Genomic DNA, 56,551 nt, shown 5'->3' on the forward strand with positions numbered 1-56,551 from the left:
AACAGCTGGCCGGTATCCGGATCGCGGTACTCCTGATCCTGAATCCAGAAGTCAGCGTAGGTGACATAACGGTCAAAAATGTTCTGCCCGTACTCTGAGTAAGATTCGAGATAGGCGGTCTGGATTTCTTTGCCGATAAATTCCGCATATTTCGGGATCAGGTAGCCTTTCAGGTACTCCAGGTATTTCTCGGCCTGATCCTGCGGGAACTGCTCGCGCTCGATTTGCTGTTCCAGCACGTAGAACAGGTGCACCGGGTTCGCCGCCACTTCAACGTGGTCAAAGTTGAACACGCGGGAGAGGATTTTAAAGGCAAAGCGCGTTGAGAGCCCGTTCATGCCTTCATCGACCCCGGCATAGTCCCGGTATTCCTGATAGGACTTGGCTTTCGGGTCGGTGTCTTTCAGGCTTTCCCCGTCATAGACGCGCATTTTTGAGTAGATGCTGGAGTTTTCCGGCTCTTTCAGGCGCGACAGAATAGAGAAGCGAGAAAGCGTTTCCAGGGTGCCCGGGGCGCAAGGTGCGTGGGACAGCTCGCTGTGGTTGAGGAGTTTCTCGTAGATTTTGATCTCTTCCGAGATGCGCAGGCAGTAAGGCACCTTGACGATGTACACGCGGTCAAGGAAGGCCTCGTTGTTTTTGTTATTGCGGAAGGTGACCCACTCGGATTCGTTCGAGTGCGCAAGAATAATGCCGTTAAACGGCAGGGCGGAGATACCTTCTGTGCCGTTGTAGTTCCCTTCCTGGGTGGCGGTCAGCAGCGGGTGAAGCACCTTGATAGGCGCTTTAAACATCTCCACAAATTCCATGATGCCCTGGTTGGCCCGGCACAGCGCCCCGGAGTAACCGTAAGCATCCGGGTCGTTTTGCGCGTGGTGTTCCAGTTTGCGGATATCCACTTTACCGACCAGCGCGGAAATATCCTGGTTGTTCTCATCGCCGGGCTCGGTTTTTGCGATGGCAATCTGGGCCAGAATGGACGGCCAGACTTTCACCACGCGGAATTTGGTGATGTCACCGCCAAATTCGCTCAGGCGTTTGGCTGCCCACGGCGACATGATGGTGCCGAGGTAGCGGTTAGGGATGCCATACTCTTTTTCCAGAATGGAGGCGTCTTCCTGCGGATTGAACAGGCACAGCGGATGGTCGTTGACCGGGCTGCGTTCGCCATTGGCGCTCAGCACGTAAATAGGGACGCGCTGCATCAAGGCTTTCAGGCGTTCGGCCAGCGATGATTTACCACCGCCCACCGGCCCCAGCAGATAGAGAATTTGTTTCTTCTCTTCCAGCCCCTGGGCCGCGTGTTTCAGGTAGGCCACGATCTGCTCGATAGCCTCTTCCATGCCATAAAACTCTTCAAACGCCGGGTAACGGGCAACCACCCGGTTTGAAAAGAGACGGGACAGCCGTGGCTCTGTGGCAGTGTCTACCATCACTGGCTCACCAATGGCCGTCAATAGCCGTTCTGCCGCATTTGCGTAGGCACTGCGATCTTGTTTACAGATAGCAAGAAATTCCTGCAGTGTGAACTCTTCGTCCTTGGCAGCTTCATAACGCTGGCGATAGTGATCGAATATATTCATGGCATGCCGTCCTGTTGTAATCTGTGGGAACATTTTACAGCTATCAGCTTTTTCTCTTTTAGCGTCGAAAACCAACGGGATAAAAAATATGCTCCGTCCTATTTGTTATGAGCGTGTATCGTCTTTTGATCAAGTAATTACGGGAGGTGGCCTTGATGATCAGAGGTCGATTATTGAGCAGTATTTAGATGATAATATTGATAAGTTCACTAAAAATAGAATATTCATAACAGATGAAGGGGTTAGTGCATTCAAAAATGCTAATATTTCTGCTGAGTCGAATCTTGGTAAATTTTTACAGGATGTGCGAGATCGCAAGTACGGTAAAGGTGATGCCCTTATCGTTACCAGTTTGGATAGGCTTAGCCGTCGTTCGAGCTGGTCGGAAAATACAATTCAATTCATTGTGGTTTCCGGTATTGTCATTTACGACATAAGTACTGGCCTAGTGTTAAAAGACGATGACAGTTTTTCTAAAATCCTGATGGAAATCATCCTACAGCGTTCACACAATGAATCACTGATGAAGTCCGTTCGTGCAAAAGTAGCTTGGCAAAACAAGGTAATGCGAGCCGTAGCTAATGGCGGCGTTGTATCAAACCGAATGCCGTTCTGGTTGGAAAATGTAGATAACAAGTACGCAATCAAAGACGAACAAGCGAAGCTGGTAGTTCAATGTTTTGAATGGTACAAGGCAGGATTTAGTACTGGAGAGATAGTTAAGCGTATTGATGATCCAAAATGGCAAATGGTGCGTGTTTCACGTTTGATTAGGGATAGGCGTCTATTGGGGGAACACAAGCGATACAACGATGAAGTGATCCCTAACGTGTATCCAAAAATCATTGATGATGAACTATTCATAACTGCTAATCGCATGATGGATACAGTTATGACGGATAAAAAGAAGCCAGCAGAGGATCTTTTATTAGAGCCTGATGTGGTTAAATTAATTTTTACCCTGTCTGAAACAGGACTTGGTTCAGGGGCTATTGTTAAGCGATTACCGGAAGGATGGAGTACCGTTAATGTGCTCAGAGTACTGAGGGATAAAAGAGTAGTTGAAGAGAAGATCATTGATAACCTGACCTTTGAAAGAGTTAATGAAAAACTAACAAAAAATGGTGTGGCTAATCGGATCAGGAAAGATGTAACCATAGCTCAAGATGATTATATAACTAATTTGTTTCCACGTATTTTAAAGTGTGGGTGTTGTGGTGGTAATATCGCAATTCACTATAACCATGTTCGTACTAAGTACGTTATATGTAGAACAAGGGAGGAGAAAAAACGTTGCGATGCAAAATCTATTCAGTACATTCGAATAGAAAAAAATATTATTAGTACGATTATGAACGTAGATTTCAACAATCTGATGAATGAAGATTCCTCGAATGGCTCTAATGTTGCAGATTCATTGAAGGTTGAGCTATTGGCTCTCCGTAAAGAGGAAAGTACTTATCAGAGAAAAATAAGTGAAAGGAAAACAGGTGGTAAGAGAACATCCTTACCATTAATGGAAGGTCTAACAGATGTGCAAGATAGGATTGACGAAATATTAGAATTAATAAGCAAATCAACTATCGCACAACAACCGCCAGTACTTAACTATGATATAGATAATTTACTTGACCCATTAAATGTAGAGTTGAGGGCAAAGGTACGTAAAGAGATAAAACAAGTTGTTTCTAAAATAACATATCGTGTGATAGAGAAGTATATTGTAGTTAACCTACAGTACCTTACTGATGTATTGTCACATGTATTAATTATCGATAATAAACGTGGTGGTGGTGATTTAGTCTGTCAAATAGCAATCTATGTCAAAGATCGTATCACAATCTATGAGACGCCATCATTTTCACTAACGGTTGAGAGCGAAGGAATGCCACGAATCAATTTTAATAACAGCGAATCTCTAAACCAGATTGATTATAGTTTATTACTGAATTATGTCGACGATATCGAAGGTGCAAATACTGTTGCCGAATGGATGCGTCACAATATGAATTTCTTGTTCCCTAGGTAAAAGTTACTATCCCACACAGTAACTTATGGGATAGATATAATTATTTATTTTGTTGTATAGATCACAAGAATTTGAGACTGAATTAGTGGACGATATAATAAAGTGTTATGATATCTTTCGATAAAGGGGGTAACATGAAGAAAAAAATCAAAGATATATTGTTGTTACTTGCTGGGATTTTGATAATTGCTTATGGTTTCTATAGTATGCAAGGTGATGATCCAACATATCCTATTCGTGGAAAGATAGTTGATAAAGGATAAGAGTAAAAGTAGTCATTAACGCATTTGATATATTTTAATTGAAATGATTTTTACAGCATGGGATATAGGAGAAGCTCCTTTGGAGCTTCTCCTATTGTACAGCAAGAGTTATCCCTTTAGTTACTGTTTTTGGTAACACAGAATAGCGGTTTTTATTTAAGCAATATAATAAATACTTCTATCAACAATAGAGGTATGTATGAACTTTATAACAGAACTAATCGCAACAGTACTTTACATTACGGTAATCTTCCCGCTATCACTACTATTCTACATTGTGTTTATGTGTCTAGTAGTGATTACCTTTCCAATCCACATTCCCGCCGTTAAAAAACACATTTATGGATGGTTATCATCAAAAAATGATAAATAAGTGTATAAAGTTGGGACAAAATGCATATTTTGTACAATAATAAAAATAAGCAAAATAACTATGGAGTTATCCCATAAAATCTATGGGGTTTTTTCTCATCCCAAAAAAGGAAAAAAAGATATATGAAGAAAGAAGTAAAACAGCACCAAGTAGGCGTGAAACTAAATGAAAGACAAATTATGGCATTAGACGAACTGATATCAGAAGTTAAAGGCAAATCACGACCTGCGATAATTCAGTGCTTAATAAATTAACTTATCATACTAAAGTAAAGTATGGGGTTTAATACTCACCCTTATTGAGTATATGGAAGTACTAACAAGGAATGTTAGTGCAATTTATCAAGGATAGAAAAATGACAAAAACACAAATAGAGTTAGAGGAAGTAAGAGATAGACTTACAATATGTTCTGGTTATGAGTGGGAGATATACCCGAAGAACAATCGTTATATTGTATCTGAATATGGGGAAATCTACACTACCATAGGCAAGGGCAGAATCCTAAAGCCTAGTGTAATGAAGTCTGGGTACATCAGATACAATTTAGAGAATGGTCATGAATATATACATAGAATAGTATCTTTTACTTTCTGGGGAGATCAAACAGAAGATGGATTAGAAGTGGATCACATAGATAGGAATAAAAGTAATAATCATTACACCAATCTAAGATGGGTTACACGTAAAGAAAACTGCAACAACCGAGGGAGAAGAAGTAAGAAATAAAAAACGTTGTAGTGGGAGAAAACACTACAACGTTAAAGAATTAAAAATTGTCTTATTGTTATGTTGTATTTACCAAGGCAACTTTACTGAATCTTTCTAAATAACACACAGGCTAAGCCCCGCAATGGGGCTTTTTATATTGGAGAATTAAATGGAATTAATTGATACTATTATAGAAAAAGTACAGTACAGTAAAACGAGATACTTTTACAAACCACTAAAGAAGTTAAAGCAGTACGACAATCAGTACTACGATTTGTTCAATGATGGTGATTCACAAGAGTATGTTATTAGTGATGTACCTTTTGATGAATCTAACTACATTCACAAAGAACAAATTATAGTGACTTTGATTTATAACCGATTTGATAAATCACAGTTCACGTTAGAAGTTATAGTAAATGATGAATTAATTAGTACTGCAACTTTACCAAATATTGAAGAAATGGAAGAAGATGAAAAATTTCAACAGTCACTTGTATATGATTGCTCTTATATCAACTTCACAGATTTAGAAAATATCCAATCAGTACTAGTCAAACATTATCACCTACGCAGTGTAGGTAGCACGCATATAAAGGATGAAAAATAATGACTAATAAAGTAAACAACGTACCAGTAAAAGAATTCATGGAAAACGTGAAGAAGTTTAACGACAACAAAGAGATCAAAGACATTATCAACCAGTTTAAAGACTTTGGTCTAACTGGTTCAAGGCGTGGCCTAAATCCGTTGTTCATGTTTATAGTACTGAAAGAAGCAGACGAGATAAACAACAAAGAAGTTGGACGGATCATTGAAGGTTTTCGTATTGAACAGGAATACAAAGAACTAATCAAAGTAGCAGCCTCTAAAGTAGAAAAGCAGTATCTACGCAATGTTATGAAGTTACCAAATGGTGAATGGAATACAGCACTCCTAAAGAGCTTTGGAAGCGACTACAAGCCTTTAGATGAACGAACCCACCGCCGCTATGGTAATGCGATTAGAGAGGCTTCTAAGGCCGGACAGGAGCTTATACGGGGTATGGTAGTAGAGGTAGTAGAAGAGGTAGTACTAACCAGAGCACAGAAGCAATCAATAGAACGCTGGTTCGATGCAGGAATGACCGAAGAAGCACTTCTACAGTACCTAAATGAACGTAAAAAGTGATTCAGTCCCGTGTCCGTTTTTGTCACAGAAATATGCAGGAAAACGGCCTAAAACGGCCTTTATAGGATTTTTTTTGAGCAAAACGGACACTTAATATAATATCAACTCCCACTCTTAACTTTGAAAGTATATGTGCCTTACTGATATTCAGTCTCTAAAGAGCCTAACTTCGCTTTGCTCGTTAGTCTCTATAAAAACCAAATATTAGATCGTAACTTTGCGTTTTTCTCGCAGTAGCTCGAAACCACGCAAGCGTTTTGTTCGCTCTCGCTCTCGCTCTCCGAACCCAGTACTGGGGAAGTGATTACTACCAAAGCGATCTTTTCAGTACTGGCTACGCATTTCAAAGTAACTAAACCCAAGAACGACTATCAAAGTAATTATTCAAAGTGATTTGGAGTTGGACGCCTACGCAGTGAGGCAGTCCCGCACCAGTCCGAACCCGCCGAAGGAGGCACCAATGAAAAACAAACCCGCCAAGTGGTCAACACTACGTACACACATCCAGAAGCAAGGAGGCCGTAGTGATGGCCTCTATAATAAACCCAAACGCTCTAAACTGACTGACAGCCCACAGGTAAGCCCAACTAAGCTGGAAATGCTTATAGACTACATAGAGCAGTACAGGAATAAGAATGGAAGTATGCCCTCATATACTCACCTAAACAGTGAATTCAATATGAGAGCTACTAAAGAGTACTATTGGTCACTAATCACTAAATAGTAATATAAAACATCACAGGAGAAACCTATGAACGAACTAAACAAAATTGAAATCACACTCACACAAAAACCGGGTACTCGTACCGATGAATCTCAACTATTGCAAATCCTACTGGCAGAGGTATTAGATGGTGATTCACTACAACTTATTATTCGTGGTCGAGCTATTACAAAAAGTTTTGATATTGAACGTAAAATACAGTCGCTAAAAGATGTACTTGCAATCATGGACAATGATTTAGTACGGGAACAATACGAAACCCTACTAAAAGAAAAAGAAGCACTTGATGCAATCGTAGAAAATCTAAAATGAAACTACAAGGAATAGACGAGTATGAACTATTCCATCGATACCGCTATGACAATAACACTACTATATGCATCTTTAGTGATTCAGTAGTGTACTACGATGGTTACCTACGTGTAGTATTAAAACGTGATAGCGGAAAATATTCAATGGAAGAAATCAATGCAGGACGGGTAGAAGAACTACCCGATTTAAGTAAGTGTGGGGAAGATGAATTATTTCAATTCAGTACTATTATGGCAATCCAACCACTACTAACAATTCAACGGGTAATGAATGAAATCCACGGGGAATACGAATTATCATAGTCCGGTGGACGCATTAGACGTAGTCATCTGGCTGATGAAATAATCAGTATGATAAGGCAGTAAGTATAAAGTATCATGAATTACTAATTTTAGTATCGAATACCCCCCCTAAGACTTAAGTTAAATTATATTGACGGGGAATCCTGGCGTGATTCTGCACTAAATCAACTGTCTGAGTCAAGGGTTTATAGGTTGATTAAAAATTTTCGCTTGCTAAAGAAGTATTAAAACTATGTCGTGAGAATAAGAAAGAATGTATACGGGAAAGTTGAAGTGCATTAATGAATGCCCCTTGCGGGGCTTATACTATCAATATTTAAGTGCGGGTATTAAAATTTTATTTATGGAAAGTGAAAAGGGTATCAAGTTCAGATTTAAGTATAGTAGCGTCACTTGCTATTTTATCTCTTAGGTTTGATATATCTTCAAGTAATTTTATATTGTGATTGTTCGCATGTGTATCAAGTAATATTAAGTACACATGGGATTGATTATAAAACCCTAGAAGCCTTGAGAATGAATCCCTAACCTCGTCAATATATGTTATTTTCCATCTTGAACAAGATGTCAGCTTCTGAATCAAATCTATAATTTGATGAGCATTATTTGCAATCTCATTTTTTATAACTGGATAGTCTGGGCTTTGCGTATTCAATCCAACAAGTTGACTGTGAATCGCCATTATTTTGCTTGAGCAATCTTCATAACCTGCCATTAATTCAGTAACATGTTTAAGTCCTTCTTCTTTTTTCTTGTTTTGTAACCAGTCTGGAGCTGCTTTATAAGCCATATAAGCAACTACAAGTGTACCGAAAGTTGATAGTGCACTTAGTATATCAGTAATATTGCTAAAAGAATAAGCATCCTTGCTAGGAAAAATAATAAGAAGACCCAAAATTATAAAAACAATAACTACAGCAATTATGATTAATGCAACAAGTTTAGTTAATGAATGAATGAGTTCTATGTTTTTCATATCAATAAGACTTAGGAATAATTTGAGTAAAATGTACTAGACCGAACCATAAACAACCAAGAGTGTCAAATAACATCATGATAGAAGCTTAGTTGGGAATACAAAAATTTCATCAATTCGTTTATTCAAAAATTCAGAGTTTTCATTAATATATTCCCTTAGTTCGTCTAATTTAACAATAAGTCGATGGTTAATAGGATTTGCTTCAATGGATAAATCTAGGCAGACATTGCAGTACTCTAGGAGTAATTTATAATCATCGTACAGCTTACTTGGGACGATTACACTCCAGCGATTGCAAGCATCCAATGTTTTTTTTAGGAGAAATATTCTAGCAGAAAGCTGCCTAACATCTGTTGTGAACTCTATTATTTTTTCTTCACATCCATGTAGTGTTGCTATATCAAAATATAAAGTTGAAAGTTTACCGATTATTTTATCTCTTTCCTCTAATAGGTTAGATATGTGCTTTGACGCAGATTCATATTGCTTTTGAACTAACCAAGAGTTGGCATTCCATGCTGCGTAGACAGCAGCCCCTGCCATAGCAATATTACAAAGTGCACTAACCCAGTCACTAACAGAACCCCATTCCAATTTACTACTCCCGTGAAGTAATATTTTAATCAACACTAATCCTACAAGGAAAAGTAGGGTTAGTACTACTGTTAGCAATGCTCGATTCCAATTTTTTATGTTCATATTATTTTTAGGTGTAGTATTATAACCAATGCCGTACTTCTCATATCAGGGGTGACGTTTGTTTTAAAGCGTGAGAAGTACGGCATTTTAACATGGATCTGCCAATGGATATACATTCGCTGGTGAATGCAATGGTGTCAACTACTATAAACTACAGTTTTGCAGTGAGTGGCCATATGATAAAATTAATTAAACGGATATTACAAGTACTGTGTCTTATATTCGTGAAGGCCGCCTGGGTTACATTTCTGGGTATTATGATAAAAGAGAAGTAAACACAAATACAACTATAGGAATTACATAACCAGTAATTCCAGTTAATGGAATAGTAGAATGATTACAGAACAGAAGATTAAAGAAGTATTTAAAGGTTTTGTTGGTCTTATAGTGATAGCAATCATAACGGTTATCTATCAGGGTTATCAATGGAGCGGCATTTCTTTCCTTGAAATTATCGCGTTATTCTTAACAGCACTATCATGTGGCATGATTAGCATGTGCCTAACTCCATTCACTAAAGGATTGGCAGGAAAGTTTAATCTGGATAGTAGTTTAATGAGACGTGGATTATCTTTTGGATACTTTGTCCTAGTGTATGCAGTGACGGGTATTTTACTACAATTCGTATTCGGGTTTGATATTAAAATGGTTGTACTACTGCCTTGCTTCTATGCCGCATGGATTCACGCAGACCACTTTTATAAACTTTCAAGCCAGAATAGCTAATCTGTAAATTTTATATTTTTTAGCGTTGAATAAGGACTGTGCCGTAGGTATGGTCTTTTTTTTAATTTATTAAAAAAATTTCCATTTTTAGAAAGTAAGTGTTAAACAGAAATCCAAAATGCGGGAACACTGCATTTATGGATAAGGAATTAGTTGGTACGGTCGATGGACATTACACAACGGTTATGTTCCCATCAGGTGAGCGTAACGGCGTTAAGTACTACAAACCACAGTTTCAAAGTGAATGCCCGTATAACAAGATATACCAGACCGACAATATCAGTACTGGATGCTTCATACGTGAAGATAGAACTAAAAACGTTGAGCAATATAAAAAACACGTCAAGTAGGGTAAATATATCCCCATGCTATTCTTGACAAAGAATACACGAGGATATATCCATTAGCGTAACAGGGCTAATGTTCTTGAAATTCTTAAAATATCTTTTTCAATCTCATCCAATATCGGTATTGACTTTCTGCTTCGCTCCGCAATTTCTTGTAGGATGTATCTATTAAGGTAATTGTTAACATTATTAGGTTCGAGATTTTCTGGTGTGGGAACAACACAGCATTGCCAATAGTAAATTTCTTTTTCAAAGAGATTAAGCCATTTAGAATGATATTTTTCTTTTGACTTTTTTTTATTAAGAACATAAATGCTAGCGGCAGCTACTACATCAGCAATTTGTATACCATGTGTGACTTTAGAATCAGACAGGATCACAGGCTCAGACAATTTAAATGTTATTGGGATTTTTTTATTATTAAATGTTTGATATATTATTTTATCATTACCAATCATACGATTGAATGAATCAAGATTGGTTATTAATGGTTTTGAACTATCACATATGGCCCTCAATGTGCCGAAATTGCTACTAATATCGCATAAAAGATTATGAAGAGATGTTGTAGTCAAGTCTAATAGCCACTTATCAATACCAGTACCTTCTAGGCTATCGTATTCATCTTGAATTTTTGCGATGTTATGCTTAGCAAAATCATGAATATCTAACATTATTTCCGAGTCTTTGATACCAGCAACTGGTTCGATAAAGTTATCGATTAAAATCTTACCCCGTGAAAAATCCTCAAATCTTGAGTGTAATAATTCAGAATGTTCATCTTTAGCTATCAAAGAAAAATACATTATATTAGATATAAATAAATGAAATTTGAGGTCGTAGAATATTGAGCTTTTAGCTGCTAACACTGGTTCAAAAATATATTCGAAAAACTTTCCTGAAAGAGCATATTTCTTTTCGTTTACAACGACACGCATACGACCGCGAAAATGACAAAGTATTTCATCTACGGCTGGTTGCCATTTCTTGCTGTTTACGAGGGAGCTTCCCTTCAACTCCCCAGCGGTTATAGAATACTTCTGTATTATATAATCAACAAACTGTTTGCTTTCCTCATCATCAGTTACTACCGCTGCGTAACTAAAATAAGGCTGATCTTTTGAAAGTAAGTTATTACCAGTGAATCCTGACTCATCGAAGTAGACATTTTTAATCAATTTAATCATCCTTTTATGAAATTAATATGAATGTAACATTATAAAACATTCACTGCAATAAAGTTTATTGTCAGATAGTAATATCACGTAAGGTACTCCGCATCTACCCCAAAGTGGGCGTGTTTTCGGCCACGCATTATTTTAAATATATTTTAAAAACTAATACATACCCGAACCGAAATTGAATAAATAATGCATAAAACATGCATAAGGAATTTTTTATGAAACCAATTAGCTTAAACGCATTGGCTAAACAATATGGCTATGACGAATCCACAGTACGTCAATGGAGAGATAAAGGTATGCCATGTGGTGAGAACTCTACAGAAGCAGAAACAAGAACGTGGATTGTAGAGAACGTACTAAGACCACTACGAGAAACCGATATCAAAGAACAGATTGAGCAAGAGCGACTAAAGAAACTAAAAGCAGAAGCTAGTTTAGCAGAATTTGAATTAGCCGAAAAGGAAAATACTATTGTCAGTACTGAATATGTAGAACAGGTACTAACAGAATATCTATATCAAATTAAAAACACCATTCGTTCTATTCCATCAAAAATTTATCTTGAACTATTTGCAATGGAAGATGCAAAAGATTTACGCGACAAATTACGCGAAACTATTGATACCAATTTATATCAATTAGGCGAAATGGAATTCGAATTACCGGAGGATGAAGAAATACTAAATCATGGAACAGAACCAGAAAAAGAACAAAAAGAACAAAAAGAAATTAACGATATTACTTCGGAGAGTACTACCAACGATTCAACCGCCGAAGATTCAGAAAACCTCTGAGTGGATATCACAAGGTATAGTTAAACTTGTTGATGGTCCAAGTATGGGACTTGATTTTATCCCATTTGCTTTTCAACGCGAACCAATGGATATAGCTCAAAATCGTAGTACTAAAAAGATAGTTATTCAGGCATGTTCACAATTACTTAAAACTCAAGTAATGACAGCAATAGCATTTAATAAGATGGCAAATGATCCTGCTAACTTTGCTTTTGCTTCAAGTAGTGCTGACGAGATTAAAAAGTTTCGATTAGGTAAATTCATGCCAGCCGTTGAAACGAGTCCAGCACTGTCAAAGTTAGTCACAGATAAAAGCGATAAGAACGCAGCGAACAATGCCAAACAAACAGAATTAAAAAATGGTACGTTCATCTATTGGTTGAACCTTAATACCCCAGGTAACTTGCGTGGTATTACTTGCAGTACCGTTCTATTGGATGAAGTTTCAAATGTTGAGATTACCGAAGAGGGTAATCCAATTAAATTAGCCGAAGCACGTACATCAACCTTTGGTGATGATTCATTAGTAGTAGTTGCCAGCACTCCACTATTCAAGAATGATTTAATTAATTCTGAGTTTAATCTCTCAGATAAACGCTATTGGTTTGTTACTCATACTTGCGGTCACGAATACAAGTTTGAATGGGAACAAGTTAAATTTCAATTCAAACAAATTGAAAACGGTAGAGCGATTCCAGATTCAACTACTGCAAAGTTAGTTTGTCCTCATTGTAATGAGCACATAGACGAACACACACGCCACCAGATGGTAAATAAAGGCCGCTGGATTGCAACAAATCCCAATGGTGAAAAGGGTGTAGTAGGTTATCAAATCAGCCGCATGTACTCACCATTGAATACTATTGAAGAAATGGTAAGTAAGTACGCAGATGCTTTGTACTCATTCAATCTTCAAACATTCATGAATAATGAATTGGGTGAGGTCTGGGAAGATGAATATGCAAAAGAATTAGATATTATCCAGTTAGAACAAACAAAGGATAATTCATTTACTATTCATAACATACCCGAAAAAGCATTAGGTATTGTAATCGGAGCCGATCAACAGCTTGACCGATTAGAAGCTACAGTACTTGCATTTGACGATAAGAATGCCTGGGTATGTGGTCATGAGTTTTTCTATAGTCACGACTGTACAAAGCTTGAGGCTACAGCATGGAAAGATTTAGATAAGTTTTGCCGCCAGAACTTCAAGACAGCAATAGGGCGAACAGTACCGACACTTGCCGTGTTTGTTGACTCCAGTAATGGTAACGCAACAGAGACAGTGAAACGCTTTACGGCTCGCTGGTCTAAGTATCATCCTATCAAAGGTTCCAGCTCGACTACATCGCCATTGTTTAAGAAATCAACAGAGGCTGGTTACAAGCTACAGGTACTAAACGTTCATGAAGGTAAGTTAACGATCCGTAAGTTACTTAACCATCTATTGAGTGATGAACCAGAACTTGCACCTACGCGACTACATTTCAGTAGTTCCATTCCTCATGATTACTTTGAGCAGTTAACCAGTGAAGAGTTAAAACCCAAAGGCGGTAAACTTCAATGGCGATTGAAGCAAGGGCAGAAGAGGAACGAAACCTTGGACTGTCTTTGTTATTCATTGATAGCACGTGAATTTGCAGTGAGTAAATTAGGAACTACAAAGCCATATAGAAAACTACGTGAATTTAAATCTACAGTTAATAGTATTGAAACACCAGAGGTAATAAATACTCCAGTAATAAATAAGGAAGAAACCAAACCGATTTCAAAACCAGCAACCAAAACTACAAGGCGTAGAGATGGCAATAACTGGTTCGGTAAGTAAGGAAATTAAAATGGCAAATATTTTACCAGAAAAGATCTATATGCTAACAGTGCCATATGATCAAAAGATAACACTCCCCGCCAGTACTACATTAGTTGTTAACTATCTAAGTGGGGGTAATTCAATTACTCTCACTAATTCGTATTCAGTGCAAAAGGATTTTACCCTTACACTAGATATGACTGATAGTAATGACAAACTATTTTGTGTACAGATTAGCGGTAGTAAAACAACAAACTTTGTATCTGAAATAATCAACCCTGCTAAATACACAAGTGAATATTCACAGCTAGTTAATCTAATCAAAGAAATTGATGCAGTGATTGAAGCTCGCGTAGCTGGTGGTGGTGTTTACTCAGCAACAATTAATAATAAAACTCTAATTAGTGAAACACTTTCTAATCTTGAAAATATGCGTATTCGTTATATCAAACGTGCAAATGCTCTTTGGGCGAGTATGAATGATCAACCAGTAAATGGAAATGGGAAGCCAATCAAGAGTATTACCGTGTTTCGTGATCCTAATTATCCTAACAGATGGGGTACACGATAATGATTTGGAAAAAGAAAGAACAACCAGTACAGCAACAGCCGCAGCCAAAAGCAAAACCAAGTCAGAAAAGATTAATTGATAAACCTCAAACTAACCTAAAGCGTGATCTACAGGCCGTGCGTGGAATGAGTACTCCAGTCATTAACTTTGGTTTTACCGCCGGTACTGGCTCGCAAAATATCAACAACTTGATTAGATGGTTCCTTAGTGATTGGCGTAATGCTTCACGTGAGGCAGTACTAAAGAATCCTCTAGGCCGTAAGTACATGAACCTTTCGGTAGATGGCGTAGTAGGGGCAGAGGGCGTTTACATTAAACCGTCGCCAACAATTGAGGGTTTAACACCAGACGAACTACAGAACCTAAGCCATACGTTAGAAAAACGTTTTGACCGTTGGGCTTATGATCCAGATCGCTTTAGTCTCGATGGTTCTATGACGTTCGATATCTTCCAACAGACAGTAGAGAAAGTACGTGTACAGGATGGTGAATGTTTTATCCGTATTCATAATGTAAATAATGCTATTAAACTTGAAATCATTGATGGTGCTCGCCTAACTCAATTGAATAACCAATTTTTAGACAACGGAAACTATATTTCAAATGGTATTGAGTTTAACCAGTGTCACAAACCAGTAAATTATTATTTCTGCATTTATAATCCGATCACGTACACATACAACGCAACAGCATTTGAAATCATTCCAGCTAATGAAATCTGTCATTACTTCATACCAGACCAACAAGGTCAGGAACGAGGCGTACCAGATATGATTAGTACCAGTAAGACTATGGAAGATTTGAAGAACTTCACTGAGGCGGCATTAATTGCCAAACGAATTTCAGCTAGTACTACTGCTTATATTACTAATAACAATAACGATACTGACCAGGTAGAACTAATCGCGGGTGAGTCTGATATCACGGCAACCTACAATGAATATCTTGAAGCAGGTGCAGTATTTGAATTGGGTAAAAACCAGGATATCAAAACTGTAAGCCCTTCAAATGGTGCTGATAAAATCGGTGAATTTACTAGTGAGTTAATGGATCAAATTTCAATGGGTCTAAACGTCACTAAACAAAGTCTAATGGGTAGTACTGCTGATGCTTCATTTAGTGCAGCCAAGTTAGCCGAACGCCTACAGGCAACAACCTTTAGAACTCGTAGTAATGTACTAATCAGTCGTGTACTAAAACCAATCTATCTTGAGTGGATGAAGAACGAAATGATAAATAGTAGTAGTTTGAATATTTCATTCTCTGATTTTGATGATGCTATTTGTGCTCGTTACATTCCAGTAAAACCAATTTCTCTAGATCCTACTAAGGATATTCAAGCCGAAATTATGCTACTTGATGCAGGGCTAAAATCTAAAACTCAAATCATTAGTGAAATGGGTGGTGATCCACGCATAACCCTAGAAGAGATAGAAAAAGAAAAGGAAATACAAAATAAGGAAAACGTTTCAAATGGAATTGAAGAAACTCAACCAGAAGAGGGAACTAACAGTACCAGTACGGGCGATTAATGCCGATACTAATACAGTAGAAGTTGCATTCTGTAGTGAAGTACCAGTAAGTAGAATGATTAATGATGATTTATATTATGAAATCCTATTATGTGGCGAAGAAAACGTAGACCTATCCCGCCTTAATAATAAGGGTGCAGTACTATTCAATCACGATCGCGATAAATTAATTGGTGCCGTTGTATCAGCACAGATGGATTCTGATCGCGTAGGTCGTGCAACCCTACAAATTTCACAAGTAGGATTAGGTAGTACCATGTGGGGAATGATTCAGGAAGGAATCCTAAGTCATGTATCCATCGGGTATAACATCTACGATTACCGCATGGACGGCAATAATATTATTGTCACTAATTATGAAATCTATGAAATCTCGTTAGTAACTGTACCTGCTGATGCCACCGTTGGTATTGGTCGTTCAATGGGCGACAGTATTATACGTGATGTATTAGAAGATGAATTACAAGAAGCCCATGAGGACGAAACACTAAATAGTAGTAATGAAACTACTACAGAGGAAAGACTCATGGAAGAACAAGAGGGAATGGAAGAAACCCGCCTAGATAACGAATCATACGATATTGAAGAAACATTAGTTACTGCTAATGATGAAAATGGTGGTGTGACAAACATTGAACTAAGTGATGGTGAATTAGAAGAGATGCTATCAAAGCGTCCAGATCTATTAGCTAAGCTAAAAAATTATGGTGTAGAACCAGAAACACTAAATAGTAATGATCCAGTAGAAAATGAAGATACACGCGATATCGATACTGATAATGATGCTGATGAACCAGAAATGGAAGATGAAGCAGAATTAGAACGTAAACGCGAACTTGAATCTATTGGTGCTGTACTAAAAGTTGACGTATCAGAAGCAATTGAAAACGGAATTTCAATTACTGATTTCAAACGTTCACTAAATACAAATAACAAAAATCCTAACGTTAAGGAAAACAAAATGGAAAAATCTGTAATTAATGGTCTTATTCGTCAAGCTGCCGAAGGAAAACCATTCGAAGGTGCTCGCGTTGAAGTACCAGTAACCCAACTACGTGCAACCTCTACCGCTCCTGCTACTGGTGGTGCTTTAGTTAAAGAAGTGTATGTAGATTCATACATCGATGTACTACGTGCTAACTCTGTATTTGCACAACTACCTATTCAAACTTATTCAGGTCTTGAAGGTGAAGGTAATCTAGTACTACCAAAACTATCTTCTGATTTCACCGCAATGTTTGCATTCATTGAAGAAGGTGCGGATAGCCCTCTAGTTGATGCTAACTTTGAAAAGATTGTACTAAAACCAAAAACCTTTAGTGGTTCCGTTCCAATCACTCGTACTCTAATTAAGTCTGCTGATACCGCAGAACGTTATGTACAAAATGCAATGGTACGTGGTGCTGGTCTAAAACTAGAAAAAGAAATCCTAGCACAAATCGTTGCAGTTGCTCCTACTGAAACTCTAGCGGCTGCTATTGATCAGAAAGCAGTACAAGATGCTTTAGCTAAACTAGCTGCTGCTAATGTACGTATCGATGAAGTTGTTGCTATCGTGCATCCTACTACCGCTGCTGTACTACGTTCTACCCTAGTTGGTGGTAACACTGCTGCTAAATTCATGATTGAAGGCTATCGCTTTGACGCATACCTATGTGATTCTGTAAAAGTAATTGAGTCTACTCAAGTTGCAGCAGGTTCTATTATCTTCGGTGACTTCTCTAATGTCATTCTTAGTTCATGGGGTGGCCTAAGTGTAGATCGCGATGATACTACTCTACGTGCATCACAAGGCATCGTACTACGTACCTTCGCGTATATCGACCATGCAGTAGCACATGAAGAAGCATTCCTAGTTGTTAAACTAGCGGCTTAATAATTATGAGAGCATTTACTAACTCACAAAGTGATGTGTTTTTAAATGCTTTCGGTGAAATGATCCAAACCTCTACGGGAACCAAATTCAAGGCGATTCTTGAAGAGGTTCCCGTAACCATTTCTACGGGTACTGGAAACTTCATTGAAGGTTATGAAACATATTGCACGGCAAAAAAGAACGACACACTAACAGTACAAGTAGGTACTATCCTAATCATTCGCGGAGTAAATAAAGAAGTATACAATATTGTTGATGATCTTTCGGGTATGGTTGATATCTATTACCGCAGTGAAGAGGGGCAACATTTCGCGGAGGATTACTAATGGACTTAGTAAGCACAGTTAGAAAAACATTTAAAGGATTAATCACATCAACGAAGGAATTAACTGTTTCACGTGATGCTGATGTATTCGCAGAGGTTGCATTTAATTTTGATTTTGAAAGTATTGATTATTCGGTGTTACCTCGTCAGGTTGGGAGCTTCACAGTACAGTACTTAGTTAGCCCTAAACCAGAATCAAAGAATACAGCACCGAGTGTTACCTATGATCAAATCATTACTACATTCGATACATTAAAGGCACAGGCATTTGTAGATGCTGGCATTGTACTATTAGGTTATTCATATGAACAATCAGATATCGTAACAGATCCAGTAACCGGTAGTGTTTCCTTAGCCTTTTCAATAAATATTAAAGCAACAATGAAAAGGAAATAACATGGCTCAACTAATAACAGGGAATCTATTCAAACTACTATACAGTGACGATCCCGCAAATAACGTACCAATGGGTGCCAGTGTAAAAGAAATATCTAATTTAGCAGAAATGCCAACGCTTACATTTAAGAATACTCAATTGGACTATGAAACATATGATAGTAACTATAAGACAGTAACTATAAGACAGTACTACTATCTAACAAAGACGTAGAACCATTTGATATTGTAATTCACTATGTACCAACTGAGGAAAGTACTGTATTCCTAGATTCAATGGCAAAGAGTCGCAAGGATTTTCAATCAATTCTTAACTATCGTCAAACTGATGGGACTATTGATTATGCAATCGTAAGCGGGGTTATCACTGCAACCTCAACCACTGGTGATAAAGATTCTGTAGTGAACAAGGTGTACACATTTACACCATTAGATGTTATCTCAGAACTACGCACAATCAATGCATTACAGCCACTCTATGAAGGTTCATTTGGTGTTGGCTCAAACGGCGTAGACGTACCACAGTACGAACCAGTTACCCCAGATGGTAACAGCTTTATCAAGGTTCCAGCAGATCAGACAGACAATCCCGTTGGGGCTGATATGTTGGGTATAGGTCTTGTAGATATGAGTAGTGTATGTAAGCTTGCTATCTCAAAGGCAGGTAATCTAAACATCTACGCGATGAACACAAGTACCGCATGGACTCGTATACTAACAGCAACACAGATTGCAAATCAGTATGTACCACTTAGCCGTACTGTAAATGGTAAGGCATTAACGAGTGATATCGTACTTAATAATACTGATGTAGGTTTAGGCAATGTTACTAATGAAAAACAATTAGTAGCCTCTAAAAATCTAAGTGATGTAACAAGTGTAATCACAGCACGTAAAAACCTAGATGTTTATAGTACTGGTGAAGTTGATAGTAAACTAACTGATATCAATAATAATCTAAGTGGCAATTATGCGACAAAACAAAATCTATCTGATGCTGTACAACCATTGGCAACAAAAACCGAACTTAGTGATGCAGTGGCACCACTTGCTACCAAAACAGAACTTAGTGATACTGCGGCAACCCTAGTACCAAAAACTACTACGGTAAATGGTAAGGCTCTATCTGGTAATGTCGTAATTAATAGTGCTGATGTAGGTTTGGGTAATGTTACTAATGAAAAACAATTAGTAGTTTATAAAAATCTAAGTGATCTAGGTGATGTTAATGCCGCACGTACTAACTTAGGTTTAGGAACTATGGCATTACAGAATTCAAATGCAGTTAATATTACTGGTGGACAGGCAGTGCTAAATTATATTTCTTCAACCTCTGGAGGATTTAATAGTACTGCATCAAACCCACTATCAATTGCTTCTGTTAGTCCGACAATCAAATTTACCGAAGCTGGCGTAAAGGATTGGTTTTTAGTAGCTAACGGTGGTTCTATTCGTCTACAACCAGACAGTACTGGTAGCCCAGATATTGCATTTAGTTTTAATCCTGCTACTAAACTAATGTCCCTAATGAATGTTAACGCAAGTTCACTAACTTTAGGTACTGCATTAGGAATTCTTAGTGGTGGTACTGGTGCTAATAATGTTGCTTCCGCTCGTACAAATTTACAAGTAGATCGTCTAATTCAAAATAATAGTTTCACACTACTAACTTCACCAGATAATACACGTTTAGTTATTGGTAATGGTGGTGATATAGGTTTCCAAAACAGTAATGGAAATCCAATTGGATTACCTATTACGGGTGGTGGTACTGGTAGTATTAATGCGGTGGGTGCTCGTACTAACTTAGGTCTAGGATCAAATAATACACCAACATTCGCTGGTGCAGATCTTACAACCTCTGGTGTAGCTAACAGTGGTATTTTAACCCTTAACATTGCAAATACATCTGGTGCTACTACAAGTTCAGGTCGATTATACCATGAAGTACAAAATGGTGTAGGTAAGATGACATTCCATGTTAGTGCGAATGGAAAAAATGCTTACATGCAATTAGATGAAGATGGGAAATTAATAGTACCAGGAACATTATCAGCCTCTGGCGGTATCACTGCTAATTCTTCAATTATCGCCGCACAAGGTCAAGTAGTAGGACTTACTACAACAAGTGGTGGCAATAAGAACATATTCTTATCAAATGCACCTGGGGATGGTTCTTCTGGTGGGTGGGTTAACTTCTGACCCTGACCCGAAATCCTGCTCCATTCAGAAACAGAATTCCGGCATGATCTACACTCCCTGAACGGAGGTGGTGCCGATGAAAAAATCACGATTCACCGAAGAACAGATTGTTTTTGCCCTGAAGCAGGCTGAACTGGGGACGTCCGTGCCGGACGTCTGTCGCAAACTGGGCATCTCCGATGCCACGTTCTATACGTGGCGCAAGAAATACGGCGGGATTTCTCCTTCGGAGCTGAAGCACATGCGGCAGCTTGAGGAAGAGAATCTCAGGCTGAAGAAGCTGGTTGCCGATCTGAGCCTCGACAAGGCCATGCTGCAGGATGTACTGGCAAAAAAGACCTGACGCTGGCGCGTCTGCGTGAATGGGTCCGGGACTTGCAGGCACGCTACGGGGCCAGCGAGCGGCAGGTCTGTTTTGCGCTACGGATCAGCCGCAGCTCTTTCCGCTATCGTTCTGTGGCAGCAGACGACAGTGCGCTACGCCTGCGTATCAGGGAGATCACCGAAACCCGGGTCCACTATGGCTACCGCCGGGTTCACGTCATGCTCAGGCGGGAGGGCTGGCGGGATAATCATAAACGCATTTACCGGCTCTACAGTGAGCAGGGGTTGTCCCTGCGTCTCAAACGCCCGCGCCGGAATAAATCGGCACAGCGTCGGCAGCCCCAGCCTCAGGGGTTGTATCCGAATCATATCTGGGGCATGGACTTTGTCTCTGACGCCTTATTTGACGGGCGTCGGTTACGTCTGCTGACGGTAATTGATCTCTACACCCGCGAATGTCTGGGGATCTGCGTGGGCCAGAATCTGCGCTCAACGGAGGTCGCAGAGATGCTGAACACCATTGCGCTCAGACGGTCCTTACCACAATTACTGAAAACCGATAATGGCTCTGAATTTGCAGGGAAAATGCTGGACAAATGGGTATATGAACGAGGGATCCGTATAGACTTCTCACGCCCGGGAACACCGACGGACAATGCCACTGTGGAGTCGTTTAATGGCAGGCTGCGGCAGGAATGTCTGAACGAGAACTGGTTCATGTCCCTGGAGGATGCACGGTGCAAAATCGAGGCCTGGCGCATACACTATAACCAGAGACGTCCCCATTCTGCGCTGGGCTGGATGACGCCATCTGAATTTGCCGAGAAGTCTGTCGGTTGCAAGAATATGCAGCCAACATGAGGCCGGTTATTCCTGATTATGACTGGAGCATATTCGGGGTCAGGGTCAGTAAGATTATCTATGACTTCTATAATGAAGCAGAGAAAGGGGCAAGATTAGTAATTTCAGATATCAAAGGATCATTTAAGGTAATAAAACAATGAGTATGGAAGAACATTTTGAAGGCGAAACGCCATATATTACACTAGATAGTCATACGCCAATGGCTAATAGTAAACCAATTCATAATATGTTTATGAGTAAACACGTAAGAAAAAAACTAAAAGAAACTGGCTATACTAGCAATCAGCATATGAATGTGATGTTTGAACGTAGTAAACCCTTGCGTGTTGGGGATAGCTACACATGGAAACTACGCGAAATGGAATTCAACGTAGTAGTACTAGGTAAAACAGAGTTATTCGTAAAGGGGATGCGAGTATATGCCTACTGCGTAGGGATAATTGAATAAATGCTAACAGTAATACTAGGTCTTATATCTAAGGGAATGGATTTTTTCATCAAGAAACAAACCATTCAACAGGAAGTAAGTAAGACCAATGCCGAAGGGCAGATTGAAGTAAACAAAGAAGAAATCGAGCGAACGTCTTTTCACTGGCGTAATGCTCTAGGATTCGTGATTACTGCAATCATCCTATACAACTGGATCATAGTACCAGTACTTGACGCTTTTGGGATTGTAGTAATACAAGTTCCATTGGGGCAACTTATGCAGGTGCTATTGATCATGGTTGGTGGAAGTTAAGAAAGCCCCTTATGGGGCTTTTTTGTTTTTTAGCACAGAACAAATAATTGTTAATGATAATAATGCACCTGTTATCCCATACCCCCATCGATCAGGACATGCTACTGATGTGTCAAAAACTGCTACGGGAACAGTTATAAATCCTACTGCTATAGAAGATAAAAATATAAGATCAATGTCCTTTCCCATGAAAGTTATATTTTGTAGTCTTTTCTTAATAGTAGTAAAACCTGGAAGCACTGTAAGTATTAAAGCGTAAACACCAAGTGCACCTGATGTTGTTAACCCTGCACGCAATAGTCCATACACTATAGTTGCATTTATAAATAACGTTAAGGAAAACGCTAACGAAAATTTAAATAAATTCAATAAATTATTCATGGCAGTTCCACAAGTACCTTTTTTTGTAATTTTAAGACTGAGAAATTAAAAATACCCATTATGGTATTCTAATGAGTTTCTGATGTTATAGAATATCTTCGAAGTTTCGTAATGCACATTGCAATGGTTTTTTCAATTCATGCCAATCATCATAAATTGGCATGACGCCCATTTTGACCATTTCTTGTTCAGATAATGTGCTGTTATAAATTACCTTTTCTATAAATGTTTTACTTATTTCCGTGATATTATCTTTATTGATCGCTTTGAATATTTCCTCAGCAGAGGCGGAGTTTGTTTCTATTTTTTTGAATGTCTCTGGCTTTATTATTTTTAGATACGAGATTATGGCAATTGATACCTGCTGAGCCTCAGATGACTTTAATTCATTTGAACTTGAAATTATTAATATAGAAAAACAACGTTCACATTCACGTAATGAGCAATTACTGAGTTTAAGCAAGTTTTTAAGTGTGCTAATTGCATATTTAAAATCACCATTCATTTTTAAATTCAGTTCTCTTGAGAGATATTCTATAAATTCATAAGTAGTGCTTTTATCGAATCTCTGTTCAAGCTTTGGTAATGTGAACCAAAAATGAATGAATTTATTTAAATAGATATCTGCATCTATTTGCCCATACCTTTTTTGGATGGTTTTTGTAAACTGCTCTTTATTCATTGCTAGAATGAAAAATACAGATTTAGCATTGAATATATGTTTTATTTTTTCCAGTAATTCTAAAGAGAAATCTGGTCTAGCTCTGTCTAACTCATCTATGATAAATATTATCTTTTTATCACCCGACACTTTTTCTATAGAGGCCCTAAAAGTATCAATGATATTTTTCTCTTCTTCTGCTTTTTGTAGTTTTTCTTCAATAATCTTCTCAATTTGGTCATTTACATTTTCTTCAATAACTTCACCAATTTCTTCAAAGTCACTACCTTTCACTAAACCAACAGTACTAACTCTTGTAGCAATTCTTAATGCCGGCTTCCAAAGAAGTTTGCCAATTTCTTTTGCGGCATTCATATAATTTGATTTCTTTTCTGGACTTTTAATTGATGGATAAATCGCTGAAGCAAGAGCTAAAAATGCATCCTCTTGATAATCATTTTTGAAGGCATCAAAATAAATCACTTCATATTCATTATTTGTAATTATTTCATTTTCCCATAGTTTTAAAAATGTGGTTTTCCCATTCCCCCACTTATCATCTAGTGCAATTACTAGCCCGTCATCCTCAGAGATGGATATTATTCTTTCTAGCTGCTTACTTAATCGCTTTCTCCCAAATATATCATTGTTAAAACTAAATCCTTGGCCATAATTCAGTTCTGGTAGAAGCAGTTTCATATAGATTCCATTGTATTGATTGAAAAGTGTGTTTTATAACTTAATAGATGCTCGTATGCTTGCCTTGTCATACGACAATAAATATCACTACAACAAGTGTACAAGGGTATTTTATGGCAAGACTAACTAAAAAGGAAACTAAACTACATCAACAGGTAATGGATTTAGTTCATTCAGATAAACTATTAACACATGATGGTAAAGAATTCATCCTACTAAATTACGCAGGGGATGGTATCGGATCTACTGGTGCTTTCTTCACTCCTGAAATGCTTAGTTGGGATTTTATAATCGATGTTGGATGTACTGGCAGGTGTATTGAACTACGTGCGGGAATAGGGCGGATATCGTTCGACCAATGGCAACGTAATAGATCAGAACACATAACGTGCGTAGAACTCAATCCTGAATACGTGATGACAGGTCAAGGGATTTTTCCAGAGGCTGAACGGATTTGTGCTGATGTTTTACAGTACTCCACCAGTGAACTATTTGATATTGACTATGGCAATCCACCATTCGGTAAGATCAAAGTTTCAGAGGCTGTTACAGGCTCTTATACTTGGGCTGCGAATTTCGCAGATTACGGTTGAGTACAAATAATGTGATCTACATGCAAGCGAAACGCAACATATAGTATCTATAATTAATAATGGCACCATATGGTGTACTTCATGTAGCAGGTAATTGTTATGGGTAAGAACCAGCACGTTGTTCCACATAATGGAGAGTGGGCTGTTCGCGGTGAGGGTAATGGTCGTGTCACTTCTACACACCATACTCAACAAGAAGCAATTGATGCAGGACGTACAATTGCACGGAATCAAGGAAGTGAGCTTGTAATTCATCGCCCGAACGGACAAATCAGGGACAAAGATTCTCATGGGAATGATCCGTTCCCACCAAAGGGTTGATACATAAAAAGAGGCCAAATGGCCTCTTTTTTTACATCGGTTTCAATGTTCCCATTGATTTAGGAATGCGTCCTTTCGTTTTTAGCACAGGTTAAAGAGCCGTTGGTATGTGTAATAGAGGCTCCCCGGAAGACGTCTGCTAAATGAACAGCAACCCTTGTGCCAGGTTGAAACCGGGCGCTCACGCTGCCGTCTCAGCGATTCACCTTCCTAAAATAAAGCGTAGATGGCATTTGCAAAACTTGCATACGGTCAACGCTCAATTTCAATGACATATCAATAACTCATCCTAAAAATTTCGTATTTGAGATAAGCGACAGGGTTCGCTTTCATCTGGCTGACATAAAGCTGAAAATCCGCCGTCATCTGATTGCGGGAAGCTAATAAGTTGGTTGAAGGTTGTGGCTAAGTAAATTATTTGGGATGGGAGCCAAGGGCGGTTACACTTCCAGCGCTGATTATTTGATTAAAGGACTGAAAGGATTGTGACCAAATTCAAACTTCTCGCATTAGGCGTACTGCTTGCCTCCTCCGTTACCGCTGCGCACGCAGAGGGCCCGTGGTCTATCGGTGCGGGGGCGCTGGTTTCGCCAAACCCTTACAAAGGTGACCAGAACCGCGTCTACCCGGCACCTCTGCTGGGCTATGAAGGTGACAATTTCTACTTCCGTGGTTTTAACGCGGGTTATTATCTGTGGAATGATGAAGCCGATAAGCTGTCCGTGACCGCCTATTATTCGCCGCTGCATTTCAGGCCGAAAGACAGCAACTACGACAGCATGCGTGCGCTGGATTACCGTCATTCTACCGTGATGGCCGGTCTGTCCTGGGTGCATAACACCGATTATGGTTTCCTGCGTACCGTGCTGGCCGGGGACATCCTCGACAACAGCAACGGCATCACCTGGGACACCGCCTGGCTGTATCGCTACAATGCGGATAGCCTGACGTTGACGCCGGGGATTGGTATCGTGTGGGACAGCAAGAATCAAAACAACTACTACTACGGCGTGAGCGGCAAGGAATCCAACCGCAGCGGCCTGAACGAGTATGACGCGGGTAACAGCTGGTCGCCGTACGTTGAGCTGTCCGTCAACTATAAGCTCAACGCAGACTGGAACGTGTTCGGTATGGGCCGCTATATGCGTTTGTCCAAAGAAGTGACCGACAGCCCAATGGTCGACAGCAACTGGACCGGTGTGCTGCTGACGGGTGTGAACTACAGCTTCTAATTGGTGCAACTTACGCACTAAAACGGGGCGCTCGCGCCCCGTTTGCTTTTTTATGGGGCAGAGGCTTGGCGCCTTTGCCCTAAGCTGGTGAAAACCGCTTAGCCTTTCTTCGCCACGCTAATGGTCTGGCTCAGACGGGTCGGTTTCTCCGCGCTGGCTTTCTGCTTTTTAGACGCACAGGCGGTTTCTACACAGACGAAGGCTTTGTAGCCGTCATCCGGCATATCACCCATCGAAACGGACAGGGCCGGACCAGGGTTCCAGCCCACCACGTTGTAATGATGGTGATGAACCACGTTCAGGGTGCGCTTCAGGTGGCTGGCATCGTGAATGACGCTGCACTCTTCCGGCGCGAGGTAGAGGCGATCTGTACGGTCCGGGAAGGTTTGTACGCCGTCAGTCAGCTCGCCTGCGGCTTCATTCAGCACTTTATCGATGTACGGATTACCCAGGCCGCTGACTTTTACATCCGCAATGTCGCCGACGTTGAAGTAGGTATGCAGGGCGGAAGTGGTTTCGAACTCGCCGTGCGCTTCCAGCTCGATTTCACAGGTTTTGCCCAGCTTGAAGCGGGCATAAAGCGTGAATTCATGTGGCCACAGCTTCAGCGTCTCGGCATTGTTATGCAGCTCGAAGGTCAGCACCACGCCGTTGGCGTCTTCGTTGTGCGCGCTCAGTGTCCACGGCTGGTTGCGTGCGAAACCGTGCGCTGGCAAATCAGCCTGTTCCGCCGGGCCAAACCACGGCCAGCAAATCGGCACGCCGCCGCGCAGCGCTTTGCCTTTATGGAACGGCGTGATGTCGCTCAGCCACAGCACCTCATCTTCGCCGGCAGGCTGCCAGGAGAGCAGGTGAGCACCCTGAAGCGCAAAAGATGCCCGCACCTGCGGGTGATCAATGACGATGACGTCCAGCTCATCGTTGACGCGGCGGGTGAGGGTAGGGGTAATTTGTTCGACGACCGGAAGTGCAAAAATTTTATTAATCATTTCTTTTTTCCTTAGTCCTGGTGATTTGAGGCAAAAAAAAGAGCGACCGAAGTCGCCCTTTAGGATCAGATACTCATCTCAACTTATTTGGAGATGTGAGCGATCAGATCCAGTACTTTGTTGGAGTAGCCAGTTTCGTTGTCGTACCAGGAAACCAGTTTCACAAAGTTGTCGTTCAGTGCGATACCTGCTTTAGCATCGAACACGGAAGTCAGTACTTCGCCGTTGAAGTCGGTAGATACTACGTCATCTTCGGTGTAGCCCAGAACGCCTTTCATTGCGCCTTCGGAAGCAGCTTTGATTGCTTTCTTAATTTCTTCGTAAGAAGCAGCTTTTTCCAGACGAACGGTCAGGTCAACAACGGACACGTTAGGGGTAGGAACGCGGAACGCCATACCGGTCAGTTTGCCTTTCAGCTCTGGCAGTACAACGCCTACCGCTTTAGCAGCACCGGTAGAAGAAGGGATGATGTTCTGAGCTGCGCCGCGGCCGCCGCGCCAGTCTTTGTGAGACGGGCCATCAACGGTTTTCTGAGTTGCGGTGGTAGCGTGAACGGTGGTCATCAGGCCTTCAACGATACCGAAGTTGTCGTTGATAACTTTAGCCAGTGGTGCCAGGCAGTTGGTGGTGCAGGATGCGTTGGAAACGATGTCCTGGCCAGCGTATTTTTCGAAGTTAGCACCGCGAACGAACATTGGGGTGTTGTCTTTGGAAGGACCAGTCAGAACAACTTTTTTCGCGCCAGCAGTGATGTGCTTACGAGCGGTTTCGTCAGTCAGGAACAGACCAGTTGCTTCAGCAACAACGTCAACGTTCACTTCGTTCCACTTCAGGTTAGCCGGGTCACGTTCTGCGGTAACACGGATAGTTTTACCGTTAACAACCAGGTTGCCGTCTTTAACTTCTACAGTACCGTTGAAACGACCGTGAGTTGAGTCGTACTTCAGCATGTAAGCCATATAGTCAGCGTCTAACAGGTCGTTGATTGCAACGATTTCGATGTCAGAACGTTCCTGAGCAGCACGGAAAACGATACGGCCGATACGACCAAAACCGTTGATACCTACTTTGATAGTCATAGTATTCCACCAGCTATTTTTTAGTGAATAAAAGGTTGGCTGTAAAATTACAAAAACCTTACGCAGCGTCAAGCGGAATCGTGTCAATCATTGCGACAAATCAATCCTGTGACCAGGGTTTGTACGACTGAACGCCTCACGCTTCCTTTTGGGCTTAAATCCAAATGGGGACGATGCGGGGGATTTTAAACGCCAGTCCCAACAATAATGTGATTCACGTCACGCTTTGTGCCGTGCCAGAATTTCAGGGCTAAGTTTAGAACAAAAAGCAGCACGGCGTTGTTAATTTTTTGTTAGAATGGCGGCGTGAGCTGTCCCAATTGAACTGACCGAGATGTACGCCTATGTCTAATCAATTACCCCCTGATTCAAATAAGAAAAACCTCAGCGAAATGCAATACTACGTGACCCAGAAGCACGGCACTGAACCGCCGTATTCAGGGCGTTTGCTGCATAACAAGCGTGACGGGATTTATCACTGCCTGGTGTGTGAAGCCCCGCTGTTTCTTTCGGAAACAAAATACGACTCAGGCTGCGGCTGGCCTAGCTTTTACGAGCCAGTCAGCCCGGATGCTATCCGCTATCTGACCGATAACTCTCACGGTATGGAGCGCGTTGAAATCCGCTGCGGTAATTGCGATGCACACCTGGGCCACGTGTTCCCGGATGGTCCGCAGCCGACCGGGGAGCGGTATTGTGTTAATTCGGCCTCTCTGAGCTTCACCGACGGGCAGAACGGTGAGCAGGTTGAAGGTTGAAGAATCGATTCAGCTAATTATTCCGCGACGGGGTGCCAAATGAGCAATCTGGATGAAATGTTGAGCGTGATGACGCCAGAGATTTATCAACGCCTGGCGACCGCGGTCGAACTGGGAAAGTGGCCTGATGGCGTAGCGCTGACCCAGGAGCAAAAAGACAACAGTCTCCAACTGGTGATGCTGTGGCAGGCGCGCCACAACACGGACGCGCAGCACATGACTATCGACACCAACGGCCAGATGGTGATGAAGAGCAAGCAGCAGTTGAAAGCGGAGTTTGGCATTGAGCCTGCGCCGTTTGTGACGATGAAGCTGCAATAAACAAAAAAGGGAGACACTCTGGTCTCCCTTCTTTTTCTTTGCTAATAACTACTTAGCGTGATCGATGCCCAACGACTCTGCAAGCTGCTTCGCCAACTGGTTGTTGTCATCTGCGCCATATTCCCAGAACATCGCTCCCCCTAAGCCTTTCTCCTTGATGTACTCGGCTTTAATTTTCACCGAGCGCGGATTCTCGTAGGAGATGGCGAACAGCGGTTTCCCTTCAGCAGACTTCAGCGTCAGGTACGGCACCTTCGCGTCGTCATCCCACTCTTCGGTAAAGCGCTTCTGCGGGTCGTTCAGCATTTTCTTCACCAGGTCGTTGTATTTGACGTAAGTGTCTTTCGTCAGATCCACGCCCAACGCAGTTTTAAACAGCTCGAGTTCGCGCTCGCCGAAGTAGGGCTGCGTAACCGGGTTTTTCTGCGCGTCTGGCTTTGACCAGTCAATGCCTGGCTCTACGGCGCGCTTAGGTACACGGCCATAGAAGCCGATACCGAGGTTCATCTGCTGCGGTTTCAGCCCGGCAGCAAGGTAGTTACTGACCACGAAATCAGCGCTGTACTTGTCGGCTTCGGCCACGGTTGGCCACTTTTTCGAATCATAGAGATTCGAGTTGAAGTACTGCGTGCCGTACGCCATGTCGTAGGTCATCAGGTTGATGTAGTTCAGCACCGGCGCAATGGCTTTTACGTCAACCCAGCTTTTCGGGCTTTCGGCATTGGCCCCGACGGCAATGGTGACCAGTTTTTTGTCGCCCACGGCTTTGCGCAGCTCTTTCAGCAGAGCGGTGAAATTATCCCGGTCGGCGTCCAGCTTATCCACCAGGCCCCATGCGCCATTTACCGGGAATTCCCAGTCGAGATCGATCCCGTCCAGGCCATATTTGTCCATCACTTCCTGCACGGAGCGGATAAACACCGCACGGTTTTCTGGCGTTGCAGCCGCGGCAGAGAAACCGCGAGCGCCCCAGCCGCCAACGGACAGTAATATTTTCAGCTGCGGGTTCTGTTTACGCAGTGTCGGGAGGGTTTCAAGGTCAGAAACAACTTTCGGGGAAAGATAAATTTGGTGCAGCTTTGACGAGTCTTTCAGGGCTTCGTTGGTTTCGCCTTTCTCATCGTTATAAATCAGGCCAAAGGAGTAATTGAGGTGGGTTATCTGGCGAACATCAAGCTTATTAATATCCCCACCCGGACCGGCAGTGACGTCGCCGCCGCCGTTGAAGTAACCCACGGAAAGCAAAGATTCAGCCTGTGCAACGCCGCTGCAGGCGAGCGTCACCGCGGCCACCAGCGGTAACATTTTACGTGTGAATGACATAATGATTCCTCTTTGACGGGCACAACATAAAAGCTCCCCGGCCACGCTTAACAGACGAAAACGGCGGAAAGCGAAATCAGCTAACGTGCTGAATAAATTCACTGAATATGATTATGAGAGCGCTCCCAGGTGAGGGCGAGCAAAAAAAGCGTAGATTGTGAGCGGAATCGATACAAAAGTGTGGGGCGGGTGCCGCCCCTACAATTATTGGCAGGTAAAATCGGCGAAAGTCATTAACGTGGCGCCTTTAACCGCCATCTCCTGGAAAGCTTCCAGGCTACTCTGGGGTTGCAGGTTCACGCCGCGACAGCCATCGGTGATGACAGTCACTTCATAACCCAGCGCCAGCGCGTCCAGCACCGTAAATTTCACGCAGAAATCCGTTGCCAGCCCCAGCACAACAAGGCTGCGGATGTCGTGCTCGCGCAGCCAGGCATCCAGTTCGGTTTGCTGCCGGTGGCCGTTATCGAAAAACGCGCTGTAGCTGTCGATAGCCGGATTTTGGCCTTTATAGACGATCTTATCGACGCCGGAAGCCTTCAGCAGCGGGTGAAGCTTTGCCCCTTCGCTGTTCTGAATGCAGTGATCGGGCCACCAGGTTTGTGCGAGGCCGTCGAGCATGCCCTCAGAAAAAGGCTCAGTGTCTTGTGTGCTGGCGAAACTTCCATGCTTTGCCGGGTGCCAGTCCTGGGTTGCTACCACGCTTTCATCGCGGGCGTGAAACAGCTCGATAAGCTGGTTAGCGACCTCGACGGTGCTGTCACCTTCCGGGACGGCAAGCGTGCCACCGGCACAAAAATCGTTTTGCAAATCAATCAACAGCAACGCACTTTGCGCCATTGGCATTCCTTATTCGTCAGGAGTGAGTTCACCACGCAGGTTTTGCGACATCGCATCACGGATCGCCTGAGCATCCAGGCCCTGGCTCAGCAGGTAGTGAAGCTTGGTTAACGTCGCTTCTACCGTCATATCGAACCCGCTGATAACGCCGGCCTGCGCCAGCGCGTTGCCGGTGGCATAGCCGCCCATGTTCACTTTGCCCGACATACACTGCGTGAGGTTAACCACCACGATGCCGCGCGCGCTGGCTTCCTGCAACTCTTTAATGAACGCGCCCTGCTGCGGGGCATTCCCCACTCCGTAAGAACGTAGGATCAGCGCTTTCACCGGCTGACGCAGGAAGTTGCCCACGACATCGGCAGAAATGCCTGGATAGATGGTGACCACGCCAATCGGCTGCGGCGTGATCGGGTGAACAATCAGCTCGCCTTCGCCGTGCGGGGCTGGGGGCGTATTCAGCTTACGGATGTGGATCCCGGCTTCCAGCAGCGGCGCAAGGTTAGGGGAGGCAAAGGCATCAAAGCCGTCGGCATGGGCTTTGGTGGTGCGGTTCCCGCGGTAGAGACGATTGTTGAAGAACAGCGTCACTTCGTTGATTGGGTAGTTGGCCGCCACGTACAGCGAATTGAGCAGGTTGATTTGCCCGTCAGAACGCAGCTCTGCCAGCGGGATCTGCGACCCCGTGACGATCACCGGCTTGCTGAGATTCTCCAGCATGAAGGAGAGCGCCGAGGCCGTAAACGCCATGGTATCCGTGCCGTGCAGGATCACGAAACCGTCGTACTCGTCGTAGTGGGCTTTGATGTCGTCGGCAATGTGCTGCCAGTCTTCGGGCGTCATGTCCGAAGAGTCCATCAGCGGATCGTATTCGTGGATCGTGAAGTCCGGCATTTCCGGGCGATGGAATTCAGGCATCATCGCCAGCTGGCGCTGCAGGTGGCCGGAAACAGGAATGTAGCCGTGTTCTGAACGCTGCATCCCGATAGTACCGCCGGTGTAGGCAACGTAGATGGATTTCTTTTGCATGGGGTTTCTCGAGGCTTTCGATATTTGCGGCAGAGTATAGAGAGGATGGCGGAAAAAAAAAGCCCGGTTTAACCGGGCTTTGCTTCATGTGAGTAAATTAACGCACATCGCCGCAGGTGAGGCAGAAGGCGTAACGATTTTGCGGGTCGTTCATGGTGCCGAATTTGTCATTCTGGGCTTTGACCGCCAGCGCGGCATCGGCCAGTGGGGCTGGCAGGTAAGCCTGAATGGCCTGAGGTAGTGCGGCGCGTACCGAGCCGGTCATGGCGTTAAAGACCATGTCGGTGAAGGTTGCGTCATCCTGCCAGAACGCCAGGTGCCAGCTTTTCAGCTTCGCCAGTTCGGCGGCTTTGGCAACGGCATCGTCAAAATCACCCAGGCTGTCTACCAGGCCGTTAGCTTTGGCATCTTCCCCGGTCCAGACGTGGCCCTGAGCAATCTGATCGATTTGCTCCGGCGTTTTCTTGCGGGACGCCGCCACCAGGCCGATGAAGCGCTTGTAGCCGTTGTCGATGCTGAGCTGCATCATCTGCTGCACTTCAGGCGGCAGCTTCTTAGTCACGGCCACGTCGGCCAGCGGTGATGTTGATACACCGTCGGTATGCACGCCAATCGCGTCGAGGGTGTTTTCTACGGTATTGATGACGCCGAAAATACCAATCGAGCCGGTCAGCGTACTTGGGTTGGCGATGATGTAGTTCGCCGGAGTAGAAATCCAGTAGCCGCCAGATGCCGCCATGCCGCCCATTGAAACCACAATTGGCTTCCCGGCTTCACGCGCAGCGACAAGCTCTTCACGAATGGTTTCGGACGCAGTGACGCTGCCGCCAGGGCTGTTTACGCGGAAGACGATAGCTTTCACCTTCGGATCCAGACGTGCTTCACGGATCTGCATCGCCGTGGTGTCGCCGCCGACCTGGCCTGGGGTTTCTTCCCCGTCCATGATCGCGCCGTTGGCGAAGATCACCGCAATGGCATCACCTTGCTCAGACGGTTTTTTCACGGTGTAGTCGTAAATACTGGTGTAGCTAAAGTCTTTGTTGGCTTTGCTCCAGCCGAACTGTTTCACCAGCGCCTTATCCACGACTGCACTGCTTGCCAGCTCGTCCACCAACTTGTTGTCCAGGGCATATTTTGCGGTGTCGCCACCCAGTTTTTGCAGGTTATCCAGCAGCGCCTGAGCGCCGGGGAAAGCCTGCTGAGCGGTAATCTGGCGGTTTGCCGCGATGGTGTTCAGGTAGTTTTGCCACAGCTCGCCAATCCAGCGGCTGTCCGCATCGCGTGCGGCAGGGGACATATCATCGCGGATATACGGCTCAACCGCTGACTTATAGGTCCCGACGCGGAAGACGTGGGTCGAGACTTTCAGCTTATCCAGCAGGGTTTTGTAATACAGCGCGTTAGTGGCGAACCCGTGCAGGTCAACCATGCCCTGCGGCGAGAGCCAGATTTTATTGGCAAAGCTTGCCAGGTAGTACTGACTCTGGTTGTAGCTGTCGCCCATCGCATAAACCGGCTTGCCGCCGTCGCGGAATTCGCGCAGCGCTTTGCCGATATACTGCATTGACGGCTGATCGGCCCCGGCGAAATCTTTCAGGTCCAGCACAATGCCGGTGATATTGCGGTCATCTTTTGCCTGACGAATGGCGTCGACGATGTCAAACAGGGAGTTCTCCTGCAGACGATCGGAACTGGCGCCCACCAGCTGGCGGCCAATCACGCCCAGCTTATTGCTGACCGACGGTTTGTCTACCACCACGCCGGTGATGTCCAGCAGCAACGCACCTCGTGCTGGCTCCGCTGGCGTGCTTTTTACCTGCATCCAGATGCCGACCCCAACCAGGATCAGCAGGATAAGGAACAAGTTGAGAATAAATTCCCGAATGAAATTAAGCAGACGCCAGGTCCACTTAAAAAAGCCGCTAATAAATCGCCCAATGGTGCGCATGTTTTCTCCATAACCTTCAACAGGGGTATTACCCGCACGCCGCAATGAAGCTGGCTAAAGCGGCGAAAGTAAAGGCTATCCTAAAGAGAGGGCGAGGAAATGTCAGCAGGAAATCGGGGCGGTGCTGTAACAAAAACTACGGCTGTGTTAATTTTGTGAATGAAAATCATTTAACGGACTGGGGCAACCTCCGCGCTTTGCCAGTCATTTCATGTCAGTAAGGGGCTTTTAAATGGATGCACTTGAACTTTTGATTAACCGCCGTAGCGCGTCCCGTCTGGTCGAACCGGCTCCGGCAGGTGAAGTGCTGGAAAATATTCTGCGTGCCGGAATGCGCGCGCCGGACCACGGTACGCTCCAGCCGTGGCGCTTCATCGTTATTGAAGGGGAAGGGCGCGAGCGCTTTGCTCAGCTTTTAGAAAAAGCGGCCATTGCCGCCGGCATGGACGAAAAAAGCGTTGAAAAGGCGCGTACATCGCCGTTCCGCGCCCCGCAAATCATTGCTGTGGTCGCGCATTGTGAGGCTAATCATAAAGTGCCGTTGTGGGAGCAGGTGGTTTCCGCAGGTTGTGCGGTGATGGCGATGCAGATGGCGGCGGTGGCTCAGGGCTTTAACGGCATCTGGCGCAGCGGCGCGTGGACAGAAAATGACATGGTTCGCGAGGGACTGGGTGGCCGTGAGCAGGACAAAGTGGTGGGCTTCCTCTACCTCGGCACGCCGCAGTTGAAAGCGTCGACGACCATCAGCGCCCCGGACACCTCTGCATTCGTCTCTCACTTCTGATTGAGCGTTATCCTGCCGGGCATCTCCCCGGCAGGGACTTCACGTCTTATTTCTTCTGCTGTTTCGCAAACTCGTCTTTCGCTTTCTGCAGCTGTTGCTGGAAGGCTGCGTTGGTATGCAACGTGGCAACTACGGCAGACCCCACGACGCGAGCGGCATCAATATCGCTCTGCCAGTGGTAGCCGCAAATCACCCGGCTTTGGCCCAGCTCAAACCCGCGTTTCAGGATCTCGTTCTGGCGCTGCGGGTTGATTTCGGCCAGCACCAGCGCGGTGGCCCAGCCAATTGAGGTATGCCCGGACGGATAAGAACCATTTTTCGACAGCTTATCCTGCTCTTTGGTGTTACAGGTTGGTACGCCGTAGAAGGCAAACGGGCGGATGCGCATGTACTTTTCTTTTGCGCCGCGCGTGGCGAGGTCGCCTGCATCCTCAATCATATTGGTCAGGAGCTTGTGCAGTTCCGGCGCATCTTTCTCGGTTATCGGCGAGCCAAACGCGCCGGAGAAAGCGTTAGCCACGCCGCCGCCGCTCAGGTTGGCATCTTCTTCTGCCAGTTTACCGCGTTCGGTGGTGCGCAGCAGGCGGCCTTTCTCATACATCGCCTGGTCATTCAGGAACGCAATGCTGCCGATTTCCGGCGGCGGTGGCAGCAGCGCCAGACTATCAATGGCCTGAGCGTTGGTCAGGTAGTAAAGATCGGGTTTGGTGGTGACATCATTTCCCGGAGGTGCAAGGGCAAAAGCCGTAGAAGAGAACAGGCCGGCAATACAGAAGGCTAATACGCGTTTTTTCATTGTTATTCCTTACATGCGTTAGTTGTCCAGTGAGTTGCCAGATGGTTGTAACATTTCTGTCATATTCGAGTAAAAGAGCGAGTCGGCAAAATGCGGCCTGGCTTCACAAAACTTCCGGATTGCCTGCATAGTGAGCAACGACACGCGAATTAGGACTGCCAGACTTACCACCAGGGCGTTTGAGCGCTACCATATACTCGTCATACTTCAGGCCGCAGTGCGAAGTATTCAGAGTAAAAATGCCTAACGACAGGAGATGTCCATGAAGCAAACCGTTCGTTTGACCCAGTACAGCCACGGCGCAGGATGCGGCTGCAAAATTTCCCCGAAGGTGCTGGAAACCATCCTGCACAGTGAGCAGGCGAAGTTTGTCGATCCTAATCTGCTGGTGGGGAACGAAACCCGCGATGATGCGGCGGTTTACGACCTGGGCAACGGCACCGGTATCATCAGCACCACCGACTTCTTCATGCCGATCGTGGACGATCCCTTCGACTTTGGCCGCATAGCGGCGACCAACGCCATCAGCGATATCTACGCGATGGGCGGGAAACCGATCATGGCGATCGCTATTCTCGGCTGGCCGATTAATACGCTGGCGCCTGAAATAGCCCGTGAAGTGATCGAAGGCGGGCGTTTTGTCTGCCAGCAGGCGGGGATTTCGCTGGCCGGTGGCCACTCGATTGACGCCCCAGAACCGATTTTTGGCCTCGCGGTAACCGGCGTTGTGCCAACCGAGCGAGTGAAGAAAAACAGCTCTGCTGAAGCCGGCTGTAAGTTATACCTGACCAAACCTCTGGGCATTGGCGTGTTGACCACCGCCGAGAAAAAATCCCTGCTGCTGCCAGAGCATAAAGGCCTGGCGGCAGAAACCATGTGCCAGTTGAATAAAGTCGGTGCCGAATTTGCCGATATTCCTGGCGTGACCGCGATGACCGACGTCACCGGTTTTGGCCTGATGGGCCACCTGAGCGAAATGTGCGAGGGCGCGGGCGTTCAGGCGGAAGTGTGGTACGAGTGTGTGCCAAAACTGCCGGGCGTTGAAAGCTACATCGAGCAGGGCTGCGTACCCGGTGGAACTTCCCGCAACTTTGCCAGTTACGGGCAACTGATTGGCGAGATGCCTGAAGCCTGGCGTAACCTGCTGTGCGACCCACAAACTTCCGGTGGCCTGCTGCTGGCCGTGCGTGCTGATGCCGAAGCCGAAGTCTTTGCGGCTGCCGAGCGGAACGGCATTAAGCTCAGCGCCATCGGTGAACTGAAAGAGGCCCGCGCTGGCCGCCCAATGATCGAGATCCGTTAATTCATGCGGCTGTTTATTGCGGAAAAACCAAGCCTTGCGCGAGCCATTGCCGACGTGCTGCCCAAGCCCCATCGTCGCGGCGATGGGTTTATTGAATGCGGCAACGGCCAGGTGGTGACCTGGTGTATTGGCCACCTGCTGGAGCAGGCGCAGCCGGACGCCTATGACGGGCGATATGCCCGCTGGAACCTCGCAGACTTGCCTATCGTGCCGGAAAAGTGGCAGCTCCAGCCTCGTCCTTCCGTGACTAAACAGCTCAACGCGATCAAAAAGCTGCTGACTCAGGCAACCGAAGTGGTTCACGCGGGTGACCCCGATCGCGAAGGGCAACTGCTGGTGGACGAAGTGCTGGACTACCTCCAGCTGGCACCAGAAAAGCGCCAGCAGGTGCAGCGCTGCCTGATCAACGACCTTAACCCGCAGGCCGTGGAGCGGGCGATTTCCCGCCTGCGCGCCAACAGCGAGTTTATTCCGCTTTGCGTTTCAGCGCTGGCCCGCGCCCGTGCCGACTGGCTCTACGGGATTAACATGACCCGGGCCTACACTATTCTCGGGCGTAATGCGGGCTATCAGGGTGTGCTGTCCGTGGGCCGCGTCCAGACGCCGGTGCTGGGCCTGGTCGTGCGCCGCGATGAAGAGATTGAAAACTTTGTCGCCAAAGATTATTTCGAAGTGAAAGCCCACATCGTGACGCCAGCGGACGAGCGCTTTGTCGCCGTATGGCAGCCAAGTGAATCCTGCGAACCCCATCAGGACGAAGAAGGCCGCCTGCTGAACCGTAAGCTGGCGGAGCACGTCGTGGCGCGTATCAACGGCCATCCGGCGCTGGTCACCGCCTATAACGATAAACGGGAATCGGAAATTGCACCGCTGCCGTTCTCGCTGTCGAGCCTGCAGATTGAGGCGGCGAAACGCTTTGGACTGAGTGCCCAGAACGTGCTGGATATTTGCCAGAAGCTGTATGAAACCCACAAGCTGATTACCTACCCGCGTTCGGACTGCCGCTATCTGCCCGAAGAGCACTTTGCCGGACGGCATGCGGTGATGAACGCCATCAGCGTACATCAGCCAGATTTGCTGCCGCAGCCGGCGGTGGATGCCGACCTGCGTAACCGCTGCTGGGATGATAAAAAAGTGGATGCCCACCACGCGATTATTCCGACCGCCCGCAGCGCTTCAATTTCATTAAGTGAAAATGAGGCTAAAGTTTATGGCCTGATCGCCCGTCAATACTTAATGCAGTTCTGTGCCGACGCCGTCTTCCGCAAATGCACCATCGATCTGGATATCGCCGGAGGCAAATTTATCGCCAAAGCGCGTTTCCTTGCCGAAGCGGGCTGGCGGGCGCTGCTGGGCAGTAAAGAGCGTGATGAAGAGAACGACGGCACGCCGCTGCCGGTGGTCGCGAAAGGCGACGAACTGCTGTGCGAGCATGGCGAAGTGGTTGAACGGCAAACTCAGCCGCCACGCCACTTTACCGATGCCACATTATTGTCAGCGATGACCGGGATTGCGCGCTTTGTGCAGGATAAAGATCTGAAAAAGATCCTGCGCGCCACGGACGGATTAGGCACCGAGGCGACGCGAGCCGGGATCATCGAACTGTTATTCAAACGTGCTTTCCTGGTTAAGAAAGGGCGCTATATTCATTCTACGGAAGCCGGGCGGGCGCTGATCCACTCGCTGCCGGAGCTGGCCGCCAGGCCGGACATGACCGCGCACTGGGAATCAACGCTGACGCAAATCAGCGAAAAGCAGTGTCGCTATCAGGACTTTATGCAGCCGCTGGTGCAGACGCTTTATGAGCTGATTCATCAGGCGCGAACCACGCCGGTGCGCCATGCATTTAAGGGCATCAAAGCCCAGGATGACGGAAAAAAAGCAAAACGTTGGGCCAAAAAAGAGGGAAGTGATGATGCCAGTAAAAAGCCTGCTCGCCGCCGTCGTGGGGCTAATGATGAGTCTGCCAGCGATGGCGGTGCAGCCCCGTCAGCCTGACGTGGACGTGGTGATCCCGCCGGAAGTGTTCACCAACAGCAATCAGCCGCAGACGCCGCCCTGCAACCAGTGCTGTATTTATGAAAACAAAAACTACTCCGAAGGGGCGGTGGTGAAAACGGAAGGCATTTTGCTGCAGTGCCAGCGCGATGACAAAGTCTTAGGGACTAATCCGCTGGTCTGGCGTCGCGTGAAGCCATAAACGCTTTCAGCAGCGGGATATCCGCCGGGGCGAGGGCATAGTCAAGCGCTTCCGGCGGCTCACACCAGACCAGTTCGCTGTGGCAATGCGCGGTGGGGTCGCCGCTAAAGGCTTCAACATGCCAGGCGTGCAGATGAATCATTCTCCCACTCACTTCGCGCTGATGACTGGCCACGTAACCGCTAATTTGCGCCGTAATTCCCAGTTCTTCCTGTAACTCCCTTGCAAGCGCTTCGGGCTGCGTTTCTCCGGTTTCTACTTTCCCGCCTGGAAATTCCCACAGGCCCGGCTGATCGCCATTTTCAGCGCGACGGGCGAGCAGGATTTTGCCTTCGCGCTCGATAATAGCCGCGACAACATCAAGGTTTTTTAGCATGGGTATCCATTCTCATTGGGGCTGGCGTGGCATAATACTCGCCCTGACATGCCAGCAAAAGAGTAACTGAATGATGGAAACGAAAAGCGAGCCCTGGATTGCACCCCTTAAAACGCTGCCCAAAAGCCTGCGCCCGATTGTGGCGATGCAGGAGAAACATTTTGGCGCGGTGTTAAACCCAACCCGCTGGTGGGGGCGTCTGCCGTATTTGTTCTGGCTGGTGGCGCTGTTTGTCGGTTTTCTGGAAAGACGCCGGGCAAAAATCGACCCTGTGACCCGTTCGCTGGTGATGACCCGGGTATCGCAGTTATGTAGCTGCGAATTTTGCATCGACGCCAATAGCCTGCGCCTTGCAGAGCGTAGCCAGTCGATGGATAAAGTGCTGGCGGTGGCCAACTGGCAAAATGAATCCCTGTTTAACGAGAAAGAACGGGTCGCATTGGCCTACGCTGAAGCAATGACCGCCACGCCGCCGCAGGTGACCAACGAGTTAAAAAACAGGCTTAAACAGCATTTTAACGACCAGGCTGGGACCGAGCTGACCGCGCTGATTGCCTTCCAGAACCTTTCGGCTCGCTTTAACGCCGCGCTGGATATCCCCTCCCAGGGATTATGCCCGACAAAGGGAAAAGCCTAGATGTTCGACAGCTATCTTCACCCGCGTATTAAACCCGCGCTTAATCGGCTGGCGGTCGTGCTCGACAAGCCCGCTATCACGCCGGACAGGCTGACGCTGGCAGGGTTCGCTATTGGCGCACTGGTTTTACCTTTTCTGGCGCTGCAATGGTATATCCCGGCGCTGGTCGCCATTGTCTTTAACCGGCTGCTTGACGGCCTGGACGGCGCGCTGGCGAGACGAAGAGGGCTAACCGATGCCGGTGGCTTCCTCGATATTACGCTGGATTTTCTTTTTTATGCCCTTGTGCCGTTTGGTTTTATTCTCGCGGACCCGGTGCAAAACGCCCTTGCCGGTGCGTGGCTGCTGTTTTCGTTTATCGGCACCGGCAGCAGCTTTCTGGCGTTTGCTGCCCTGGCGCAGAAACACGATATCGCGAATCCAGGCTACGCCCATAAGTCGTTTTATTATCTGGGCGGGCTGACGGAAGGCAGCGAAACTCTCCTGTTGTTTGTGCTTGGCTGCCTGTTTCCCGGCTGGTTTGCCTGGCTGGCGTGGGTCTTTGGCGGGTTGTGCTTGCTTACCACGCTCAACCGCGTCTGGAGCGGGTATAAGACGTTAAAACGGCACGCGAAATCCTCAGATTGAAACCCCTCACCCCGACCCTCTCCCCGGAGGGGAGAGGGAGAAAGCAGTCAGTCGGGAACATGATTTATCCCCTCTCCCCTTTGGGGAGAGGGTTAGGGTGAGGGGCGTGATCTTCAAGCGAGAATCAGTTCGGTTTACGTTCGCCGCTAACGACCGGGTTCTTCGGATCAGCGCTCCATTCGTACCAGCCGCCGTCATACAAGCCAACGTTCTTCCAGCCCATTGCCCGCGCGTACATCAGCGTTTCGGAGGCGCGCCAGCCGGTACCGCAGTAGAAGGCCACGTGCTGATCCGGCAAGATATTCCAGCTTTTCCACATTGCGGCGATATCGTCCCCGGTACGCATGGTACCGTCCGGGTTATGGAAGTCTTCCATATGCGTGGAGTCAGATCCCGCATGACCCCAGCGGGCACCCGCAATCTCGCCTTTGGGCTTAATGTAGCTGTACCCGCTGGTGGTGCCGATAAATTCCGGCCAGGAACGAATGCTGACCAGAGACGCATCTTTGCGGTGCAGCAGCGCGCGCGCCTGTTCCATGTCCAGCATCAGTTGAGGCTGGCCAGGGATCGGGGCGCCGAAGTCGGGGGCTGGCGTCGGCTGTGCAGGCAGGCCGCGTTCAACGGGCAAATCAGCTGCGCTCCACGTTGTCCATCCTCCGTCGAGCAGACGGACGTCTTTCACGCCAGCGTACAGCATGATCGCCGCCACGCGCGCCGCGGCGTAAACGTCCCGACCATACAAAATGACGGTCGTGTCGTGCCGGATGCCGTGCTTCGCCAGCATGGCTTTTAGCTTATCGTCGGACACTTTGTTCCACAGCGGCTCGCTCTCCACCTCTTCGGTATTGATGTAGCCCGCGCCGGGAATATGACTGAGCAGGTATTTTTTCGGCGCGCCCCAGCCCGCTTCAATCACTTTCCAGTCTCCGCCAGGCGCTGCGGTGACCGGTTTTTTATTCTGTAAATCATGGATCCATTGCGGGTACACGAGCTGCTCAAAATGCGCCAGCTTTTGCAGACGGGAAGGGTCCTGCAGGGCGTCGGTCAGCATTGAAATCTGCGTAAACCCCAGCTTTTCTAAGCGAGCTTCCACGGCCCGAGCGTCGTCACCGTAAAGCGCTACTAATCCAGATTTGTTCAGCTGATGTTGCTTAGCCCACGTTGAAAGCTGTTCATCGCTCATTAGCGTCAGCCAGGAGGCTGAGAGATTCAATGCGGCGGGTTCATGGCCGCCGCTGCCGTTTACGGTCTGCGGCCAGCCGTTATAAAACGCGCTTGGGCGAGTATCAATCACGGCACCGTTTTCGGCTTTTACGCTGGAGAGGTTCATTTCAGTGGGCATCGCGGCGGCAAAAGTGATCTGGGACAGCCCGGCCAGCAGCAGGGCGGTGGTTAGCTGAGAAACACGTTTCATCTAATAACCTGAAGGATAGCAAAAGAGCCGTAAGTTTAGTCCTCGCTTGGGGGGGCTTCTTTGCGATATCTCATGTTCGATGGGTTAAAGCCGGATAACCTGTCCGCTGGGGGGAATATCTTGCTCATCGTGAGTGACCAGCACCACCGGCAACCCGAGTAGTTTTGCTTTTTGCCAGACAAATTCCCGAAACCCCTGACGCAGCGGCAGGTCGAGGCGGGAAAAGGGCTCATCGAGCAATAAGGCTTCAGGTTCAGCCTGCAGGGCGCGCAGGACGCTGATGCGCGCGCGTTCCCCACCGGAGAGCGTAGCCGGATCTCTGTGGGCATAGCTGGCCAGCCCGGCGCTTTCCAGCACCTCCGCGACAGCACGCTGCCGCAGCGAGCGCCCAACGATGGAGGCGGGCATCGCCATCAGTAGATTTTGCCCAACGCTGAGGTGAGGAAACAACAGCGCGTCCTGGAATAAAATGCCGATACGGCGCTGTTCAACGAGCAGAGACGTCAGGTTGCGCTGGTTAAGCTGCAGCATGCCCTGTGCGCTAAACTCCGGGGCTAAGTCACCGATCATCCAGTTCAGTAACGTCGATTTACCCACGCCAGACGGGCCCATCAGCGTAACAATCTCACCCGGCGCAACGTCAAAGCTGATATCCGCCAGCAGCGGTTCGCCGTTGCGGGAAAGGGAACAATTTCGCACGCTGAGCATTAGCATAATCCTTTTCTGTGAGTGCCAGCCAGGCGGCTAACCGAGATTGTGGCGATAAATACGGCCATCGGCAGCAGCATTTGTAGCAATGCCTGCAGAGCGAACTGCTGGGGATCGCCGCCGCTGCTGAGCGCCACAGCTTCCGTTGTGACGGTGGCAAACCTGCCCGCCCCGGCATAAAGCGTAGGCAAATACTGTGCGACGCTGACGGAAAAACCGACGGCCAGCGCCGCCAGTACAGGCCTGATGACCAATGGCAGCTGGACGAGGCAGAGAATTTTCCACGCCGACCAGCCGAAAGTTCGCGCCGTCAGCACCTGGCGAGCGTCGATCCTCTGCCAGGCCGGGGCCAGGATCAACAGCGTATAAGGCAGGACCCACAGCAAATGGCTCCAGATAAGCGCGGCCCAGCTTCCTTCCATGTTCAGCCTGAGCAGCAGTTGATACTGCGCGGCGGCCAGCGGCAGCGCAGGCAGCAGCAGTGGTAGATACAGCCAGCGATCGTAGCGGCGCGGGCAGCCCTTGAGCCACAATATGGTTACGATTAGCGCGAGCAAAGCGCTGATAAATCCGGCTACAAAACTTGTCCAGACGGGCGTCAGCTCAGCCTGTCGCCAGCCGTTAAGCGTCAGGCTTTCAGGGAGTCGTGCCGGGAAAAACCAGCCTTCGGCGAAGGACCAAAGGATGAGTATGGCGATAGCCGTAAAGCCGACCAGGGAAAGTGAACAGGCGGTCATCGCGCCAGCAGAGGACAGATTCAGGGCATAGCGTTTACCCGAAAAGCACCCGATCCGCCGTTTTATCATTGCCCACGCCAAACGCCCGACAATAACAAAAGCCCCGAGCATCAGCAGCAACAGGCAGGATGCCGCCAGGCCCATATTCTGCCGGGAGATATCGCTGTCCGTTAGCCATTGCCAGGCCAGAACTGCAAAAGTCGGCGGGTTAGCGGGGCCAAGAATCAGCGCGGCATCTACGACTGAAAGGCTATAGGCCGTTACCGCCACTAAAGCCCAACCCAGGCGAGGCAAGAGCTGCGGCACCAGCACATAGAGACGGGATTGTAGCTCGCCGTAGCCGAGCGTTCTGGCGAGTGTTATCTGTTGGCTCATCTGTGCGCTTTGTAGCTGCGAGGCTGAGAACCACAGTAAGAACCAGGCTTCTTTGAGCGCCAGCATGAGGCCGAGGGCAACACTGTAGTTATCCGGCGGCAGAGAGAGATTGAAAAGGCGAGACAGCCAGCCGCTGTCTGAAAACAGGAAGAAAAAGCCGCTGGCAAGGGCAACGTGCGGCAGGGCCAGCAGCAGCGGCAGACGCTGAAGATAGCGTTGCCAGCGCTCGCCGGGATACAGGGTACAGAGAATAATTAACGTCAGCAGCAAAGCGCCGCCCACGCTGAGAGTGGTTGATACTAGCGTGGCGATGAAGGCTTCCGGCCACTGTGAGTCCTGCCAAAGGGTAAGCCAGATTTCACCTTGTAGTAATGGCGGTACGATCAGGGCAAGGCCCGGCAGCACTGGCACAAACACCAGTCCCGCAGCCAGTGCTCCGGCAACCGTAAAGCCGCGGCTCATCGCGACCCGTAACGTTCAAGCCAGGCTTGTTCCAGCGCACTGACCCAGGCGGAATGTGGTTCCGCCAGGAAAGGCACAGGATGCTGGCTTTTGGGCACCAGCGCCTCAAATTGTGCTTTTTGCTGTGACGGCAGCGCTTTGCTGCTCAGCACGCTCGCGTCTCCCCAAACTGCCGGGTCAGCTTTGCGGATTTGCGCCTCGGGGGACATCAGAAAATTAGCCACGATCTGAGCTCCTGCTTTGGCGCTGCTGTTCGCCGGAATAGCGACGAAATGCACGTTGCCCAACATGCCAGCGCTAAAGCCAAAGGATTCTGCAGACGGCTGGAGCTGGCGGCGAGCGATCAGATTATCTACGTGTGCCGGATTGAACGTCACAGACAGCAGCAGCTCGCCGTCGGCCAGCATACGATCCATGCGCGCCGGCGTCGGCGGGAACGTTTTACCTTTTTGCCAAAGGAACGGATGAAGCTGGTCAAGGTAACGCCAGAGCGGGGCGGTGACTTGTTCGAAGGAGGCGGGATCCGGAGCCGTTTTCAGTGCGTCCGGTTTATCGGTCAAGACAATCAAAAGCTGTTCAAGGAACGCCGTGCCGGTAAAATCGGGCGGGCGAGGGTAGCTCAGCTTGCCGGGATGGGCTTTGGCGAAGGCCAACAGTTGATCTGCATTTTGCGGGAAGGCTGGCGTGCGTTTTTTATCGCCGATGAACATCAGCTGCGCGCTTCCCCAGGGTGCCTCAGCCCCGTCAACCGGTACCGAGAAATCTTCCCGCACAGGTTTTTTCACATCAACATATTGCCAGTTTGGCAGATTTTCGGCCCAGTTTTCGCTGAGCAATCCTGCCTGCTTGAGCACGCTGAAGTTTTCGCCGTTGACCCAAAGCAGGTCCACCGACCCGTTGGTTTTTCTGCCCGCTGCCGCTTCGTTTTGAATACGCCTCACTGCATCGGCCGCGTCCGCCAGCTTAACCACTTTAAGCGTCACGCCATAATGCGTTTTTACTTCATGGCTGACCCAGTCCAGATAGCCGTTAACGGCGGGATCGCCGCCCCAGGCGTTAAAATAAACCGTCTGGCCGTTGGCCTGCTGGCGAATACTCTGCCAGTTTTGGGGCTGAGCGGTGGCGCTAAAGCCGACCAGCGTCAGAGCAAGCATCAGCGCCCATATGCCAGGTATTAAGCGTTGCAAGAGAAAGTCCTCAGCGTGTTATGGGGCGGTTTGTCTGGCCAACCAGCGAGCGGCCAGCGGTAATAGCCCTAACAGGGCAAACATCAACATCATGCCGGGGGAGAGAATATCGCCCAGGCTTTGCAGCTGGCTCAGCTGTCTGCCGGTGTTAATGTAGACCATGATGGCGGGCAGCATGCCGAGCAGGCTGATCGCGGCATAGCGAATGACGCCCATAGGCGTCAGGCCCATTAATAAATTGACCAGCACAAAAGGGAAAACCGGCGCGAGCCGCAGGGCAAAGAGGTAATGGCCGCCGTCGCGCTGTATGCCCTGATTCACTTTTTCCATCGTGCGTGAGAAGCGGCGCTGCACCCAGTCACGCAGCAGATAACGGCTGATTAGCATCGCGGCGGTTGCACCGGAGGTCGCTGCCAGGGCGACCAGGACGGTGCCCTGTACCAGACCAAAAATAGCCCCGCCTAACAGCGTGAGCAGGGTGGCACCTGGAATGGAAAAGGCGGCAGTAAGAAAGTAGCAGCCAAAAAAGACCACAATAGCCAGAACCGGTTGCTGTGCATGCCAGTGTGCAAACTCAGCCTGAGAGTGCTTGAGAGCAGACAGGCTAAGCGTGCCAGGAGGAAGCAGATACAAAAGCAACCCAGCCATTATGATCAGCAGCGCAAAGAGACCCTTACGCACACCCACCTCTTCTCTTTTGTTTATCCATCTTCATACCGTGCCGCTGCGGTAAAGGCGTGGAGTATAGCGGAGGGGCTGTGGCAGCGTGCTTGAGCCAGGTCATGAAGCGGATACAGAGTTATACATTTTGGTCAGACGGAGAACATATTGCAGATACATCGCGGCGGTTAAATGGTGGCTCTTCTTACCTACGATTGGGGAATCACCATGTCCAGCAAACTCGAGAAAGTGCTTTATACCGCCCATACCACAACCGTTGGCGCACGCAGCGGACACGGGCGCTCTGATGACGGCAGCCTGGATGTGCAGCTCAGCACGCCGGGGTCTGGCAAGCCGGGGACGAATCCGGAACAGCTCTTTGCCGTTGGTTATTCTGCCTGTTTTATGGGGGCGATTGGGCTGGCGGGGAAAAAACTGGCTATCCGCATTCCGGAGGAAACCGCCGTGGATGCCAGCGTCTCGCTGGGGAAAGTCGATAATGACAGCCAGTTTGCGCTGGCGGTGACGCTTCACGTCAGGTTGCCGGGGTTGAGCGAAACCGAGCGGGAAACTCTGCTGGCAACCGCCCATGCAACATGTCCTTACTCGCGAGCGATTACCGGGAATGTCGAAGTGACGTTACTTTCGCAAGGGTAGCGACAAAACGCCTTCGGATAGCCGGAGGCGTTTAACTTTTTAAACGGGTTCTTTTGATTAGCCAGTGGGACAGCAGCGGCAGCAGGCCAATCAGGGCAAACAGCAACAGCATGGTGGGAGAAATAATGTCCCGCAGGCTTTCTATCTGACTAAGCTGGCGGCCGGTGCTGATGTACAGCACGATAGACGGCAGCAGGCCAAGCAGCGTGACTATCGCAAAACGAACGGCGGAAATCGGCGTCAGCCCCATCAGCAGGTTGATGATGGAAAAGGGCAGAACCGGCACCAGGCGCAGGGCAAACAGGCAGTGCGTAATATTGTGCTTAATGCCCTCGTTGATCTTCGCCATGGTGGTTGCAAAGCGCCGCTGTACCCAGTCATGCAAGAAGTAACGGCTTAGCAACATCGCCACGGTTGCGCCGCTGGCAGCAGCCAGGGCGACCAGCACGGTGCCTTCGATCAGCCCAAATAGCGCGCCACCCATCAGGGTCATAATGCGCGTGCCGGGGATTGAAAGGGCGGAAATCAGGAAATAACCGAGGAAGAAGGCGCTCATCACCAGCGCCGGGCGCTCGGCATGCCAGAGACTAAGCTGAGCGTGATATTTCTGCAGTGTCGCCAGGCTAAGCGTGCCCGGCGGCAGCAGGACTAACAGCGAGATAACCAGCGTGGCCAGCAGCAAAAACAGGATTTTACGCATTCTGTTCGCGCCTCGTCAGGGTGAAAAACGGCATCTCGCTGTCCTTGTCTGAAGATGTGTCAACCTTCAGTATTTCCCTTACCGCTTAAACTGCGCCCAAACAGGGGCGTGGTCGGACGGTTTTTCCATGCCGCGAATGTCGTAGTCGATCCCGGTTGCCACGCAGTGCGGCGCCAGCCCCTGGCTTGCCAGCAGCAGATCTATCCGCAGGCCACGGTTATCGTCGAAGCCTTTTGAACGGTAATCAAACCACGAGAATTTGTCCTGTGCTTCCGGGTTAGCGTGGCGATAAGTATCCACCAGACCCCAGCCCAACAGGCGAGCCATCCATTCGCGCTCTTCCGGCAGGAACGAACATTTCCCGGTGCGTAACCAGCGCTTGCGGCTATCTTCGCCGATCCCAATGTCGAGATCCGTCGGGCTGATATTCATATCCCCCATGATCAGCACCGGGTTTTCCGGGCGCAGTTCACCCTGCAGGAAGTCCTGCAGATCCTGGTAAAACTTAGTCTTGGCCGGGAATTTGGTTTCATGATCGCGGCTTTCGCCCTGTGGGAAGTAGCCGTTAATCACCGTCAGGTTGCCAAATTCAGACGGGATTTCCGCCATGATAATGCGGCGCTGGGCGTCTTCGTCGTCGGTCGGGAAGCCTTTTCGCACCGCAATTGGCTTCTCTTTGGTCAGCAGCGCCACGCCGTAATGGCCTTTTTGACCGTGATAAAACACGTGATAGCCGAGTTTCTCCACGTCTTCCAGCGGGAACATATCGTCGTGCACTTTGGTTTCCTGCAGACCGATAACGTCCGGCTGATGCTGTTCTACGATGGCTTCAAGCTGATGAGGACGGGCGCGCAGGCCGTTGATATTAAAAGAGACAAATTTCATAGTCGCTGCCAGGTTGTCAGGTTAATTGTTGCAGGATGGTAGCAGAAAACGGCGCAGGTTGCTGCGCTGAAGCTAATCGCTGCCATAGGTGCGACTGGTGGGCGGAAATAAAGCAACATTTGCACCAAAATTGATCTCGATGCGCAAAAAGGGGGCGAAAACGGCAGGCAAATCCCGAAGGCGATCACAATTCCAGCATTATATTTTACCACTGCATAATATTTCTTGTTTTCGTGTCGCGAATCAGGCGGCACGTTAAAACTATGCACTTTTTATTCATTTTGTGTGAATGGCGAGTGTTTTTAAGTTATTGATTTTTCGTTTCCCCCTCCGGTTTATGCATTTTTATCGCTGGCTGGCACGATGTCTGCAATCTACATTTACAGCGCAAACACTCAATTATTTAACATTTAATAAACTTTTTGTTTACCGTGAGGGGTCACTATGTCGCAGTCAATTACACGCCAACATTTCGACGAATGGATGATGCCGGTTTATGCCCCTGCGCCTTTTATTCCGGTTCGCGGCGAGGGTTCCACCCTGTGGGATCAGCAGGGAAAAGACTACATCGACTTTGCCGGTGGCATCGCGGTTAACGCCCTGGGACATGCTCACCCTGAAATGCGCAAAGCGCTGGAGGAGCAGGCGGCAAAATTCTGGCATACCGGCAATGGCTACACCAACGAGCCGGTATTGAAGCTGGCGAAGCAACTCATCGACGCAACCTTTGCGGAGAAAGTGTTCTTCTGTAACTCAGGGGCCGAGGCTAACGAAGCGGCGCTGAAGCTGGCGCGTAAATATGCTCATGATAATTTTGGCGCGCAGAAAAGCGGCATCGTAGCGTTCAAGAATGCGTTCCATGGCCGCACGCTGTTTACCGTCACGGCCGGTGGTCAGCCCGCTTATTCTCAAGATTTTGCGCCTCTGCCGCCGCAGATTAACCACGCGGTGTTTAACGATTTGCAGTCTGCCCGTGAACTGATTAACGACGAAACCTGTGCGGTGATCGTCGAACCTATGCAGGGTGAAGGTGGGGTTGTCCCAGCGACGCCAGAGTTCCTTCAGGGGCTGCGCGAACTTTGCGACAAACATAACGCAGTACTGATTTTTGACGAGGTACAAACCGGCGTGGGCCGCACTGGCTCGCTGTATGCCTACATGCATTATGGCGTGACGCCGGACGTGCTCTCAACGGCCAAAGCGCTGGGCGGTGGCTTCCCGATTGGCGCGCTGCTGACTACCGATCGCTTTGCCAAAGTGATGGTGGTTGGTACCCACGGCACTACCTACGGCGGAAACCCACTGGCATCTGCGGTGGCTGGGCGCGTACTGGAAATCATTAATACGCCTGAGGTGCTCAGCGGCGTGAAGCAGCGCCACGACTGGTTTGTTGAGCGCCTGAACCACATTAACCAGAAGCACCAGCTGTTCAGCGAAGTGCGCGGCTTAGGGCTGCTGATTGGCTGTGCGCTGCGCCCTGAACATGCCGGTAAAGCGAAACTTATTCTGCAGGCTGCCGCGCAGGAAGGCCTGATGATGCTGATTGCCGGGGCTAACGTGCTGCGTTTTGCCCCTGCGCTCATCGTCAGCGAAGCGGAAGTTCAGCTGGGCCTGGATCGCTTCGAGCGCGCCTGCGAACGCTTCCTCGCGGGAGTTTCATCATGATGGTAATCCGCCCGATTGAACGAGGAGATCTGCCAGGCCTGCTTAAGCTTGCCGGGAAAACCGGCGGCGGGCTGACCTCGCTCCCCGCCGATGAAAAAACGCTGGCCGACCGAATCGAACGCTCGCTGCAGACCTGGCAGGGCGGGCTGCCGAAGGGCGATCAGGGCTATGTTTTTGTGCTGGAAGATACCAGCAGCGGCCAGATGGTGGGAATTTGCGCCATTGAGGTGGCCGTGGGCCTGAACGATCCCTGGTACAACTACCGGGTCGGGACGCTGGTTCATGCCTCCAAAGAGTTGAATATCTACAACGCGCTGCCGACGCTTTTTCTCACCCACGACCACACCGGGGCAAGCGAGCTTTGCACGCTGTTCCTTGACCCTGCCTGGCGTAAAGAGGGCAACGGGTATCTGTTATCCAAGTCTCGTTTCCTGTTTATGGCGGCCTTCCGCGAGCGGTTCAACGACAAAGTGGTTGCCGAGATGCGCGGGGTAATCGATGAACACGGGCATTCACCGTTCTGGGAAAGCCTTGGGAATCGCTTCTTCTCTATGGAGTTTGCCCGTGCAGACTACTTATGCGGCACCGGGCAGAAAGCTTTTATTGCCGAGCTGATGCCAAAACACCCGATTTATACCGACTTCCTGTCCAAAGAGGCGCAGGCGGTTATCGGCCAGGTGCATCCGCAAACGGCGCCAGCGCGTACCGTGCTTGAAGCCGAAGGATTCCGCTATCGTAATTATGTCGACATCTTCGACGGCGGCCCTACGCTGGAGTGTGATATCGACCGCGTGCGGGCGATCCGCAAGAGCCGCCTGCAAACCGTCGCTGTCGGCCAGCCCGCGACCGACGAACTGCCCGTTTGCCTGGTCGCCAACGAAAATTACCACCAGTTCCGCGTGATGCTGATCAATGCCGATCCCAAAGGCGATAAACTGGTTATTGATGCTGCAACTGCCGACGCGCTGAAGTGCGCCAGCGGCGATACCGTGCGCGTGGTGCGCCTGTGCCCCGAGGAGAAAAAAGTATGACTAACTGGATCAACGGACAATGGGTGCCGGGCCGTGGCGAAGCGCTGTTAAAACATAACCCGGTGAGTGGCTCGCTGCTGTGGGAAGGGCTGGTGGCGGATAAAGCGCAGGTAGAAGAAGCCTGTCGTGCGGCTCGCTCGGCGTTTCCTGCCTGGGCGAAACGCCCGTTTACGGAACGTCAGGAGATTGTGGAGCGTTTTGCCGGCCTGCTTGAGGCGAATAAAACTGCGCTCGCTGAAACGATTGCTCAGGAAACCGGTAAACCTCGCTGGGAAGCGGCTACCGAAGTGACCGCGATGGTCAATAAGATTGCCATTTCTATTAAGTCTTACCACACCAGAACGGGCGAAACGCACACCGCGATGCCGGACGGAGCGGCGACTTTACGCCATCGTCCTCATGGCGTGCTGGCGGTCTTTGGCCCTTACAACTTCCCGGGTCATTTGCCCAACGGCCATATCGTGCCGGGACTGCTGGCCGGTAATTCCCTGGTGTTTAAACCGAGTGAGTTGACGCCACGCACTGGTGAGCAGGTGATGAAGCTTTGGGAAGAGGCCGGCATCCCTGCTGGCGTCCTGAATCTTGTGCAGGGCGGGCGCGAAACCGGCGAGGCGCTGTCTAATCAGCCGGAGCTTGATGGGCTTCTGTTTACCGGCAGCGCGGGCACCGGCTACCACCTTCACCGTCAGTTTGCCGGGCAGCCGGAGAAGATCCTCGCCCTGGAAATGGGCGGCAACAACCCGCTTATCGTCGAAGATCCGCAGGATATCGACGGAGCCGTGCACGTGGCTATCCAGTCAGCGTTTATCACCGCCGGGCAGCGCTGTACCTGCGCCCGCCGTCTGCTGGTGAAGCAGGGCGAGCAGGGGGATGCGTTTATTCGTCGTCTGGTTGAGGTTTCTGCCCGGCTGCAGCCCGGAGAGTGGGACGCTATGCCACAGCCGTTTATCGGCGGGTTGATTTCGGTGCAGGCGGCTGAACGGGTGCTGACCGCGTTCCAGGCCCACGTTGCGCGCGGTGGTAAACCGCTGCTTGAGCCAAAAATGATTCGGCCAGGCACCTCTTTACTGACGCCGGGCATCGTTGAACTCAGCGGCGTGGCAAACGTGCCGGATGAAGAAGTTTTTGGCCCGCTGCTGGCGATTTACCGCTATGACAGCTTTGACGATGCGATTCGGATGGCGAATGACACGCGCTATGGCCTGGCGAGCGGGCTGATTTCACCGTCCCGCGAACAGTTTGACCAGCTTTTACTGGAAGCCAGAGCCGGGATTGTGAACTGGAATAAACCGCTGACCGGGGCTGCCAGCACCGCGCCATTCGGCGGCGTGGGCGCTTCAGGTAACCACCGCGCCAGCGCCTGGTATGCGGCGGATTACTGCGCCTGGCCGATGGCTTCGCTGGAAAGTACGAGCTTCGCGCTACCGCCAACCCTGAGCCCAGGGCTCGATTTCAGCCGCGAGGAACAGCCATGAAGCGTGCGCGTGAGGCCAACTTCGACGGACTGGTGGGGCTGACCCACCATTACGCCGGGCTGTCGTTTGGCAATGAAGCCTCGACGAAGCACCAGTTCCGCGTGTCTAACCCGAAGCTGGCGGCAAAACAGGGGCTGCTGAAAATGAAAGCGCTGGCGGACGCGGGTTATCCGCAGGGTGTGATTGCTCCACAGGAGCGTCCGAATATCAGTGTGCTGCGTCAGATAGGCTTTAGCGGCAGCGACGAGCAGGTTGTTGAGCGCGCGGCTCGTCAGGCTCCTCAGTTGCTGTCCGCCGCCAGCTCGGCGTCTTCGATGTGGGTGGCCAATGCGGCGACGGTATCACCGTCAGCCGATACGCTGGACGGCAAAGTGCATCTCACCGTCGCCAACCTGAACAATAAATTCCACCGAGCCAGTGAAGCACCGACGACGGAAAACGTGCTGCGGGCGATGTTCCGGGATACCGGGCGTTTTGCCGTGCACGGCGCGCTGCCGCAGGTAGCTCTGTTTGGTGACGAAGGCGCCGCCAACCATAACCGTTTAGGCGGCGAATATGGCGAGCAGGGCGTGCAGCTGTTTGTTTATGGCCGCGAAGACTCGAAAAGCGGGCAGGCTCCGGCCCGCTATCCCGCTCGTCAGACGCTGGAGGCCAGCCAGGCCGTGGCGCGTTTGAATCAGGTACGTTCTGAGCAGGTTATCTTCGCTCAGCAAAACCCGGCGGTGATCGATCAGGGCGTTTTTCATAACGATGTTATCGCGGTCTCTAACCGCGAGGTGCTGTTCTGCCATCAGCATGCGTTTGTGGATCAACAAGGGCTTTATCAGCGTCTGCGCGAAAAAGTGCCTGGCTTTACGGCCCTGGAAGTCCCGGACGATTTGGTTTCGGTTGCTGATGCGGTTTCGACCTATCTGTTTAACAGCCAGCTGCTGAGTCGCGCCGACGGCGGCATGACGCTCGTGCTGCCGGAAGAGTCTCGCCAGCATCCAGGCGTCTGGCGCTACCTTAACCAGCTGCTGGAGGCGGATAACCCTGTCCGTGAGCTGCAGGTGTTCGATCTGCGGGAAAGTATGGCTAATGGCGGTGGTCCGGCGTGTTTGCGCCTGAGGGTAGTACTGACGGACGAGGAGCTTAAAGCTGTTAATCCGGCGGTGATGATGAACGACACGCTGTTTATGACGCTCAATGGCTGGGTTGATCGCTGGTACCGAGACCGTTTAACCCAGGCTGATTTAGCCGACCCGCAGCTGTTGCGCGAGGGACGCGAAGCGCTGGATGAACTGACGCGCATTCTGGATTTAGGTTCCGTGTACCCGTTCCAGCAATAGGGGAGAAAGCATGATTGATTTTCTGTTGCATACGTTGGCTGGCAAGGCACCTGAACAAACCTCCGGAGAGAATGCTCACCTCAGCTGGCGCTGGTGGGACGAAGGTATTCTGACGTTGACGCCACATGAGACGTCGGGGAAAGCCCTGGTCATATCGGCCGGGATCCACGGCAACGAAACCGCCCCGGTGGAGATCCTTGGCCAGTTGACCAACAGCTTGATCGCGGGACAGCTTCCGCTGCAGTGGCGTACGATGATTATTCTGGGCAACCCGGCGGCGCTGCGCGTGGATAAGCGTTATACCCATAGTGACATGAACCGCATGTTTGGCGGGCGCTGGCAGCAGTTTCCTGAAAGCGTGGAAACCCAACGTGCGGCCAGGCTTGAACATGCCCTCGAGCAATTCTGGTCGCGAAGCGAGGAACAAACCCGCTGGCATCTGGATATGCATACCGCCATTCGTGGCTCTTATCATCCCCGGTTTGGTGTGCTTCCGGCGAGGCCGCTGCCTTATAGCGAGAGCTTTTTAACCTGGCTGGGCTGCGCCGGGCTGCAGGCGCTGGTGTTTCACCAAAAGCCCGGCGGCACCTTTAGCCATTTCAGCAGCGAGCATTTTGGGGCGTTGAGCTGCACGCTGGAGCTGGGAAAAGCCAGGCCGTTTGGGCAGAACGATCTTGGTCAGTTCGCGGTAACAAAAGAAGCCATCTCCGCGTTGTTAAGCGGGGCAGAGCCGCCAGACATGGAGGCTGAGCCGTTGCGTTACCGCGTTGCGCAGCAAATCACCCGACAGTCAGATAAATTTGTGCTGCACATGTCCGGCCAAACGCAGAACTTTACCGCGTTTTCAAAGGGCACGTTGCTGGCTGAAGATGGCGAAAAGCGTTATGTCGTTGCCGGTGAAAAAGAGTACGTTTTATTCCCCAACCCGGATGTGGCGCTGGGCCTGAGAGCGGGCTTAATGTTGGAAGTAATTTGAACTTTAAGCAGCTCTGAATAATTGAGCTGCTTAATCATTTCGTGTTGTGCATTTATTTACGGATAATTCCTGGGTACAGGGTTTATTCATCAGGTTGATTGCTGTACACTCTTCATATTGTCTTTATAATCATCGTGTTGTTATATTTCGTTGCATTATTTCCCGCCTTAATCCTTATTTTCTTCATAATTGATGCATTCTTGTTTTATACCCTTTCAATGATTTACGGATGCCACCGTCTCCTTGACGATAAGACTCGTAAACTCATTCTCGTCAACACGACATCGTCGTTTTAAGCGAGTCGTCAATTTAATGAAAAGAGAAGGTTAAAAATATGCGTAAATTAACTGCACTGTTCGTCGCTTCTACTCTGGCTCTGGGCGCCGCTAACCTGGCCCATGCTGCCGATGCAACTCCGGCTGCGGCTCCACAAACCGATGCTCCGATGATGCACAATAAAATGATGCGCGGCCCGATGCACGACATGATGTTCAAAGACCTGAACCTGACTGATGCGCAGAAACAGCAAATTAAAGACATTATGAAAGAACAGCGCGG

58 protein-coding genes (2 of these 58 cut by a window edge) are annotated in these 56,551 nt (G+C 48.1%); 37 read left to right on the plus strand and 21 right to left on the minus strand.

Annotated elements, in window-relative coordinates; translation table 11 throughout:
- Positions 1–1,583, minus strand: partial view of a protein kinase YeaG gene (gene yeaG, locus LH23_RS13995; protein WP_008456669.1) — the 5' portion only. It extends 352 nt beyond the left edge of the window; only the first 1,583 of its 1,935 coding nucleotides appear in the window; the start codon lies at positions 1,581–1,583; its stop codon lies beyond the left edge, outside the window.
- Positions 1,584–1,671: 88 nt separating this feature from the next.
- Here yeaG and LH23_RS14000 point away from each other — a divergent pair, with 88 nt between their 5' ends.
- The 7 genes from LH23_RS14000 (at position 1,672) to LH23_RS23980 (ending at position 7,465) form a co-directional block, all read left to right on the plus strand.
- Positions 1,672–3,612: a recombinase family protein gene (locus tag LH23_RS14000; RefSeq protein ID WP_081946089.1), complete on the plus strand. Its 1,941-nt coding sequence runs from the start codon at positions 1,672–1,674 to the stop codon at positions 3,610–3,612.
- A gap of 134 nt (positions 3,613–3,746) precedes the next feature.
- Complete coding sequence (locus LH23_RS24365) at positions 3,747–3,875, plus strand: hypothetical protein (RefSeq protein WP_269320194.1); 129 nt, start codon at positions 3,747–3,749, stop codon at positions 3,873–3,875.
- Positions 3,876–4,603: 728 nt separating this feature from the next.
- Positions 4,604–4,975, plus strand: coding sequence for an HNH endonuclease signature motif containing protein (locus tag LH23_RS14005; protein WP_197062485.1), 372 nt, complete (start codon positions 4,604–4,606; stop codon positions 4,973–4,975).
- A 151-nt stretch (positions 4,976–5,126) separates the two neighbouring features.
- Positions 5,127–5,567: a hypothetical protein gene (locus LH23_RS14010; protein WP_039292169.1), complete on the plus strand. Its 441-nt coding sequence runs from the start codon at positions 5,127–5,129 to the stop codon at positions 5,565–5,567.
- Positions 5,567–6,127, plus strand: coding sequence for a hypothetical protein (locus tag LH23_RS14015; RefSeq protein WP_039292173.1), 561 nt, complete (start codon positions 5,567–5,569; stop codon positions 6,125–6,127). Before LH23_RS14010 ends, LH23_RS14015 begins: the two co-directional genes overlap by 1 nt.
- 751 nt (positions 6,128–6,878) lie before the next feature.
- Positions 6,879–7,163, plus strand: coding sequence for a hypothetical protein (locus tag LH23_RS14025; RefSeq protein WP_039292179.1), 285 nt, complete (start codon positions 6,879–6,881; stop codon positions 7,161–7,163).
- A 143-nt stretch (positions 7,164–7,306) separates the two neighbouring features.
- On the plus strand, positions 7,307–7,465 hold the full coding sequence (locus tag LH23_RS23980) for a hypothetical protein (protein WP_156108037.1): 159 nt from the start codon (positions 7,307–7,309) through the stop codon (positions 7,463–7,465).
- Positions 7,466–7,802: 337 nt separating this feature from the next.
- On the opposite strand, the gene LH23_RS14035 is transcribed toward LH23_RS23980, so the two are convergent.
- Both LH23_RS14035 and LH23_RS23100 read right to left on the minus strand, forming a co-directional pair.
- Positions 7,803–8,441 carry a hypothetical protein gene (locus LH23_RS14035; protein WP_039292184.1) on the minus strand — a complete coding sequence of 213 codons (639 nt, stop codon included), beginning with the start codon at positions 8,439–8,441 and terminating at the stop codon, positions 7,803–7,805.
- A 75-nt stretch (positions 8,442–8,516) separates the two neighbouring features.
- Positions 8,517–9,038 (minus strand): hypothetical protein, encoded by a 522-nt coding sequence (locus LH23_RS23100; protein WP_156108038.1) that lies wholly within the window; start codon positions 9,036–9,038, stop codon positions 8,517–8,519.
- 438 nt (positions 9,039–9,476) lie between these two features.
- On the opposite strand from LH23_RS23100, the gene LH23_RS14045 reads away from it, so the two are divergent.
- A complete protein-coding gene (locus LH23_RS14045; RefSeq protein ID WP_039292187.1) occupies positions 9,477–9,869 on the plus strand; it encodes a hypothetical protein in 393 nt (130 codons plus the stop codon).
- A 403-nt stretch (positions 9,870–10,272) separates the two neighbouring features.
- Here LH23_RS14045 and LH23_RS14055 read toward each other — a convergent pair whose 3' ends face one another.
- Positions 10,273–11,394 carry a DUF3800 domain-containing protein gene (locus LH23_RS14055; protein WP_039292193.1) on the minus strand — a complete coding sequence of 374 codons (1,122 nt, stop codon included), beginning with the start codon at positions 11,392–11,394 and terminating at the stop codon, positions 10,273–10,275.
- Between the two features lie 221 nt (positions 11,395–11,615).
- On the opposite strand from LH23_RS14055, the gene LH23_RS14060 reads away from it, so the two are divergent.
- The 11 genes from LH23_RS14060 (at position 11,616) to LH23_RS14115 (ending at position 22,839) form a co-directional block, all read left to right on the plus strand.
- Positions 11,616–12,194 carry a terminase small subunit gene (locus tag LH23_RS14060; RefSeq protein ID WP_039292195.1) on the plus strand — a complete coding sequence of 193 codons (579 nt, stop codon included), beginning with the start codon at positions 11,616–11,618 and terminating at the stop codon, positions 12,192–12,194.
- Entirely contained in the window at positions 12,088–14,025 is a 1,938-nt protein-coding gene (locus tag LH23_RS14065; protein WP_039292198.1) for a terminase gpA endonuclease subunit, read from the plus strand. Before LH23_RS14060 ends, LH23_RS14065 begins: the two co-directional genes overlap by 107 nt.
- Before the next feature lie 10 nt (positions 14,026–14,035).
- Complete coding sequence (locus LH23_RS23105; protein WP_052050237.1) at positions 14,036–14,578, plus strand: hypothetical protein; 543 nt, start codon at positions 14,036–14,038, stop codon at positions 14,576–14,578.
- The gene (locus LH23_RS14075; RefSeq protein ID WP_039292201.1) at positions 14,578–16,110 is read left to right on the plus strand and encodes a phage portal protein; all 1,533 of its coding nucleotides are present in this window, start codon (positions 14,578–14,580) and stop codon (positions 16,108–16,110) included. The genes LH23_RS23105 and LH23_RS14075 overlap by 1 nt, the downstream gene beginning before the upstream one ends.
- Positions 16,052–17,986, plus strand: coding sequence for a phage major capsid protein (locus LH23_RS14080; protein ID WP_039292204.1), 1,935 nt, complete (start codon positions 16,052–16,054; stop codon positions 17,984–17,986). Before LH23_RS14075 ends, LH23_RS14080 begins: the two co-directional genes overlap by 59 nt.
- 5 nt (positions 17,987–17,991) lie before the next feature.
- Positions 17,992–18,312 (plus strand): hypothetical protein, encoded by a 321-nt coding sequence (locus tag LH23_RS14085; protein WP_039292207.1) that lies wholly within the window; start codon positions 17,992–17,994, stop codon positions 18,310–18,312.
- Positions 18,312–18,707, plus strand: coding sequence for a hypothetical protein (locus LH23_RS14090; RefSeq protein ID WP_039292210.1), 396 nt, complete (start codon positions 18,312–18,314; stop codon positions 18,705–18,707). The genes LH23_RS14085 and LH23_RS14090 overlap by 1 nt, the downstream gene beginning before the upstream one ends.
- A 276-nt stretch (positions 18,708–18,983) precedes the next feature.
- Positions 18,984–20,909 (plus strand): hypothetical protein, encoded by a 1,926-nt coding sequence (locus tag LH23_RS23985; RefSeq protein ID WP_156108039.1) that lies wholly within the window; start codon positions 18,984–18,986, stop codon positions 20,907–20,909.
- 76 nt (positions 20,910–20,985) lie between these two features.
- A protein-coding gene (locus tag LH23_RS14105) for an IS3 family transposase (RefSeq protein WP_374733224.1) occupies positions 20,986–22,094 on the plus strand; the annotation gives its coding sequence in 2 pieces (ribosomal slippage) (positions 20,986–21,247 and positions 21,247–22,094; 1,110 coding nt in all).
- A gap of 139 nt (positions 22,095–22,233) precedes the next feature.
- Positions 22,234–22,545 carry a hypothetical protein gene (locus LH23_RS14110; RefSeq protein WP_052050241.1) on the plus strand — a complete coding sequence of 104 codons (312 nt, stop codon included), beginning with the start codon at positions 22,234–22,236 and terminating at the stop codon, positions 22,543–22,545.
- Between the two features lie 36 nt (positions 22,546–22,581).
- Complete coding sequence (locus LH23_RS14115; protein ID WP_231560127.1) at positions 22,582–22,839, plus strand: 3TM-type holin; 258 nt, start codon at positions 22,582–22,584, stop codon at positions 22,837–22,839.
- 9 nt (positions 22,840–22,848) lie between these two features.
- Here the strand turns inward: LH23_RS14115 and LH23_RS23990 are convergent, their stop codons facing one another.
- On the minus strand, positions 22,849–23,220 hold the full coding sequence (locus tag LH23_RS23990) for a hypothetical protein (RefSeq protein WP_156108040.1): 372 nt from the start codon (positions 23,218–23,220) through the stop codon (positions 22,849–22,851).
- A gap of 85 nt (positions 23,221–23,305) precedes the next feature.
- Positions 23,306–24,580 carry a KAP family P-loop NTPase fold protein gene (locus tag LH23_RS14120; protein ID WP_039292219.1) on the minus strand — a complete coding sequence of 425 codons (1,275 nt, stop codon included), beginning with the start codon at positions 24,578–24,580 and terminating at the stop codon, positions 23,306–23,308.
- 113 nt (positions 24,581–24,693) lie between these two features.
- Between LH23_RS14120 and LH23_RS14125 the strand changes: the two genes are divergently transcribed.
- The 3 genes from LH23_RS14125 (at position 24,694) to LH23_RS14130 (ending at position 26,726) form a co-directional block, all read left to right on the plus strand.
- A complete protein-coding gene (locus LH23_RS14125; protein WP_039296710.1) occupies positions 24,694–25,173 on the plus strand; it encodes a methyltransferase in 480 nt (159 codons plus the stop codon).
- A gap of 99 nt (positions 25,174–25,272) precedes the next feature.
- Positions 25,273–25,494 carry a DUF2188 domain-containing protein gene (locus LH23_RS23495; RefSeq protein WP_071842728.1) on the plus strand — a complete coding sequence of 74 codons (222 nt, stop codon included), beginning with the start codon at positions 25,273–25,275 and terminating at the stop codon, positions 25,492–25,494.
- 485 nt (positions 25,495–25,979) lie between these two features.
- Positions 25,980–26,726 (plus strand): MipA/OmpV family protein, encoded by a 747-nt coding sequence (locus LH23_RS14130; protein ID WP_039292222.1) that lies wholly within the window; start codon positions 25,980–25,982, stop codon positions 26,724–26,726.
- A 98-nt stretch (positions 26,727–26,824) separates the two neighbouring features.
- Here LH23_RS14130 and LH23_RS14135 read toward each other — a convergent pair whose 3' ends face one another.
- Together LH23_RS14135 and gapA are read right to left on the minus strand one after the other, a co-directional pair.
- Positions 26,825–27,715, minus strand: a complete 891-nt coding sequence (locus tag LH23_RS14135; protein WP_039292224.1) for a D-hexose-6-phosphate mutarotase — start codon at positions 27,713–27,715, stop codon at positions 26,825–26,827.
- An 83-nt stretch (positions 27,716–27,798) separates the two neighbouring features.
- Positions 27,799–28,794: a glyceraldehyde-3-phosphate dehydrogenase gene (gapA, locus tag LH23_RS14140; RefSeq protein WP_008456666.1), complete on the minus strand. Its 996-nt coding sequence runs from the start codon at positions 28,792–28,794 to the stop codon at positions 27,799–27,801.
- Positions 28,795–29,138: 344 nt separating this feature from the next.
- Between gapA and msrB the strand changes: the two genes are divergently transcribed.
- Positions 29,139–29,552, plus strand: coding sequence for a peptide-methionine (R)-S-oxide reductase MsrB (msrB, locus tag LH23_RS14145; RefSeq protein WP_039292227.1), 414 nt, complete (start codon positions 29,139–29,141; stop codon positions 29,550–29,552).
- A 39-nt stretch (positions 29,553–29,591) separates the two neighbouring features.
- Positions 29,592–29,873 (plus strand): YeaC family protein, encoded by a 282-nt coding sequence (locus LH23_RS14150; RefSeq protein WP_039292230.1) that lies wholly within the window; start codon positions 29,592–29,594, stop codon positions 29,871–29,873.
- A 48-nt stretch (positions 29,874–29,921) separates the two neighbouring features.
- Here LH23_RS14150 and LH23_RS14155 read toward each other — a convergent pair whose 3' ends face one another.
- The 4 genes from LH23_RS14155 to sppA form a co-directional block, all read right to left on the minus strand.
- Positions 29,922–31,196 carry a glycoside hydrolase family 18 protein gene (locus tag LH23_RS14155; protein WP_039292233.1) on the minus strand — a complete coding sequence of 425 codons (1,275 nt, stop codon included), beginning with the start codon at positions 31,194–31,196 and terminating at the stop codon, positions 29,922–29,924.
- A gap of 204 nt (positions 31,197–31,400) precedes the next feature.
- On the minus strand, positions 31,401–32,036 hold the full coding sequence (gene pncA / locus LH23_RS14160; protein WP_039292238.1) for a bifunctional nicotinamidase/pyrazinamidase: 636 nt from the start codon (positions 32,034–32,036) through the stop codon (positions 31,401–31,403).
- A gap of 9 nt (positions 32,037–32,045) precedes the next feature.
- Positions 32,046–33,062 (minus strand): asparaginase, encoded by a 1,017-nt coding sequence (gene ansA / locus LH23_RS14165; RefSeq protein ID WP_039292241.1) that lies wholly within the window; start codon positions 33,060–33,062, stop codon positions 32,046–32,048.
- Positions 33,063–33,159: 97 nt separating this feature from the next.
- On the minus strand, positions 33,160–35,010 hold the full coding sequence (sppA, locus tag LH23_RS14170; RefSeq protein ID WP_039292243.1) for a signal peptide peptidase SppA: 1,851 nt from the start codon (positions 35,008–35,010) through the stop codon (positions 33,160–33,162).
- A gap of 232 nt (positions 35,011–35,242) precedes the next feature.
- Between sppA and LH23_RS14175 the strand changes: the two genes are divergently transcribed.
- Positions 35,243–35,794 carry an NAD(P)H nitroreductase gene (locus LH23_RS14175; RefSeq protein ID WP_039292245.1) on the plus strand — a complete coding sequence of 184 codons (552 nt, stop codon included), beginning with the start codon at positions 35,243–35,245 and terminating at the stop codon, positions 35,792–35,794.
- A gap of 46 nt (positions 35,795–35,840) precedes the next feature.
- Here the strand turns inward: LH23_RS14175 and phoC are convergent, their stop codons facing one another.
- Complete coding sequence (phoC, locus tag LH23_RS14180; RefSeq protein ID WP_039292247.1) at positions 35,841–36,590, minus strand: acid phosphatase PhoC; 750 nt, start codon at positions 36,588–36,590, stop codon at positions 35,841–35,843.
- A 262-nt stretch (positions 36,591–36,852) separates the two neighbouring features.
- On the opposite strand from phoC, the gene selD reads away from it, so the two are divergent.
- The 3 genes from selD to LH23_RS14195 are packed head-to-tail and all read left to right on the plus strand — an operon-like array spanning position 36,853 to position 40,093.
- Positions 36,853–37,893, plus strand: a complete 1,041-nt coding sequence (gene selD, locus LH23_RS14185; RefSeq protein ID WP_176227935.1) for a selenide, water dikinase SelD — start codon at positions 36,853–36,855, stop codon at positions 37,891–37,893.
- A gap of 3 nt (positions 37,894–37,896) precedes the next feature.
- Entirely contained in the window at positions 37,897–39,891 is a 1,995-nt protein-coding gene (locus LH23_RS14190; protein WP_039292251.1) for a DNA topoisomerase III, read from the plus strand.
- A complete protein-coding gene (locus LH23_RS14195) occupies positions 39,848–40,093 on the plus strand; it encodes a YnjH family protein (protein ID WP_231560128.1) in 246 nt (81 codons plus the stop codon). Before LH23_RS14190 ends, LH23_RS14195 begins: the two co-directional genes overlap by 44 nt.
- Here LH23_RS14195 and LH23_RS14200 read toward each other — a convergent pair.
- Complete coding sequence (locus LH23_RS14200) at positions 40,059–40,469, minus strand: pyrimidine (deoxy)nucleoside triphosphate diphosphatase (RefSeq protein ID WP_039292273.1); 411 nt, start codon at positions 40,467–40,469, stop codon at positions 40,059–40,061. The two genes, LH23_RS14195 and LH23_RS14200, sit on opposite strands and share 35 nt — an antisense overlap.
- 70 nt (positions 40,470–40,539) lie before the next feature.
- Here LH23_RS14200 and LH23_RS14205 point away from each other — a divergent pair, with 70 nt between their 5' ends.
- Both LH23_RS14205 and LH23_RS14210 read left to right on the plus strand, forming a co-directional pair.
- The gene (locus tag LH23_RS14205) at positions 40,540–41,106 is read left to right on the plus strand and encodes a carboxymuconolactone decarboxylase family protein (RefSeq protein WP_039292276.1); all 567 of its coding nucleotides are present in this window, start codon (positions 40,540–40,542) and stop codon (positions 41,104–41,106) included.
- Positions 41,107–41,733 carry a CDP-alcohol phosphatidyltransferase family protein gene (locus tag LH23_RS14210; protein ID WP_039292279.1) on the plus strand — a complete coding sequence of 209 codons (627 nt, stop codon included), beginning with the start codon at positions 41,107–41,109 and terminating at the stop codon, positions 41,731–41,733. It abuts the gene before it with no gap.
- A gap of 124 nt (positions 41,734–41,857) precedes the next feature.
- Here the strand turns inward: LH23_RS14210 and LH23_RS14215 are convergent, their stop codons facing one another.
- The 5 genes from LH23_RS14215 to LH23_RS14235 all read right to left on the minus strand — a co-directional run bounded on the left by LH23_RS14215 (position 41,858) and on the right by LH23_RS14235 (position 47,303).
- The gene (locus LH23_RS14215) at positions 41,858–43,147 is read right to left on the minus strand and encodes a rhodanese-like domain-containing protein (protein WP_039292282.1); all 1,290 of its coding nucleotides are present in this window, start codon (positions 43,145–43,147) and stop codon (positions 41,858–41,860) included.
- A gap of 84 nt (positions 43,148–43,231) precedes the next feature.
- Positions 43,232–43,855 (minus strand): ATP-binding cassette domain-containing protein, encoded by a 624-nt coding sequence (locus tag LH23_RS14220; RefSeq protein ID WP_039292285.1) that lies wholly within the window; start codon positions 43,853–43,855, stop codon positions 43,232–43,234.
- Positions 43,855–45,429, minus strand: a complete 1,575-nt coding sequence (locus LH23_RS14225; RefSeq protein WP_039292289.1) for an ABC transporter permease — start codon at positions 45,427–45,429, stop codon at positions 43,855–43,857. Before LH23_RS14225 ends, LH23_RS14220 begins: the two co-directional genes overlap by 1 nt.
- Positions 45,426–46,583 carry an ABC transporter substrate-binding protein gene (locus LH23_RS14230; RefSeq protein ID WP_039292291.1) on the minus strand — a complete coding sequence of 386 codons (1,158 nt, stop codon included), beginning with the start codon at positions 46,581–46,583 and terminating at the stop codon, positions 45,426–45,428. The genes LH23_RS14225 and LH23_RS14230 overlap by 4 nt, the downstream gene beginning before the upstream one ends.
- 51 nt (positions 46,584–46,634) lie before the next feature.
- Positions 46,635–47,303, minus strand: coding sequence for a TVP38/TMEM64 family protein (locus LH23_RS14235; RefSeq protein ID WP_039292295.1), 669 nt, complete (start codon positions 47,301–47,303; stop codon positions 46,635–46,637).
- Positions 47,304–47,504: 201 nt separating this feature from the next.
- On the opposite strand from LH23_RS14235, the gene LH23_RS14240 reads away from it, so the two are divergent.
- The gene (locus LH23_RS14240; RefSeq protein WP_039296713.1) at positions 47,505–47,933 is read left to right on the plus strand and encodes an organic hydroperoxide resistance protein; all 429 of its coding nucleotides are present in this window, start codon (positions 47,505–47,507) and stop codon (positions 47,931–47,933) included.
- Between the two features lie 31 nt (positions 47,934–47,964).
- On the opposite strand, the gene LH23_RS14245 is transcribed toward LH23_RS14240, so the two are convergent.
- A complete protein-coding gene (locus tag LH23_RS14245; protein WP_039292298.1) occupies positions 47,965–48,633 on the minus strand; it encodes a TVP38/TMEM64 family protein in 669 nt (222 codons plus the stop codon).
- 78 nt (positions 48,634–48,711) lie between these two features.
- Entirely contained in the window at positions 48,712–49,518 is an 807-nt protein-coding gene (gene xthA / locus LH23_RS14250; RefSeq protein ID WP_039292300.1) for an exodeoxyribonuclease III, read from the minus strand.
- A 444-nt stretch (positions 49,519–49,962) separates the two neighbouring features.
- On the opposite strand from xthA, the gene LH23_RS14255 reads away from it, so the two are divergent.
- The 6 genes from LH23_RS14255 to spy all read left to right on the plus strand — a co-directional run.
- On the plus strand, positions 49,963–51,183 hold the full coding sequence (locus LH23_RS14255) for an aspartate aminotransferase family protein (protein WP_039292303.1): 1,221 nt from the start codon (positions 49,963–49,965) through the stop codon (positions 51,181–51,183).
- Complete coding sequence (astA, locus tag LH23_RS14260) at positions 51,180–52,214, plus strand: arginine N-succinyltransferase (protein ID WP_039292306.1); 1,035 nt, start codon at positions 51,180–51,182, stop codon at positions 52,212–52,214. The genes LH23_RS14255 and astA overlap by 4 nt, the downstream gene beginning before the upstream one ends.
- Entirely contained in the window at positions 52,211–53,689 is a 1,479-nt protein-coding gene (astD, locus tag LH23_RS14265) for a succinylglutamate-semialdehyde dehydrogenase (RefSeq protein WP_039292310.1), read from the plus strand. The genes astA and astD overlap by 4 nt, the downstream gene beginning before the upstream one ends.
- Positions 53,686–55,017, plus strand: coding sequence for an N-succinylarginine dihydrolase (gene astB, locus LH23_RS14270; protein WP_039292314.1), 1,332 nt, complete (start codon positions 53,686–53,688; stop codon positions 55,015–55,017). The genes astD and astB overlap by 4 nt, the downstream gene beginning before the upstream one ends.
- Positions 55,018–55,027: 10 nt before the next feature.
- Positions 55,028–55,993, plus strand: coding sequence for a succinylglutamate desuccinylase (gene astE, locus LH23_RS14275; protein ID WP_039292316.1), 966 nt, complete (start codon positions 55,028–55,030; stop codon positions 55,991–55,993).
- A gap of 334 nt (positions 55,994–56,327) precedes the next feature.
- Positions 56,328–56,551, plus strand: partial view of an ATP-independent periplasmic protein-refolding chaperone Spy gene (gene spy, locus LH23_RS14280; protein WP_039292319.1) — the 5' end (the start) only. 262 nt of this gene lie beyond the right edge of the window; the window shows 224 of its 486 coding nt (coding positions 1–224); it begins with the start codon at positions 56,328–56,330; its stop codon lies off the right edge, out of view.

Source organism: Cedecea neteri, assembly GCF_000758305.1.
GTDB lineage: Bacteria > Pseudomonadota > Gammaproteobacteria > Enterobacterales > Enterobacteriaceae > Cedecea > Cedecea neteri_C.

What these genes read in the sequence shown, in the direction of transcription:
- LH23_RS14000 (WP_081946089.1), top strand. Translation starts at nt 1,672, where the DNA reads ATGCTCCGTCCTATTTGTTATGAGCGTGTATCGTCTTTTGATCAAGTA.
- LH23_RS24365 (WP_269320194.1), top strand. Translation starts at nt 3,747, where the DNA reads ATGAAGAAAAAAATCAAAGATATATTGTTGTTACTTGCTGGGATTTTG.
- LH23_RS14005 (WP_197062485.1), top strand. Translation starts at nt 4,604, where the DNA reads ATGACAAAAACACAAATAGAGTTAGAGGAAGTAAGAGATAGACTTACA.
- LH23_RS14010 (WP_039292169.1), top strand. Translation starts at nt 5,127, where the DNA reads ATGGAATTAATTGATACTATTATAGAAAAAGTACAGTACAGTAAAACG.
- LH23_RS14015 (WP_039292173.1), top strand. Translation starts at nt 5,567, where the DNA reads ATGACTAATAAAGTAAACAACGTACCAGTAAAAGAATTCATGGAAAAC.
- LH23_RS14025 (WP_039292179.1), top strand. Translation starts at nt 6,879, where the DNA reads ATGAACGAACTAAACAAAATTGAAATCACACTCACACAAAAACCGGGT.
- LH23_RS23980 (WP_156108037.1), top strand. Translation starts at nt 7,307, where the DNA reads ATGGAAGAAATCAATGCAGGACGGGTAGAAGAACTACCCGATTTAAGT.
- LH23_RS14035 (WP_039292184.1), bottom strand. Translation starts at nt 8,441, where the DNA reads ATGAAAAACATAGAACTCATTCATTCATTAACTAAACTTGTTGCATTA.
- LH23_RS14045 (WP_039292187.1), top strand. Translation starts at nt 9,477, where the DNA reads ATGATTACAGAACAGAAGATTAAAGAAGTATTTAAAGGTTTTGTTGGT.
- LH23_RS14060 (WP_039292195.1), top strand. Translation starts at nt 11,616, where the DNA reads ATGAAACCAATTAGCTTAAACGCATTGGCTAAACAATATGGCTATGAC.
- LH23_RS14065 (WP_039292198.1), top strand. Translation starts at nt 12,088, where the DNA reads ATGGAACAGAACCAGAAAAAGAACAAAAAGAACAAAAAGAAATTAACG.
- LH23_RS23105 (WP_052050237.1), top strand. Translation starts at nt 14,036, where the DNA reads ATGGCAAATATTTTACCAGAAAAGATCTATATGCTAACAGTGCCATAT.
- LH23_RS14075 (WP_039292201.1), top strand. Translation starts at nt 14,578, where the DNA reads ATGATTTGGAAAAAGAAAGAACAACCAGTACAGCAACAGCCGCAGCCA.
- LH23_RS14080 (WP_039292204.1), top strand. Translation starts at nt 16,052, where the DNA reads ATGGAATTGAAGAAACTCAACCAGAAGAGGGAACTAACAGTACCAGTA.
- LH23_RS14085 (WP_039292207.1), top strand. Translation starts at nt 17,992, where the DNA reads ATGAGAGCATTTACTAACTCACAAAGTGATGTGTTTTTAAATGCTTTC.
- LH23_RS14090 (WP_039292210.1), top strand. Translation starts at nt 18,312, where the DNA reads ATGGACTTAGTAAGCACAGTTAGAAAAACATTTAAAGGATTAATCACA.
- LH23_RS23985 (WP_156108039.1), top strand. Translation starts at nt 18,984, where the DNA reads ATGGCAAAGAGTCGCAAGGATTTTCAATCAATTCTTAACTATCGTCAA.
- LH23_RS14110 (WP_052050241.1), top strand. Translation starts at nt 22,234, where the DNA reads ATGAGTATGGAAGAACATTTTGAAGGCGAAACGCCATATATTACACTA.
- LH23_RS14115 (WP_231560127.1), top strand. Translation starts at nt 22,582, where the DNA reads ATGGATTTTTTCATCAAGAAACAAACCATTCAACAGGAAGTAAGTAAG.
- LH23_RS23990 (WP_156108040.1), bottom strand. Translation starts at nt 23,220, where the DNA reads ATGAATAATTTATTGAATTTATTTAAATTTTCGTTAGCGTTTTCCTTA.
- LH23_RS14120 (WP_039292219.1), bottom strand. Translation starts at nt 24,580, where the DNA reads ATGAAACTGCTTCTACCAGAACTGAATTATGGCCAAGGATTTAGTTTT.
- LH23_RS14125 (WP_039296710.1), top strand. Translation starts at nt 24,694, where the DNA reads ATGGCAAGACTAACTAAAAAGGAAACTAAACTACATCAACAGGTAATG.
- LH23_RS23495 (WP_071842728.1), top strand. Translation starts at nt 25,273, where the DNA reads ATGGGTAAGAACCAGCACGTTGTTCCACATAATGGAGAGTGGGCTGTT.
- LH23_RS14135 (WP_039292224.1), bottom strand. Translation starts at nt 27,715, where the DNA reads ATGATTAATAAAATTTTTGCACTTCCGGTCGTCGAACAAATTACCCCT.
- gapA (WP_008456666.1), bottom strand. Translation starts at nt 28,794, where the DNA reads ATGACTATCAAAGTAGGTATCAACGGTTTTGGTCGTATCGGCCGTATC.
- msrB (WP_039292227.1), top strand. Translation starts at nt 29,139, where the DNA reads ATGTCTAATCAATTACCCCCTGATTCAAATAAGAAAAACCTCAGCGAA.
- LH23_RS14150 (WP_039292230.1), top strand. Translation starts at nt 29,592, where the DNA reads ATGAGCAATCTGGATGAAATGTTGAGCGTGATGACGCCAGAGATTTAT.
- LH23_RS14155 (WP_039292233.1), bottom strand. Translation starts at nt 31,196, where the DNA reads ATGTCATTCACACGTAAAATGTTACCGCTGGTGGCCGCGGTGACGCTC.
- pncA (WP_039292238.1), bottom strand. Translation starts at nt 32,036, where the DNA reads ATGGCGCAAAGTGCGTTGCTGTTGATTGATTTGCAAAACGATTTTTGT.
- ansA (WP_039292241.1), bottom strand. Translation starts at nt 33,062, where the DNA reads ATGCAAAAGAAATCCATCTACGTTGCCTACACCGGCGGTACTATCGGG.
- sppA (WP_039292243.1), bottom strand. Translation starts at nt 35,010, where the DNA reads ATGCGCACCATTGGGCGATTTATTAGCGGCTTTTTTAAGTGGACCTGG.
- LH23_RS14175 (WP_039292245.1), top strand. Translation starts at nt 35,243, where the DNA reads ATGGATGCACTTGAACTTTTGATTAACCGCCGTAGCGCGTCCCGTCTG.
- phoC (WP_039292247.1), bottom strand. Translation starts at nt 36,590, where the DNA reads ATGAAAAAACGCGTATTAGCCTTCTGTATTGCCGGCCTGTTCTCTTCT.
- selD (WP_176227935.1), top strand. Translation starts at nt 36,853, where the DNA reads ATGAAGCAAACCGTTCGTTTGACCCAGTACAGCCACGGCGCAGGATGC.
- LH23_RS14190 (WP_039292251.1), top strand. Translation starts at nt 37,897, where the DNA reads ATGCGGCTGTTTATTGCGGAAAAACCAAGCCTTGCGCGAGCCATTGCC.
- LH23_RS14195 (WP_231560128.1), top strand. Translation starts at nt 39,848, where the DNA reads ATGATGAGTCTGCCAGCGATGGCGGTGCAGCCCCGTCAGCCTGACGTG.
- LH23_RS14200 (WP_039292273.1), bottom strand. Translation starts at nt 40,469, where the DNA reads ATGCTAAAAAACCTTGATGTTGTCGCGGCTATTATCGAGCGCGAAGGC.
- LH23_RS14205 (WP_039292276.1), top strand. Translation starts at nt 40,540, where the DNA reads ATGATGGAAACGAAAAGCGAGCCCTGGATTGCACCCCTTAAAACGCTG.
- LH23_RS14210 (WP_039292279.1), top strand. Translation starts at nt 41,107, where the DNA reads ATGTTCGACAGCTATCTTCACCCGCGTATTAAACCCGCGCTTAATCGG.
- LH23_RS14215 (WP_039292282.1), bottom strand. Translation starts at nt 43,147, where the DNA reads ATGAAACGTGTTTCTCAGCTAACCACCGCCCTGCTGCTGGCCGGGCTG.
- LH23_RS14220 (WP_039292285.1), bottom strand. Translation starts at nt 43,855, where the DNA reads ATGCTCAGCGTGCGAAATTGTTCCCTTTCCCGCAACGGCGAACCGCTG.
- LH23_RS14225 (WP_039292289.1), bottom strand. Translation starts at nt 45,429, where the DNA reads ATGAGCCGCGGCTTTACGGTTGCCGGAGCACTGGCTGCGGGACTGGTG.
- LH23_RS14230 (WP_039292291.1), bottom strand. Translation starts at nt 46,583, where the DNA reads ATGCTTGCTCTGACGCTGGTCGGCTTTAGCGCCACCGCTCAGCCCCAA.
- LH23_RS14240 (WP_039296713.1), top strand. Translation starts at nt 47,505, where the DNA reads ATGTCCAGCAAACTCGAGAAAGTGCTTTATACCGCCCATACCACAACC.
- LH23_RS14245 (WP_039292298.1), bottom strand. Translation starts at nt 48,633, where the DNA reads ATGCGTAAAATCCTGTTTTTGCTGCTGGCCACGCTGGTTATCTCGCTG.
- xthA (WP_039292300.1), bottom strand. Translation starts at nt 49,518, where the DNA reads ATGAAATTTGTCTCTTTTAATATCAACGGCCTGCGCGCCCGTCCTCAT.
- LH23_RS14255 (WP_039292303.1), top strand. Translation starts at nt 49,963, where the DNA reads ATGTCGCAGTCAATTACACGCCAACATTTCGACGAATGGATGATGCCG.
- astA (WP_039292306.1), top strand. Translation starts at nt 51,180, where the DNA reads ATGATGGTAATCCGCCCGATTGAACGAGGAGATCTGCCAGGCCTGCTT.
- astD (WP_039292310.1), top strand. Translation starts at nt 52,211, where the DNA reads ATGACTAACTGGATCAACGGACAATGGGTGCCGGGCCGTGGCGAAGCG.
- astB (WP_039292314.1), top strand. Translation starts at nt 53,686, where the DNA reads ATGAAGCGTGCGCGTGAGGCCAACTTCGACGGACTGGTGGGGCTGACC.
- astE (WP_039292316.1), top strand. Translation starts at nt 55,028, where the DNA reads ATGATTGATTTTCTGTTGCATACGTTGGCTGGCAAGGCACCTGAACAA.